Consider the following 43,157-nt stretch of genomic DNA (forward strand, 5'->3'; position numbering starts at 1 on the left):
CTTTTGACTTTGCTTTTAAAAATCAAGATCAAAAGATCGCAGGCTGCGCCAGCTCCTACAGGATCGGGTGTTATTCAGATATCACAATCCGGCTTGCGGGCCTTCAATAAATGCAATACGAAACAAGGGAGAGCCCTCATGTCGGGAACTACTCTACTGATCAACCTCGCCGGCTCCATTGCCCTGTTGCTATGGGGCACTCATATGATTTCTTCGGCGCTGTTACGCGGCTTCGGCACGCCGCTGCGTCAGTGGCTGGGCCACAACCTGAACAACCGCTGGATGGCGTTGCTGTCGGGGATCGGTATCACCGGGGTCTTGCAAAGCAGCACCGCCGTGAGCCTGATGGCGACCTCGTTCACTGCCGCCGGGACGCTGGGACTGGCGCCGGCCCTGGCGGTGATGCTCGGCGCCAACATCGGCTCAACCCTGGTGGTGCAGTTGCTCAGCGTCGATGTGTCGATGCTCACGCCCAGCGTTTTGCTGGCGGGCCTGATCGTCTTTCGGCTGCGCGATGACTCGCGCTACGAAAGCGTCGGTTGTGCACTGATCGGCCTGGGGCTGATGCTGCTGGCCTTGCACATGCTCGGCTCCACATTGGCGGAAGTCGAAGGCACGCCGATCTTCCAGCTGATCATGCAGAGCCTCGAGGGCGATCTGGTCATTGCGCTGCTGGTGGCGCTGATCCTCACCTGGCTGTGCCACTCCAGCGTGGCCGTGGTGTTGCTGATCGTCTCGCTGGCCGCCACTGGCATGCTCTCGGCCAGCACCCTCGTCGCGCTGGTGCTGGGGGTGAACATTGGCGGTGCGCTGCCCTCGGTCATCAACGCCGGATCGAGCGTCGGCCGACGCCTGCCGCTGGGCAACCTGCTGGTGCGTGCGGTCGGTGCTCTGGCGGTCTTGCCGTTTGCCGGGTTGCTCGCTCAAGTGCCGCTCGCGCCCTCGACCCTGGTGGTGTGCCTGCACACCGGTTTCAATCTACTGCTGGCGTTGGTGTTCATCGGTCTGACCGACGTACTCGCCAATGCCCTCACCAGACTGCTGCCGGCACCTGAGCGGGATGTCGATCCCGGCATGCCGTGCTATCTGGACGAGGCCGGCCTGGAAGTGGCCAACATCGGCCTGTCGAATGCCGCTCGCGAAGCGTTGCGCATGACCGACATGTTCTCGACCATGCTCGGCCGGATGCTGCAGCTGTTCCACACATCGCTACCGGCCTGCGCCGATGAAGTGCAGCGGATCGATCAATCCCTGGACCTGCTCAGCGCGGCGATTCGCGCTTATCTGGCCGACATCGGCAAGGAAGGCATCAGTGACAGCGATGCCGATCGTTCCCAGGAAATCCTCACGTTCGTGATCAACCTCGAACATGCCGCGGACATTCTTTCCAGCAGCCTCACGCAGTTGGCCATGCGCCGCTTGCGTCGGGGTGAACAGTTCTCGGCCTTCGAACTGGGCAACATCGCCCCGCTGCACGACGCCGTTCTGGAAAGCCTGAGCCTGGCGATCACCGTGTTCCTGCGCGAAGACATCGCCACCGCCCATCAACTGATCCAGCGCAAGGAGACCGTCAGAAGGCTCGAAGCCTGCGCCAGCCGCGAGCACTTTCGCCAGTTGCAGGAAGACAAAAGTACCTGGGCGCAATCCGGTGATATTTTCCAGCGGGTACTGCGTGATTACCGGCGCCTGCATCACCACATCGCCGCCCTGGCGTATCCGCTGCTCGAACGCGCCGGTGAGCGCTCGGTCGAGAGCATCGACGCTCCCGTTACGGATCGCATGACGGTAGATCTGGCTGGAATTGAGTGAGGCATATATCGATCGGCAGGGAACTCCTGACCACCGCCAGGCATCCTAAATTATGTGTTACTTCCTTCACGCTTCACGCTTTCGGAGGACGCCGTCATGCGCCGTCTGTTTTTAGTATCTTCACTCGTGCTTTGCTTGCCCTTTGGCTCAGCCATGGCCCGTGTGGATGCGGGCGATGTCGCCACCTCAGCCGGGATCTCCGCATCGCTGTACTCAACATTCAAGGATCACAAAATGGTCGTTCCCGCCCGGGATGACGCCTCCAGTTTTGTCGCCAGCGGCGGTACGATCCGTGGCGTCTACCTGGAGTCGGTACTGAAGGAGATTCGTCAAAATCATCCCGACCTAAAGGCCAGCGATGAAGACCTGGCCAGAGCGATCCTCGTTCAGGAAGGTGTGCCAGCGGGTCAATAAAGTCTCAAATGCAAGCGGTAGGGCTAATGACGGCCCTACCTTGCTTCAGCGCTGTTCTTCTCGACTCCTGCGGACAAGCGTGCCCAGCTGGCGACCAGTTGCGCGCTGATGCTGACGCCGCCGCACACCACAATCACCACGTCATGGGCCTCGGCAATTGCCGGATGGTCGAGGTAGGCAATCGCCAATGAAACGCCACACGCCGGCTCGACCAACTGGCGCAGGTCGTTGGCGTAACGAACCACGCCCATGATCGCCTCATCATCGCTGAGCACCACGCATTCATGCGGGAAATCAAGGATGTGCTGCACCGGCCAGGCGGCCACTTGCGCGGCGCCGAGTGACGTGGCAACGGTGTCGATGCGCGGCAGTCTGACCGGGTGCCCGGCAGCGATGGCGGCAGCGAACGACGCCGCCCCCTGGGTTTCGCACGCAACGATCCGACAATCCATGCGCTGATGACGGATCAGGCCGGTGAGCAGGCCCGCCAGCAAACCGCCGCCCCCCACGGATGTCACCAACGCATCGACTTGAGGGCAGTCCTCGAGGATTTCATCGACCATCGTACTGTGCCCTTCCCACAACACCGGGTGATCGAAAGCCGGCACGTATTCGGTGTCTGCGCCCTGCGCGAGTTCTTTCGCCCGTTGATTGGCCTCGTCCCAGACCTTGCCATGGACAATCACCTCGGCACCGGTTTTCCTGATCCTGGCGCGGGTGGTTTCCGGGGTCGTGTTCGGCACCACGATGCAGGCTTTCAGCCCAAGGTTGGCGGCGGCCACCGCCGTGGCCAAACCGGCATTGCCACCGGAAGGGCAGACAACTTTGCGCTTGCCCTGCTCTGCCGCCTGGCTGCACAACAGGCCCATGCCGCGCAGTTTGAACGAGCCGCTGGGTTGCAGGTTTTCCAGCTTGAGCCAGATTCGCCGGGTCGGAGTCGACAGACCCGAGTGCAGAATCAGGGGCGTTCTGATGTGAAGCATCGTGTGCTCCTTGTGACAGCACCGGCGCGTTGAGATCTTTCAACGGGCCGGAAGTGAACGGACAGGCTCATCCTTATCCAAGCTTAGTTCACCCTGCTCGACGACTACCGCTCTCATAACGGGCTGCCCCTCTACACTGGTGATATGCCCTTTTTGCGAGATCAGTTATGAAAATCTCGGCCAAACTCGCGTTTTTCGCCCTCGTCAGCACCCTTGCCTACCTCGCTCTCGCGGTGTTCGGGCTGGGCGGGTTGGCGGCGTTTTTCTCGCATCCACCGCTGGTGGTCATTGCGCTTGCGACCCTGGTGATGGCGATCGTGTCGTTGTTCAGTGAGGGCAATTTGAGCACTGGCGAACGTGAAGACCGGGCCAATCGCTGGGTGCTGCCGGTTTTCGGGGTGCTCGGGTTGTTGAGCGGGTATCTGCCGGCCTACACCGACCGGATCGACTTCTGGACCTTCGGTGGCGAGGGCGTGCGTTGGCTGGGTGCGCTGCTATTCATTGGCGGCGGCGCGTTGCGGATGTGGCCGGTGTTTGTACTGGGCAAGCGCTTCAGCGGATTAGTGGCGATTCAGCCAGGACACCGCCTGGTCACCGACGGAATTTATCGGAATGTGCGCAACCCCAGCTACCTGGGGCTGCTGATCAATGGCGTGGGCTGGGCGCTGGCCTTTCGTTCCGGTGTCGGGTTGCTGCTGGTGGCGCTGATGTTGATACCGCTGATCGCCCGCATTCGCTCTGAAGAAGCGCTGTTACGCACGCAGTTCGGCAGCGAATACGAGGCTTATTGCGCCCGTAGCTGGCGATTGATTCCGGGGATCTACTGAAATAAATCTAACTTCAATTGTGGGAGCGAGTCTGTGGCGAGGGGGCTTGCCCCCGTTTAAGTGCGTAGCACTTACAAGATCTTTGGTAGATCAGAGATTTTGGGACGCTTCGCAGCCCAACGGGGGCAAGCCCCCTCGCCACAGGCCCGCTCCCACATAAACTCGCATCAAGAGAGTGTGTACAGGCTGATTTGGCTGTCGAGATCCAAACGCACTTCGACCGAGTCATAACTGGCCAGTGTGGCGTGCCGGGTCTGAAGGGGATGAACGTGGGTCGCGGTGATGACCATGATATTGGCACCCGCCGCCTCGCCTGCGCGAATTCCGACGTCGGCGTCTTCGAAGATCAGGCACTCGGCTGGATCAACCTGCAGTCGACGAGCCGCCAGCCGATAGCCTGCAGGGTCGGGCTTGCCGGCGCTGACGTCTTCGGCGGTAACCATCACGCCCGGCTCGGGAATACCGGCCGCGGCCATTCGGCGCAACGCCAGGGCCCGCGGCGCAGAGGTGACGATGGCCCATTGGTGGGCGGGCAGCGACTTGAGGAAATTCGCCGCGCCGGACACCTCGACAATCCCCTCCACATCATCGATTTCCGCCTCGGTGATCCACGCCGCTTCAGCTTCGGCATCTACCCCTGGCAACGCCAGGCGATTGATGGTGTCGATGGCGCGAACGCCATGGATGGTCGGCAGAAAGGTTTCGACATCGACGCCGTGGCGCACGGCCCAGGTTGTCCAGATCCGCTCGGCGGCGGCGATGGAGTTGAGGACGGTGCCGTCCATATCGAACAGCAAGCCACGGAATGACCTGTTGAGCAGGGATGTTTTGACAGACAAAGGGCGACGTCCTTTTGCAAGAGCCAGGCAAATGTTGTCCGCTAATGTACACCAGCTCCTACACGGTTCGGGTCGACTGCAAGGCGCGTTGCACACAATCGAGCAACTGCCCCACCGCCCAGGGTTTCCTGATGAACGAAACCGGATGCTTGACCCCGGAGCTTTTCGGGGTTTCGAAGCCGGACATGATCATGATCGGTTTGTCTGGCCAACGGTCGCCAAACTGATTGGCCAGGTCCGCGCCATTGAGTTTGCCCGGCATGGTGATGTCCGTCAGCAACAGCCCCACCTCCGGCGCGTGCTGCTCCAGAAACTGCGAAGCCGCATCCGCGCTGATCTGTGGTTCAACCGCAAAGCCTTCCTCCTGAAGAATTTCGCAAAGAAACTCGAGGATCAACGGGTCGTCCTCAACCACAAGAATCAAACCGTCAGACAAATGCTCGCCCGCCGCCGATACTGGACTCATCACTGTGCCACTCCCTGATTGTTTCATTGGTTGCGCGGGCTCAAATCCGCCTCCTATTCAGGTATGAACAGCGGACTTCGCGGAAAATTCATTTTTGATGCGGTTGTCCTGGACATTCTCTGTTCAAGCCGACAAACACGACCGTTTGTCAGCGCGTAATTGTGGTTAAAATGCCGCCCCCTTCTACATTGCCGACCTTGCCCGATGAATCCAGACGCCCTCTCCATCCTCCACGACCATTTGCTGACAGCACTTGCGGCCGCCCCCGCAGAAACCCGTCGGCTGTTTCACGGCCGTGGGCGCTGCTGGCCGGGGTTGGAGCAATTGACCGTCGACTGGCTCCAGGGCGTGGTGCTGGTCTGCGTGTTCAAGGAGCCGCAAGCATCGCAGCTGGATGATTTGAAGCAGCGACTGATGGCGATCACGCAGGCGCCTGCGTGGAAAACCTCCGGCGCGCATACCTTGCTGCTGCAACATCGCTATTTGCAGGAAAGCACCACCGAATGGCTGATCGGGGAGCCGATCGAGGAAATGACGATCACCGAGGGCGGCCTGCAGTATCGCGTGGACCTGGGCCGCAAACAGAACACCGGCCTGTTTCTCGACATGCGCTATGGGCGCGATTGGGTGCGGGCCAATGCGGATGGCAAGCGGGTGCTAAACCTGTTTGCCTATACCTGCGGGTTTTCAGTGGCCGCCCTCGCGGGAGGCGCTACGCATGTGGTCAACCTGGACATGTCCCGCGCGGCCCTGAGCCGTGGTCGCGACAATCACCGGCTCAACGGCCATGACTTGAGCAAGGTGAGCTTTCTCGGCCACGACCTGTTCAAGTCCTGGGGCAAAGTGATCAATAGCGGCCCTTATGATCTGGTGATCATCGACCCACCGTCCTTTCAGAAAGGTAGTTTTCTGCTGACCAAGGATTATCAGCGTGTGCTACGCCGTCTGCCGGAGTTGCTCAGCCCTCAGGGTACGGTGCTGGCCTGCATGAATGATCCGGCCTTTGGCGCGGACTTCCTCATCGACGGCGTCACTCGCGAAGCACCGAGCCTGCGGTTTGAGCAACGGTTGGAGAATCCGCCGGAGTTTCCCGATGCCGATGTCGAGTGTGGGTTGAAGGCGTTGGTGTTCAGGCAGGGTTAGTTGGAGATCAAAAGATCGCAGCCTTCGGCAGCTCCTACGCGCCTGTGGGCGCCGCCGCAGGCTGCGATCTTTTGACGTTGATTCAACTGCAACCAGGTTGGCCGGGGGCAGCAGACTAATGGTACTTGAGTGCTAAACCACGGCTTCCTACGATAATGGTACGCAGCGGTTGGAGGTTTAGGCCGTTGCGTAGGTGGTGGGTGAACTGAACCCCAATAAGCCCACCACTTGTTTCATGCGCATCTTGAGCCTCTCGGCTCTACTTCCTCCCCATCAAAGAGCTTTGAGGCTCTTTTTTTGCCTGTAAAAACTCCAGCGCCCCTAATACCCGGCATCCGACCGCAATGCCGTTCACCCAAGAGAGTCTTGAGTCAGAGAAACCTGTGGCGAGGGAGCTTGCTCCCGCTTGACCGGGCTGGCGCTCCAGTGCGTAGCACTCACAAAAATCGGCAATGGTTGTCAGATTTTTGGGGCCGCTACGCAGCCCAGCGTCGGAACGCCGCCCGGAGCAAGCTCGCTCGCCACAAAGGTAGGCATGACTGGGAGTGCGTTTAAGTGAACAGCATTGAGCATCCAACCGGGCTTTTTCATTCACGTTACCGACGGCAAAGCAGCCTGTTCAAAGCGAGCCCCCCCTTCCAAGCCATCAGCCTAATGCCACCTATACTCAAGCCACCTTCCCCGCGCTACCTACAATAAAAAGCAGAGGTGGAAAATGGTCTGGCAGCAAATCTACGACCCCTTCGGTAACCCGGTGCTCTCAACCATGATGGCGGCGACGCCGGTGGTGGTGATGCTGGTTTCCCTGGCGTTTTTCCACATCAAGGCGCATCTGGCGGCGTTGTTGGCCCTGGGTTCGGCCTTGCTGATCGCGATTTTCGCCTTCGGCATGCCCGCGAACATGGCGGGCTCGGCCGCGCTGTTCGGCGCCGCCAACGGCCTGTTGCCGATTGGCTGGATCGTGCTCAACATCATTTTCCTGCATCGGCTGACCACCGAGAACGGCTCGTTCAAAGTGCTGCAAGACTCCCTGGCGCGCATCACCGACGATCGACGTCTGCAATTGCTGCTGATTGCCTTCTGCTTCGGTGCCTTCTTCGAAGGGGCCGCCGGTTTCGGCACGCCCGTGGCGGTAACCGGGGCCATTTTGATCGGGTTGGGTTTCTCCCCTCTGGCCGCGTCTGGCCTGGCGTTGATCGCCAATACCGCGCCCGTGGCGTTCGGTGCTTTGGGCACGCCCGTCATCACCCTGGCCAAAGTGACCGGGCTGGATGAAATGGAGCTGTCGATGATGGTCGGTCGGCAGTTGCCGTTCTTCTCGGTGATCGTACCGTTCTGGCTGATCTGGGCCTTCGCCGGATGGCGCAAGATGCTGGAAATATGGCCGCCGATTCTGGTCGCTGGCGTCAGCTTCGCCATACCGCAATTCCTCGTCTCCAACTACCACGGGCCGATGCTGGTGGACGTGATCGCGGCGCTGATTTCCATGGCCTGCCTGACCGGTTTCCTCAGGGTCTGGAAACCGGCCACGGTGCATACCTCGGCCGCCCTGTCAGGGCGAGTCGACCATTCCAGAATTGCCGAGGAGCATGACCAAAAACCCGTCGCCAGCGCGACCTTTGCCAGCGATGCAAAACCCGCCGTAATGCGCGCCTGGATGCCGTGGATCATCCTCACGGTGTTCGTTTTCGCCTGGGGCACCCAGAGCTTCAAAAACCTGTTCGATACCCGCCCGGCCATGGATCCGCAAACCCACTCGGCCAGGCTTGATCCTCAGGGCAAACCGATGCGCGAGGCCAACCCGATCTTTGCCCCTACCGTGACCTTCACCACGATTCATCAACAGATAGAGAAAGTCCCGCCCGTGGTGCCTGCGCCGAAAACCGAGGACGCGATCTACAAGTTCACCTGGTTCACCAGCACCGGTAGCGGCATCTTGCTCGCGGCGATCCTCGGCGGGCTGCTGATGGGTTATTCCATCCCGCAACTGCTGCACCATTACCTGCGAACGCTGTGGGTAGTGCGCTATTCGCTCACCACCATTGTGGCGATGCTCGCCCTGGGTTTTCTCACCCGCTATTCGGGCCTCGACGCCACCATGGGCCTGGCCTTCGCCGCAACGGGCATTTTCTATCCGATGTTCGGCACCCTGCTCGGCTGGCTCGGCGTGGCCCTGACCGGCTCGGACACGGCCTCCAACGTGCTGTTCGGCGGCTTGCAACGGGTGACCTCCGAGCAACTGGGCCTGAGCCCGGTGCTGATGGCCGCCGCGAACAGTTCTGGCGGGGTCATGGGCAAGATGGTCGACGCCCAGTCGATCGTGGTCGCGTCCACCGCTACCCGCTGGTACGGCCACGAAGGGGAAATCCTGCGCTACGTGTTTTTCCACTCCGTGGTGCTGGCGATTCTGGTCGGCGGGCTGGTGACGTTGCAGGCGTATGTGGCGCCGTTCAGTCATATGGTGGTGGGCGGGCACTGACTCCCGCTCTCACATTTTGACGTTCTGGCGCATGACACCTTCACTTGGGGGAGGATGTGTCGCGCCGCAAAGTCTGCGTAAAATGCCGTGTCCATACCGGGTCCAATCCCAAAACAGACTCATCATCCCTGTGATCAACACCACTGGTGAATTGTGGCTCCACCCTACTTTCAATGCCTGAACGATCAATCATGAGCGGAACCTCAAAGACGCTTTTCAAGTTCTGCCTGTCGGTTTCGCTGCTGATTGCCTTTCACGCAAGTGGCGCCCCCTTGCCGCTCGAACTGTATATCCCGGACGCTCCGCCCCTGACGTTCGTCGATGGCTCCAAAGGCCACGGCATGGTCGGCGAGGCCGTGATGACCGCCATTGCCAACGCCGGCTATGTCGCGTATGTCCATGTTCTTCCCTGGGCCAGATCGCAGAAACATGTCAGCGAGAATCAGGACATCCTGATCGCCCCTTTGTCACGCACGCAGGAACGTGAAGATCGCTTCACCTGGATCGCGCCGATCATGCCCATGGAGCGTGCTTTTTTCAGCCTTGACCGGCCGGTGAACAGCTTCGAACAAGCGAAGCAAACCTACCGGGCGATCGGCGTCGGCCTGGGCAGTGCGCAGGAGGAAATCCTCCGTGCACAAGGCTTCAGCGACGATCAGATCCACCCCCTGACCATTGGCGACAACCCCGCGCAGATGCTCTTGAAAGGTCGCATCGATGCCTGGTTCAACGGTGTCCCGGAGAGTCGATACATCTGGCCGAAAGTGTCTGAGCGTACACTGCACATGAGCCCCGTCATGAGCAGTGCGCAGCTCTATCTCGCTTGCTCAAAGCAGTGCTCCGCTCAACTGGTGCAAGACTTGCGCGCGGCAGTTGAAACGCTTCGCGATGACGGCACCCTGGCGCGCATACAAAAGCGCTATTTGTCGCCATAGGAATTCTGAGGGCACGCGGCTAAACCCATTCAAGGCAGGCATCCCTCCTCCTCTGGCACCTGCAACCCCATGAACCGCCGCACTCTATGAGCCTCGGGCTGCTCGCGGATCGCCTGTGGCGAGGCATCCAGCTGAATGTGGCCGTTTTCCATGAAGATCACCCGATCGGAAATCGACAGGGCAAAGTCCATCTCGTGGGTGACGATCAGCAGGGTCATGCCTTCGCGGGCCAGGTGGCTGATGACCGTGAGTACTTCGCCGACCAGCTCCGGATCCAGCGCCGAGGTCGGTTCGTCGAACAGCAGGATATCCGGGTCCATGGCCATGGCCCGGGCAATCGCCACCCGTTGTTGCTGGCCGCCGGACAGCTGATGCGGATATTTGTGGACGTGTGCCAACAGGCCGACCTTGTCGAGTAACTGGCAGGCGCGCTGTTCGCTCAGTGCCCGACCGACACCGTGATAACGAGGGGCAAGGCTGATGTTGTCCAGCAGCGTGCGGTGCGGGAACAGGTTGAAGTTCTGGAACACCATGCCGATGCGCCGTACACCCTGACGAAGCCGACGGCCATCCGGTTTGTCCTCGGCATTGATGAAGCCCTCCCCGAACAGCAGGATTTCGCCCTGATCGATGCGCTCCAGGCCATTGACCGTGCGAATCAGCGAAGTCTTGCCGGAGCCGGACGGGCCGATGATCGAAATCACCTGGCCACTTTGCACCTTCAGGTCGATGCCCTTGAGCACATGATGATCGCCGTAGCGTTTGTGCACGCCCTGCAGTTGCAGGGCCGGGGCGGCGCCTTTGGATGGCGGCTTGAGCTTGCTCGATAGCTTGCTCGATAGAACAGGCGCCAGACTGTCACGCAGCACTTGTGTCGAGGCGCTGTCGAGGGTTTGCGGGGTCCGCAGGTTGAGGTCCAGGTAGCGTTCCAGACGCTGCAGGGCAAAGCCGAACAGCGTGACGATCAGCACGTAGTACACACCCACCGCCGCCAGGGTTTCCATCACCAGGAAGTTCTGCGCATACAGGCGCTGGCCGACGGTCAACAGTTCGGTCAATGAAATCACCGAGATCAACGACGTCAGTTTGACCACCGTGATGTATTCGTTGATCAAGGTCGGCAGTGAGATACGAAAGGCCTGGGGAATCACAATCAGCCGTTGCAGGCCGAGCAGGCCGATACCCAGGGCGCGGCCGGCTTCCTTCTGGCCCTTGGCGACCGAGATCAGCCCGCCACGATGAATTTCAGCCATGTAGGCGGCCTCGGTGACCACCAGCGCCAACAGGCCGGAATAGAACGGTACCGACAGCACCGGCCCGGCACCGGGCAGCAGCTGCGGCAGGTTGTAGATGAAGACCACCAACACCAGCAGCGGAATGCTGCGAAAGAACCAGATGTAGAGTGACGCCGGCAGGCGCAGCCAGGGCGAGCCGGACAGCTTGGCTGACGCCAGGATGAAGCCCAGCAACATCCCCAGGAACCAGGCCAGGGCGCTCAGTTCGATGACGGTCAGGCTCGCCGCCCAGAAGTCAGTCTTGGAGAACAGCGAAATAAAGTAAGACCAGTCGAATTGCATAGACACCTCGTGCTCGCCGCGCCCTCGACCGAGGGCGCGGTTTCAGCCATTACTCGGAGACCGGTTCCAGGTCGTATTTTTTGAGAATGGCGGCGTACTCACCGTTGGCCTTGCTGTCGGCCAGCGCCTTGACCAGCGCCTGATAAGTAGCGTCGGCGTCTTTCTTCACGTAGATGCCCAAGGTCTGCGGGTAAACCAGCTTCTGCGAACTGACTACGACCCGCCCGTTGGTGCGCTGGGCGATCATGTGCGCGGCGCCGGCGATTTCCACCTGGGCCTGAATGTTTTTCGACAGTAGCGCCTGCGTCACTTCGGGAGCCGAGGGGTATTCGTTGACGGTGATCGCGCCTTTGTTGTTCGGCACGCAGTAGTCGCTGGATAACTGGTTGAACTTGGCAACCCAGGTGGTGCCCTGCTCCAGGCCGATCTTCAGGCCGCACAAGTCCTCGGGAACCTGCGGGCTCAACTCGCTGCCCTTGGGCACCATGATCGCCGCGCCGGTATTGGCGTAGGCGATGGTGCGGGCCTGGAGCTGGCGCTCGGGGGTGATGTACATGCCGGAAATGATCGCGTCGTAATGCCCGGCGTTGAGGCCGTTGATCAGATTGGGGAACTTGGTGTCGACGAAGTTGGCCTTGACGCTCATCGCCTTGGCCAGGGAGTGGGCCAACTCAGGATCGGAACCGACCACATTCTTGTCAGCGTCGTAGGACTCGAACGGTGGGTAGGTGATTTCCATACCGACCTTCAACACACCGGGGGTCGCGGTGCTGGCGAAGCCGGTGCTGGCGCAGAACAGGCCGGCGGCGAGCAGGCTCAGTTTGGTCAGGGCGTTGTGGCTTTTCATGGTGGGAAGCTCCGTGGGTTGTTTTTTTAGGAATGAGAGGTGGTGTTCTTCAGATGGCCGAAACACGATGGTTTTCGGGCCCGGGACGGCAACTCAAGCTCGCCGCTCTCCACGCGTTTGCGCAGGTACTGGTAGGTCTGCAAGGCCTGGCTCCACATGTGCTCGCCAATCGCCAGCGCCTCGTACTCCCGGTCATCCCTGGCGAATGCCGGCAGCGGCTTGATCAGCGTGTGATAGTCGCAGGCGTAGAACAGCGGGAAGCTGTAGCGCTCCTGAGCAACCTTGCGCACCCGGTGGGCAGTGGCGACAAAGGCACCTGCGGTCATGACTTCCAGCATGTCGCCGATGTTCACCACGAACGCGTCGGGTAGTGGCGGCGCGTCGATCCACTGCCCCTGATCATTGAGCACCTCCAGCCCCGGTTGATCGGCGTGCAGGATGGTGAAGCACTCGTAGTCGGTATGCGCGCCGATGCCCGGAGCGTCGACGACATCGGCGTCGAAGGGGTAATGGATCAGCCGCAACTTGGAGGGTGGGCGAGTCACCAGCGCGTCGAAGTAACCCTCCTCCAGCCCCAGGGCCAAGGCGAAGCCATCGAACAGCCGGCGGCCTAGCGCGAACACCGCCTGATAGTAGTTTTGGACCGTGCTCTGGAAGCCCGGCACGTCGGGCCAGTGGTTCGGCCCCAGCAGCGGTGTACGGTTGAGGAACAGCGGGTCATCCGCTGGCACTTCGAAGCCGATATCGAACGCTTCTTTGTGATCCGGCTTGCCCTTGGAATACACCTCCTCGCCTTCGGGCACGAAGCCCTTGTGGCTTTCCGAGGCGCCGATGTAGTGGCGCATCTTGGCGTCCAGCGGTTGCGCAAAATAATCCCTGGCCGCCTGGCGCAGGCCCTCGATCAGCGCCGGATCGATGCCGTGCCCGGTGATGTACAGAAAGCCCACATCGCTGGCGGCGCGGCCCAGTTGCTCGGCCACTGCCAGGCGGTGCTCCAGTTCGATACTGAAGAGCCCGGCGATGTTCACCACCGGAATGCTGTTGAAGTTGGCTTGGGTTGGCGAGGTGTTACGCATGGCGGGCTCCTTCACGGGTGAAACGGTCGAAGTGTTCGCGCTCGGTCCTAGCCATCCACTGGTTCAAGGTCCAGAGGTCGGCCACCGGCATGTTGGTGAAGGGCAAGTGGTGCAGATAACCGTCGGCACCGAACTCCGGGGTCAAGGTGCTGACCGGGTAGCCACGTTCGCGCTGAGAGGTCCAGACGGCCTCCCAGTGGCGCTGATGAAACGCCAGTTCACGGGCATATTCCGGGGCGGCGGGATGGGGGACTTGCGGGCCTTGGTCGTAGCCGACCCGAGCCTGGATGTGATGCACGCGTTCGACGAAGGCCGAAAGATCGTCGGCCGGATCGTCCAGCAGTCGCTCACAGCACACCACCCAGTGGCTGACGTCACTGGTGAAACGCAGGCCCGGCAGTTGGCGGATCAGCTCCAGGGTCACCCAAGGGCTGTAAAGGGAACGGGCGCGATGCGTCTCGAAACTGCAGAACACGCCATGCCTGGCGGCCAGTTCCATGGCCTGGCCGAAAAATTCGACCTGCAATGCCTGCGGCCAGCGGTCGTTGCCTGCCAGCAGATTGACGAAACGTGGGGTCAGCTCCGAGGCCCAGCCCAGTTTGCGATCAATGTCGGCCAAGTGTTGGGTGGGCGTGGCGTTCTGGTCGGGCAATACATCGTAGGCACTGAACAGTGTGCAGATGTAGGGAACTTGATTACTGCGCAGGAAAGCGCCGAACTCGCCACGCTCATCGGCCTGCAGTGGCAGGCGCGCTTCGAGGCCATCGAAGCCGGCGGCGAGCAGTTCATCCAGGGCCTGTGCCTTGCTGGCGGTATAGCCCCATAACGTGCGGAAAATTTCTAGCTTCATGCATTCCTCTCGGCTGCGTCAGGCCACCCGCTATTGGGCTGGCGTTACTGGGCAGTCGAAAGAAGTTGCAGCGGGCCGCTGCTCTGATGGCTGCGGTCCCGTGAGACGAATCCTAAGGCTAGGGCGACAAGCGATTGAATAGGCTGCAGCAAATAGTTAGTTCAGAAATTCATGAACTAACGATGCCGGATTTTCTTGCGTTGCGTAAGCCGCAATGCGATCCGTAGCAGCTGCCTAGCCTGAGTTTGGCCGTAGCAGCTGTCGAGCTCGCGAGGCTGCGTTCGGCTGCGCAGCAGTCGTAAAACCAGAACTCGCGGTGTGTCAGGTAGACCGCATCAGCCGGATTCACGACTGCTTCGCAGCCGAACGCAGCCTCGCAGGCTCGACAGCTGCTACCAAGTGTGCGCCCGGTGCGGATGGGCACGAACCAGAACAGAGCACGGCGGCTCTGCCATTCCCGCGACTGGTGCGTTGCTCGCCTGTGCGGCCTTCACAGCCCTGTAGCCATCAGATGCAATTCTCCTTCCACCGCGGGGTGACAGGCTGATCCGTTGTCGAGCACAAAGGCTGGCAAACAACTTGCTTAGGCTTTTGATCAGGCTTGAGCCATCAACAACGATGGTTTGGCAAACATCTCGGACAACGGCGTCCGCTCCCCTGCCCATTGCGGCAGGAGAGCGTGCGCCGTTTTTGCTTTCATCCCGGCATCAGAAGGAAATCCTCATGTCCGCTCAAGGAATGCACCCACCGGGTCACGCCATCGTTCATCTGCGCAGCGATGGCGGCACATCGCACCCGGCCGGCACTTCATTCGCCAAAGCCTTGTTCGAACCTGGCAGAGCCCTGCTCGAACGCAGCAGGATCGGCTTCTGGCTACCGCTCGGATTAGCCCTCGGCGCCTGTGGTCTCGCGCTGGCCGAACAGCCCGCAGGCGCATTGACCCTGATACCTGGCGTGCTGTACCTGGGATGCGCCTGGCAGCTGCGCGAGCGTCATCAACGCCAGCTACAGATATTCTGGGACACGGAACTGGCACAACTGCTGCGCAGCTCCCAGGATGCCGACCCCGCGACGCTGCTGGTGGCCGCCAGCCTGCAACTGCGCAACAACGAACGCTTGCGCAGCGAAGTGCAGTTCGCCAGCCGTGCCCTGGAGCAGATGGCCCAACAGGCCCGCGACCAAGGTCAGGAACAGAGCCAGCGCATCGCGATGATCGCCGCCGCCAGCGAACAGATCGATCAGACCCTGCACAGCATCGATGCCCTGGCCCAAGGCGCGCTGGCAGCCTTTGCCAACGCCCATGCCCAGAGCGAAACCGGGTGCCTGGAAGCGCGCTCAGTGGGTGACAGCATGCGCGCCATTCAGCACCGCTTGGGCAACACCGCACATGCCGTGGACGCGTTGCTGCAACGTACGACCGCCGTGGAAAGCACGGTCAACAGCATTCAGGCATTGGCCAAACAGACCCAGTTGCTTGCGCTCAATGCCTCCATCGAGGCGGCCCGCGCCGGCGAGCACGGGCGCGGTTTCGCCGTGGTCGCCGATGAGGTCCGCAGCCTGGCCCAGGCCACCGACCGGGCGACCCACGAAATCACCAGCGCCGCGACGGCGATCGCCCTGGCCGTGCGCCAAGTGGATGGCGAGGTCAAGGAACACCGCGAGCTGCTGGCAACTGGTAGCCAACAGAGCGAACAGCTCGCCGCCAATCTCGACGACCTGGCGCAACATAGCCAGAGCAATCTGCAACAGCTCGGCGCCATGCAACAGGCGCTCAGCGAGCATCAGTTAGCCAATCATGCCCTCAGCGAACAGTTGCAACAGGTCAATGGCGCGGTGCAGGAACAGAGCACGCAAACCAATGCGCTGCACAACCTGACCCGTTATCTCAACCAGCTCACCGTCGGAAGCCGCCCATGAATCCAGCACTCGCCACAGCATTCGACGATGGGCCATCCCGCCAAGTCCGTCTGCCGCAGGGTGACACCGGACTAAGGCTGGCGCTGTTGCTCGGTCTCGACCTGCTACAAGGACTACAGCAGCATCGCGGTCTCGGCGGACAAGTCACCCGCGAGGCGCAACAACGTTGCCAGGCATTGGGGCACGCGCTCGACCAACGCTGGAGGGAGTGGCCGTATTCCGCACAGTGCCAGGCCTGGAATGCGTTACGCCGCGAGCCGGCGGATTTCGATGGTCATTGCCGCTTGCTGCAAGACCTGCTCGGCGCCATCCAGCACCTCGAACTGCAACGCTGTGCGCTCAGCCTGGCGCCCCCCAGCATTGCCGCGCGCTGCTGGGAGCTTGAAGAGTTGGGACGACTGCGCGGGCTGTCGGTACGCGCCGCCGCCCATCGAAGTTGCCCGTTGGAAATGCTGATTCAATTGCAGTACCTGCACGAACGCTTGCTCAAACACGCTCCCCGTTCGCTGCACACGGCGCTCGAACAACTGCAACACTGCCTGATCGGGACAACGACTGTGTCCATCACCCCAGCGCAGTGCTACGCCCTCCTCACCCCATTGCTCGACGAACGCCTGGACGCCATTCGCCGGGATCTGGATTGAGGCTGCCGCCACCAGAACAGTGATCCGCAACAACTCGTTCCTTTACTGTAGATTCGCTACTATGTGGGTCCCGCTTTCCTTGTCTGTGGATTTCTTCATTCTGGAGCCTGAATGCCTAGTCAAAAGGACATCGCCGCCGACAGCGGCGCACCGATGATTCCTGAACAGCGCCGTGAATTGATGCTGCGCCAGCTGCGCAAGCATCAGGTGCTGAGCGTTCATCAATTGATGGAAATGTTCGACTGCTCGCACATGACCATCCGCCGCGATATCGCGCTGCTTGAACAGGAAGGCCGTGCTTACTCGGTCACTGGCGGCGTGCGAATCGCCAGCCAGCTCCACAGCGAGCCCAGTCATCAGTTCAAGGCGGTGGTCGAGTTGCCGCAGAAGCAGGCGATGGCCAAGCTGGCCGCGCGGCTGTTGCATGCCGATATGACGGTTTATCTGGATGCGGGCACCAGCACGCTGGAGATCGTTCCGTACATCAAGGCGCTGTCGGGAATGACGGTGGTGACCAACGACTTCGGGATTGTCCAGGCGCTGATCGATGCGCCCCATGTCACGGTGATTCACACCGGCGGGCAACTGGATCATTCGAATCAATCGTGCGTGGGTGGGCTGGCGGTGGCCACCTTGCGTCAGATCGTCACCGATATCGCTTTCATTTCCACCAGTTCCTGGGATTTGCGTCGCGGCCTCACCACGCCTTCGGCGCTGAAGGTGGAGGTCAAGCAAGTCGCGATGCAATCGGCCTCGCAAGTGGTGCTGGTGGCCAGCAGTTCGAAGTACGGCACGTTCAGCATGTACCGGATCGCCGGGCTCGAGCAGTTCGACATCATCCTCAGCGACGACGCACTGACCCCTGCCGCGGCCGATAGCATCCGCAAGCAGGGTGTCGAGCTGCTGTTGCCTTCCGATAACAACCTGTAAGGCGTTAGCGCGCCTTCCAGTCACGCAACCACTGCAAGCCGGCCGACGTGTTGCCACGGGGCCGGTATTCGCACCCTACCCAGCCGTCATAACCCAACTCGTCGATCAGCTCGAACAGATAGGGATAGTTGACTTCACCCAGGTCCGGCTCATGGCGATCCGGTACACCGGCGATCTGGATATGACCGATGCCGGCGAAGTCCCGACGCAGTTTGGTGGCAAGGTCACCTTCGACGATCTGGCAGTGGTAGCAATCGAACTGAACCTTCAGGTTACTGGCGCCCACTTCCTTGCAGATGGCCTGGGCCTGATCCTGGCGGTTGAGGAAAAAGCCCGGCATGTCGCGTGTGTTGATCGGTTCCAGCAGCACGGTGACGCCGACCTTGGCGGCCTGCGCGGTGGCATAGGCCAGGTTCTCCAGGTACACGCCGTGATGCCGTGGTCGATCACTTTCCGACGGCAACAACCCGGCCATCACATGGATGCGTGAGTTGCCCAGGACGGCGGCGTATTCCAGTGCGCGATCGAAACCGGTGCGAAATTCACTCTCCCGGCCCGGCAACGACACCGTGCCCCGCTCACCCGCCGCCCAATCGCCGGGCGGTGCGTTGAACAGCGCCTGCACCAGGCCGTTATCGCTCAGGCGCTGTTTGAGTTCCTGGGCGCTGTAGTCGTAGGGAAACAGATATTCCACCGCTTCGAAACCATCGGCGGCAGCGGCGGCGAAGCGATCCAGAAACTCATGTTCCGGATAGAGCATGCTGAGGTTGGCAGCAAAACGAGGCATGGTAGCTCCTTGGACAGAAGGTTAGACAAACGGCCAGATCAGCAAGGTAATACCGAAACCCAACGTGCCGAGCAAGGTGGTCAGCACGGTCCAGGTGCGCAGGCCGTCGGCCACGTTCAGCCCGGACAGTTTGGTGAAGATCCAGTAACCGGCGTCGTTGATGTGGGACATGGCCAACCCGCCACCGCCCATGGCCAGGCACAACAGTGCCATGTGATTCGCCGTGAGGTTGAGGGTCGCGATCAGCGGACTGATGATGCCGGCAGTGGTCACCAACGCCACCGTGGTCGAACCCTGAACCGCACGCAGCAGCATGGTCAGCAGAAAGCCCAGCGCGAGGACCGGCAGACCGGTGGTGCGCAGCAAATCGGAGACGACGGCGCCGATGCCGGTATCCACCAGCACCTTGCCGAACACACCGCCGGCACCGGCAATCAGAATCACCATGGCCACGCCTGGCAAGGCCGAACCGATCACGTCAGACACCTGGGTACGACTCCAGCCCCGACGCGAACCCAGCAACCAGGCACACAGCAAGGTGTCGATCAGCAGCGCCACCAATGGCGCACCGAGCACGGTCATGATGCCGCGCAGGACCGAGTCGGCAGGCAGCAACGAGTTGGACAGTGTTCCCAGCAGAATCAGAATGATCGGTAGCGCGATCAGGCTGACGATCATGCCAAAACCCGGCGCGGGTGCTGGCGGCAACTTGGAAACGATAGCGCTAGTGGACTCTTCCAGGCCCATGTGCGACGCGGCCACGGCAGCTCGTTCAGCGCTCTTGCCGTTGCCATTGGCCCAGGCGACCAGGTCTTCGTTGGTGACATGCGGGCCATAGACTTCGGCGCGGATATCGTCGGTCATCGGGTACACCCGACGGGTCATGCGCCCGGCCACGCGGTAACCGACATAGCAGAGGAACGCGGTGATCGGCAGACCGAACATCAACACGCGACCGAGGTCGGCACCCAACTGACTGGCAGCGGCCACCGCGCCGGGGTGTGGCGGCAGGAAGGCGTGTACGGTCAGCAACGCAGCACACATCGGCAACGCAAACACCAACAGTGGCTTGCGCGCACTGCGAGCGACGCCATAGGCCAGCGGCATCAGGATGATCACACCGACCTCGAAGAACACCGGCACCCCGACCATGAACCCGGCAATCGTCAGCGCCAGCGGTGTGCGTCGATTGCCGAAACGGCTGATCAGCGTCTTGGCCAGCGCCTCGGCACCGCCGGAGAGTTCGATGATCCGCCCGATCATCGCGCCCAGGGCAATGATGATCGCGATGTGGCCCAACGTTTTGCCCATGCCGCCTTCGATGGTGGCGACCAGATCGGCCGGTTTCACCCCGGCCACCAGCGCCACCAGAATGCTCACCAGCATCAACGCCACGAACGGCTGGAACTTGTATTTGAGCACCAAAAACAACAACAGAGCGATCCCTAGCCCCGCGGTAACCATCAGGATTAACGGGCTCATTTCACAAGCCCTCCGCGCCGGGTGAACACAAGGGTGCTGCAACCGGGTCTGAAAATGCCGCAGTGAAGGTGAGTCATGCCTGGATGTCCTCTTGTTATTGTATTTTTCAGGCAAGCCGGGGTCGTGGGAGCCGTTGCGCGTCTCCCGAACGGGGCCTGCTTTATCGGTCTATCGTGTTAAAAAACTTCAGCGCACTACCAGTGCACACCGAAGGCCGTTCGCAGCTCGTCCAGTGCTGCCTGATCGAGCGGTTCGGGCTTGGGATTGCTCATCAGCCACAGCCGCGCGGTTTCCTCGAGTTCTTCCAAGGCGTAACTGGCCCTGGATACCGAACTCTCCCAGACCACCGGACCCAGCCGTTCGAGCATCACGCCGCGAACACTGTTGGCCAGTTGTGCGACCTGTTCGGCTACCTTTGGCGAGCCGGGACGCTGGTAGCTGATTAACGGGATATGCCCGACTTTCATCACCTGGTACGGCGTCAGCGGCGGCAGGATGTCGTTCGGTTGCCAGACACCCGCCAGCGTCAACGCCACCAGATGAGTGGAATGGGTATGCACCACGCCACCGACACTCGGGTTGCGGTCGTAGACCTGGCGATGTAGCGCCAATGTCTTCGACGGCTTGTCACCGGACACCCATTCGCCAGCCAGATTGACCTTGGCGATGGTCGCCGGGTCGAGGCGGCCCAGGCACACGTCAGTCGGCGTGATCAGCCAGCCGTCATCCAGCCGCGCGCTGATATTGCCGGCGCTGCCGACGGTGTAACCGCGCTCGTAAAGGCTGCGGCCAACGTCACAGATTTCTTCGCGCAGGGCGTTTTCATTACTCATTGCGCACCTCCGGTCTGGGCCAGTTGCTTCAGCGCTTTGCTGAAGAAATCCCGACCACCGAAGTTGCCTGATTTGAGCGCCAGGGCCAGAGGTTCATCGGTGCTGCTGACGGTTGCCGGCACACCCGGATCAATCTGCGCGCCAATTTGCAGCAGTTGTACTCCCAGCGCCTGAACCACCGCGCCCGAGGTTTCACCGCCGGCGATCACGAAGCGCCGTACGCCGCTCTGGCGCAGGCCCTGAGCGATCTCACCCAAGGCATTCTCCACCAAGGTACCGGCCCGTTCGACGCCGAGTTGCTGTTGCACCGCCTTCACTTCATCCGGTGCGCTGGTGGCGTAGATCAATACGGTTTGTTCATTGTTCTTGGCGAAGGCCAGGGCCTGGGCCACCACGGGTTCGCCAGCTGCCAGGGCCAACGGATCGATCCGCAGCGCGGGTCGACCGGCTTCGAGCCAGGCTGAAACTTGGCCATTGGTGGCGATCGAAGCGCTGCCGGCCAACACCACTTCACCACCGGCCACCGCCGGGAGTTTCGAGGCATCGAGGTCGCGCAATTTACCGGCGCGACGGAAGTTTTCCGGCAAACCCAAGGCCAGCCCCGAACCGCCAGTCAGCAATGGCAAGTCGGCGCAAGCAGTGCCGAGGGTGTACAGATCCTGGTCCGACAAGGCGTCAGCAATCGCCATGCCGACACCTTCAGCCCGCAGTTCGGCGATGCGCCCGCGTACCTTTTCGGCCCCTTGGGCAATGGTGTCGTAGCGCAACAGGCCGACGTTCAGATGGGTCTGCGATTGCAACACCCGAACCAGGTTGGCATCGGTCATCGGCGTCAGCGGGTGATGCTGCATGCCCGACTCGCTGAGCAGTTGATCCTGCACGAACAAGTGGCCGCGAAAGATCGTCCGGCCATTCTCCGGGAACGCCGGGCACGCCAGGGTGAAGTCGCCGCCCAGCGCCGCCAGCAGTGCTTCGCTGACCTGGCCAATATTGCCGCCCCCGGTGGAATCGAACGTCGAGCAGTACTTGAAGAAAATCTGCTCGCAGCCTTGCTCACGCAACCAGGCCAGCGCGGCGAGGGATTGCTCGACTGCTTCAGCGACTGGAATGGTGCGCGACTTCAGGGCGATGACGATCGCATCGGCATCGAGCCCGGCCGCCACTTCGCTGCTCGGAATGCCGATGCTTTGCACGGTGCGCATACCGCCGCGCACCAACATGTTGGCAAGGTCCGTGGCACCGGTGAAATCGTCGGCGATGCAGCCCAGCAATGGGCGTGCAGTGGTTGTGCTCATGGTGCGTTCCTCAAACAGGCTCGGTCTTGGCAGTCGGCAGCTCGATGCCAGGGAAAATCTTGATCACCGCCGAGTCATCTTCACGCCCGAAGCCGGCACTGGACGCCTGCATGAACATCTGGTGGGCAGTGGCCGACAGCGGCAGCGGGAATTTGCTGGCCCGCGCGGTATCCAGCACCAGGCCCAGGTCCTTGACGAAAATATCCACCGCGGACAATGGCGTGTAATCAGCCTTGAGAATGTGCGGCACGCGGTTTTCGAACATCCAGGAATTGCCGGCGCTGTGGGTGATCACTTCGTAAAGCGCATCGGCATCGACCCCTTCACGCAGGCCCAGCGCCATGGCTTCGGCAGAGGCCGCGATGTGTACCCCGGCGAGCAGCTGGTTGATGATCTTGACCTTGGAGCCCAGGCCATGGCTGTCACCCAGGCGATAAACCTTGCCGGCCATGCCCGCCAGTACCGCTTCGGCCTTGGCATAAGCGGCGGCCGGGCCGGACGTCATCATGGTCATTTCACCGGCAGCCGCCTTGGCCGCGCCACCGGAAATCGGGGCATCCAGATACAGCAAGCCTTGGGCGGTCAGGCGCTGGCCCAGGTCGACGGCGTAGGTCGGGGCCACGGTGGCGCAACCGATCACCAGGCTGCCAGGGCGCAACGCAGCGACAGCGCCACCCTCGCCAAACAATACGGTTTCGGTCTGCTCGGCGTTCACCACCACGGTAATGATCACGTCGCACGTCGCGGCCATCTGCGCGGGCGAAGAGCACGCCACGCCGCCCTCCCCGGCAAACTGTTCAGTCACCTGCGCACGCACATCACAGGCATGCACATTGAAACCACTGCGCAACAGTGAGCGGGCAATGCCCAGCCCCATCGCGCCCAGACCGACAACACCGACATTCTTGTTATTCATGGGGTACTCCTGAGGGAAGCAACGGCCTGTTCCACGCCGGTAAAGCGCAGGCGGCGGGCCGCGATGTAGAGATGGGCACCGGAGGCATGGCCAGCGGATCGCCCAACACAATGGCAGCTACGATCGCTTGACACTGGTTGAGCAGATAATCCACCAATGAACAGATTATGTGAAGTATTTTTTTAAAATAACATTTTTTAACATCGACTCATGAGCATCGATAGCCGCGCCGCGCTTTTTTGTAGCAGCTGTCGAGCCTGCGAGGCTGCGTTCGGCGGCGCAGCCGTCGCAAACCCTGCGTGCAAGGTTTCCCTGACACACCGCGATATCCGATTTCACGACGGCTTCGCCGCCGAACGCAGCCTCGCGGGCTCGGCAGCTGCTACGGGTCGCGTTTACGCAGGTGAAAAAACCAGATTGCCATCAGGCCGCCTTGCAAAAACACCACGACCGTCTAAGTTCAGAACTATCTCTACAGGCGTAACCAAACCGTACATAAACCAGCCCCTCAGGCGAGAGAATCTATTGATCTAAAAACAACCAGACGCTGCTTTTAATTACTGACACGGAATCAGTCATAAAAATAAAGAGGGATGCTTGATGAAGCGCAGCCATGGGTATCGTGCGTTCTCGCAACGGGGGCCTGCCGGTCATTTCTGGATTTCATTGCTTTGCTTCTCAGGCCTGGTGATCGCCAGCTTTCTGTTGTTCGAACAACAGATCCAGGACTTCCTGACCCATCTCAACCTGTACCAGCCTTCCACTCCCACCCAAAAACTCAACCTGGCCCTGCTGCTGATCGCCCTGCTCGCGCTGGACGTGGTGCTGCCGGTGCCTTCGAGCATGGTCGCGCTGCTGGCCGTGGCCATGCTCGGCGCTGTTGGCGGCTACCTGGTGATTTTCGTGGGGCTGTGCCTTGGAGCCGGGCTGGGGTATGCGCTGGGGGCGGGCTATTTTCGGCTGCTGTCCGGCCGCCTGGGCCTGCATCAGCGCCAGCCGGGGCAGCTGGCATACAAGCTGGGCACGCTGTCGTTGATCTGCCTGCGCGGGGTGCCGGTATTGGCCGAAACCTCGGTGGTGGCCGCCGGGATGCAACGTTATCCGCTGCCCGCGTTCGTGTTAGTGACCACCCTGGCCAATGCAGGTCTGGCACTGGCCTACAGCGCCATCGGCATCTACCTCGTCGAGCAGAACGCGCTGCTGGTGACCCTCCTCGCCAGCATGGTGTTGCCCGGGCTGTTTATCGCCGGGTACAGCCTGTTCAAGACCTTGCGCAAGCAAAAAGCCGAGCACCCCCTGCACGGGCGTTTCGAGGTCCGTTACGACTACCCGGTGGTGTTCACCGATCACCTGTTCGAGCCGTCCAATCCTTGTCTGCACCACCAGCTCACCGCACGACTCACCCCACAGCACCGGGGCCCGGTGACGGTGCTGGTGTTCGCCGATGAACAACTGCTGCAAAGCGCCCCGAAATTGCTGGAACAGATCGACGCCTACTTTGCCGCCCATGCGACGGACCTGCATTTGCAGGCCGCGCCGATTGCGGTGCCGGCCGGCGAACTGAGCAAGGATTCACAGGTGTTGCAACAGCTTTACAGCGACATGCTGCAGCATGGACTGGACCGCCATTGTTATGTACTGGCCCTGGGCGGCGGTGCGGTGCTGGATGCGGTGGGCTACGCCTGCGCCACCTTCCACCGTGGCATTCGCCTGATCCGCATCCCGAGCACCGTACTGGCGCAGAACGACGCCGGCATCGGGGTGAAAAACGGCATCAATGCCTTCGGCCAGAAGAATCTGCTGGGCGCCTTCTACCCCGCCACCGCGGTAATCAACGACTTCCAGCTGCTGACCAGCCTGACTCGCCGCGACCAGATCGCCGGGCTGGCCGAGGCGGTAAAAGTGGCGCTGATCAAAGACCAGGCCTTCTTCCAATGGATGGAGCAACAGGCTGACGCCCTCGCCCACTTCGATCACTCGGCCAGCCGCTATGCCATTCGCCGCTGCGCCGAACTGCACCTGGCACACATCACCGGTGCCGGCGACCCCTTCGAGCGCGGTAACGGACGGCCACTGGATTACGGGCACTGGGCCGCGCACAAACTGGAAAACCTCAGCCAGCACCGACTGCGCCATGGTGAAGCCGTGGCGGTGGGCATGGCGCTGGATGGGCTCTATGCCAATGCCCTGGGGCTGTTGAGCGATGCCGACACCGGGCGGGTGCTGGACCTGCTGCTCAAGCTCGGCTTCAGCCTGAGCCCGCCGGAACTGAGCTTGAAAGATGCACAGGGACGCTCACAGGTTTTGCTTGGGCTGGAGGAATTCCGCCAGCACCTGGGCGGGCAACTCTCCATCCCAATGCTCAGCCGGATCGGCGAGTCGGTGGACCTGCATGAGATCGATGCCGCGCGGATGGAACAGGCGCTGCAACGGCTGTCGACCCGCATCGATCCGGCGCTTACCCTCAGCGAGGGCTGCGCGCAATGAGCCAGATACCACTGAACCTGAAAACCTGGATGACCCTCGGTCGGGTATCCAACCTGCCCACCGTGTGGACCAACACCCTGGCCGCCGCCCTGCTGGCCAGCAGCGCCGGTGCGCTGGCGCCGCCGTCGTCGCTGGTGTGGATCCTGCTGTTGGCCGCGCTGTCGTTGCTGTATCTGGCCGGCATGTTATTGAACGACCTGCTGGACGCCGACTGGGACCAACAGCACCACAATCCCCGCCCTATCACGTTGGGTCTGGTCAGCCGCCAGCAAGTGGGGCTGGCTACTGCGCTGTTGCTGATACTGGCTGCGGCCTCGGTATTGGGCCTGAGCCGGTTGATCGATCAACCGCACTGGTTGCTGGGTAGCGCCACCCTGCTGGTGGGCTGCATCCTCGGCTACAACTTGCTGCACAAGAAATACGCCCACAGCGTCTGGCTGATGGGCGCCTGCCGCTCGGCCCTCTACCTGACGGCGGCGGCCAGCCTGGCGGTGCCGCCGGAGCCGATCTGGCTGTGCGCCATGTTGCTTGGCGTCTACATCAGCGGCCTGACCTACCTGGCTCGTCAGGAGCACAACAACCAGTTGCTCAGCCGCCTGCCTCTACTGCTGATGTTGAGCCCGCTGGCGCTGGCGATCTATTCCGACAACGCCTGGTTCTGGCCGGTGCTGCTGCTCTGGCTTGGCTGGCTGGGCTGGCATTACTGGCAGCACTTGGCTAACCCGCAGCAACGGCAAGTCCGTGCCTTTATCGGCGCTGGCCTGGCGGCTCTGCCACTGTTTGATGCCCTGGTGCTGGCTGTGGCCAACCAGCCGCTGGGCAGCCTGTTATGCGTTCTGGTGTTTTTCCTGCTTCCACACTTCCAGCGCTGGATCAAACCGACATGAACATGGACGTCACTGCATCGCCATCGGCGGCTCTCGAAATACGCCACGACTGCCTCGCCGAACAACACCAGGCCCTCACCCAACAGCTCGATGACACCGAGCTGCAGTGGTGGCGCCAGGCCCAGGAGCAGCTTGCCCAACGCCCGGACGGCAATACCGCGGCGCTGTTGAGCAGCCAGTGCAAGCGCAACCTCAAGGAGCAATCGCTGCCCCACAGTCCCGACTGGAGCAGTGTCCAACTGGCGCGGGCATTGTTGCTGGCTCAGGTCCTGGAGCAACAGCCCCTCGCAGGGCAACTGCCGTTGCTGCGCCAACTGTTCCTGTGGGGTGACGATCAAGAAAAAATCGCCACCCTGAAGGCCCTCGACTGGCTCGACAGTCGCGGGCTTTGCGTGGAACTAGCACTGCAAGCCGGGCGCACCAGCAACAGCCAGGTGTTCGCCGCCCTCGCGCTCGACACCCTCTACCCCTCACGTCACTACAGCGAACGGGCCTTTCATCAACTGGTGCTGAAGGCACTGGGCATGGGGCTCGATATACGACGCCTGATCGGCCTGACCCAACGACACAGCGTCACCCTCAACCAGCTGGCCCTCGACCTGCTGGACGAACAGCTTGCCGCCGAACGAACGGTGTCCGCCGGGCTGTCCCGAGTGATTGCCTTCGACTTGCTCAGCCCGGCGCAACGCCAGCGCCTGGCTGGCCTGAATCAGCAGCAACGCTTGCCGCCGGAATGGCACAAGCACCTGGCCGGCACCTCACAGAACTGACACTCAACGACTCCTTTTCCTTGACGAGGATTTACCATGCTCAAGTACTTCGACCCGCATATTCATATGGTCAGCCGCACCACCGATGACTACCAGAACATGGCCGCCGCCGGCATCACCGGGGTGATCGAACCGGCCTTCTGGCAGGGTCAGGCCAGGACCAGCGTCGGCAGTTTCATCGACTATTTCGACACTCTGTTGGGCTGGGAGCGCTTTCGCGCCAGCATGTTCGGCATTCATCATTTCTGCACCATCGGCCTCAACCCCAAGGAGGCCAATGACCTGTCGGTGGCCAATGAAGTGCTGGAGATTCTGCCGCGCTACCTGGTGAAAGACGGCGTCGTGGCGGTCGGCGAAATCGGTTACGACGACATCACCCCGGAGGAAGATCGCTTCCTCGCCGCTCAGCTGGAGCTGGCCAGACAATTCAATTTGCCGGTGCTGGTGCACACCCCGCACCGCGACAAGATCGGTGGCACCAAACGCACCCTGGCAGTGATTCGCGAAGTCGGGATTGCCGAGCACCTGGTGATCATCGACCACCTCAACGAACTGACCCTGCCGCTGGTGCTGGACAGCGACTGCTGGCGCGGCCATTCGATCTACCCCAACACCAAGATGTCGGAACAGCGCATGGTCGCCCTGTTGCAGCAGTACGGCACTGAGAAAATGGTGGTCAACAGCGCCGCCGACTGGGGCATCAGCGACCCGCTCAAGGTGCCGAAAACCGGCGAGGCGATGCTGGCTGCAGGGTTCAGCGAAGCCCAGGTCGAACAGGTGCTGTTCCACAACCCGGTGGATTTTTTTGCCCAAAGCGGCCAACTGGACAAGGCCCTGGTCAGCACCCCGCTGCCCATCGACCAGCGTCGGCAGTGGCAGGAGAACTCTGCCCTGCGTGGCCAGGAACCGGTGATCAAATGAGTGCCGGCACGGGTTGGGCTGCCGCGCAGGTCGGTTATTGCAGCAATGTGCACCCGACCCGTGACCTGGCGGGGCTACGGTCATCCATCGAATGGCATTTCCGGGGTGTGCGTACCCTGCGCGGCCTGAACGAGCAAGACAGTGGGCTGTGGATCAGCGCCCTCGCCGCAGCCGAACTACAGCAGGCGTCAGCTCGCGCGGACTTCCTCAGCCTGCTGCAACGCAGCGGGCTGCGGCTGACTTCACTTAACGGCTTTCCCTATGGCCAATTTCATCAAGGCGCGGTGAAAGCCGACGTCTATTTGCCCAACTGGACTGATCCGAAACGGCTGGCGTACAGCCTGAATCTGGCCCGAATCCTGGCACACGCCCTGCCGTCGGATTGCCCCCAAGGCGTGATTTCCACCGTACCACTGGGCTATGCCGCCGACTGGAACCCGCGGCGACAGCAGCGTGCCGAACATCTGCTGCGCCAACTCACGGCTTCACTGGCCAGGCTGCATCGGGAGACGGGCAAGAAGATCGTGTTCTGCCTGGAGATGGAGCCGGACTGTGTGCTGGAAAACACCGACCAGGCCATCGCCTTCTTCCACCGCTACCAAGCCAGCGACCCGCACCATGACTATCTGGCGCTGTGTTTTGATGTCTGCCACCAGGCCGTGGTTTTCGAACACTGCTATCAGTCGCTGGAAAAGCTGCGCCAGGCCCGGGTGCCTGTCGGCAAGATCCAATTGTCCAACGCGCTGATTTGTCGCCTGCCCGCTGAAGACCACAGCCGGCGCGAACATGTGCTCAAGACCTTGAGCGACTTCGCCGAAACCACCTACCTGCATCAAGTCAAAGCCCGAGATGCGCAGGCGCGGTTATCGGGCTGGGCCGACCTGCCCGCCGCCCTCGACGATTGCGCCAATAACCTGAGGCAGTACCCCGAACTGCGGATTCATTTCCACATCCCGCTGTTCAGCGAACACTTGCTGCTGCCTGAGCTCAGCGGCAGCCAGATCGCGCTGTCGCAGACTTTCGACTTTCTCGCAGACCATGGGGATTTTCGTCCCGTGCTGGAAGTGGAAACCTACAGCTGGGGCGTCCTGCCCGCGCAACTGCGGCCCAACACCGAGCACGCCCAACTGCAGGGAATCGCCGCAGAACTGCACTGGGTCGAAGAACAACTGCGCCAGCGTCAATTGCTGCAACCCCAAGTGCGGGAGGCGTACGCCGATGCCCTCTGATCACCCGCGTCAACCGCTGCTGCTGATCAACGTGGTCGGGCTGACCCCCGCGCTGCTGGGGCCGGCAACGCCGCACATCAATGCCCTGCTGAAAACCGCAAAAATGGCCAGCCTGCAACCAGTGTTTCCGGCCGTCACATCGACGGTGCAGGCATCGATTCTCACCGGCCTGTCGCCGTCGGAACACGGCATCGTCGGCAATGGCTGGTATTTTCGCGACCAGGCCGAAGTGCGTTTCTGGCTGCAACCCAACGCACTGATCCAGGGAGAAAAGGTCTGGCAGGCGCTCAAGCGTGAGCTCCCCGGGTTCCGCTGCAGCCAGCTGTTCTGGTGGTACAACATGTATGCGGACGTGGACGCCGCCATCACCCCACGCCCGCACTACCCGGCCGATGGCCGCAAGATGTTCGGCCTGTATTCGTCACCGGCCTCGTTGCATGAGCGTATCGAGCAGCAGATCGGTGAATTTCCGTTTCCGGGTTTCTGGGGTCCGGCGGCCGGCATCGCATCGAGCCGCTGGATCGTCGACTGCGCCATCGCCGAATTCCAGCTCGATCGACCGGACCTGCAGTTGGTCTACCTGCCGCATCTCGACTATTGCCTGCAGCGACTGGGCCCTGATCATCCGTCGATTGCCGACGAGGTGCGGGCCATCGACAGTGAAGTAGGTCGCCTGCTGGCCTTTGCCCAAGAGCAAGGCGCGGCGGTGATGCTGTTGTCCGAGTACGGGATCGAAGCGGTACAGCAATCCATATCGATTAACCGGCTGTTGCGCTCGGAAGGCTTGTTGCAGGTGCGCCAATCGCTGACCTGGGAGTTGCTCGACCCTGGCGCCAGCGCGGCCTTTGCCGTGGCCGATCATCAGGTCGCGCACATCTACGTGAAGCAGGCGCAAGACATTCCTCGCGTCAAAGCGCTGCTGCAGCGCCAGCCCGGTATCGAGCAGGTGCTGGATAAAACCGAACAACGGGCCTGGCAACTGGATCATCCGCGCAGCGGCGAGCTGGTGACCGTGGCCGCGCCGGGTTACTGGTTCGATTACTACTACTGGCTCGACGATCGCAAGGCACCCGACTTTGCCCGCACCGTGGACATCCATCGCAAGCCCGGCTACGACCCGCTGGAACTGTTCATCGACCCGGCCATTCGCTTCCCCAAATTGAAAGTGGCGCGCCGCCTGCTGCAGAAGAAACTCGGCTTTCGCTACTACATGGACCTGATTCCGCTGGACACCCGCCTGGTCCGTGGCAGCCATGGCCGCCTGCCCGACAGCGAGAACACCGGCCCGCTGCTCATCACCAATTGCGATCTGCCGTTGCCGCAGCGTCTTGCGGCCACGGCCGTGAAGCAACTGCTCCTGGAACACTTCCTGGGGCATTCACACACCGCCCCGGCCAATGCCAAGGAGCTTCCATGCGGCGAGCCATTTCTATAACAGTTCTGAGTGCCTTGGCCGGTTTGGCTCAGGCACAGGACACCAACAACTTCAACTGCAGCAACTTCCTGCAATTTGGAATCAGTGCCGACCAGACCCGTACGGCGTTCAACAAGCACCCCGAGACCATGGCCTGGAACTGGTTCGTCTGCCTGAACCAGCCCGACGCCCAGGGTTACAACCGCGTGTGGGAGTCGTTCAAGCCTTCCGACCAGGTCTACCTGGCCAATGGCGTCAACCCTGGCTCGTATGACAGCCGCATGAAGCCGCCGGACGAGGTGCTCAAGCAAGCCAAGGCCCTGGGGCTGGACGCGAACCGTCTGCTGCACAACCTCAATGCCACGCAGCAGGTCGACGGGATGAGCCTGGAAATGGGCGGTACCGTCGTGCCTGAGGCACAGCGAGGCCAAGTCGTGCGCTTTCAACTGCTGATGTCCCAGGACACTTATAACTACATCGTCAAGAACAATGTCTACAACGTAGATGGCCAGGAGGCCCTGACGAGCAACCTGAACTTTCCCGCCACGGCCTGGGAATTGAAAGCCGCCTGGCTGTGGATCGGCGCGGACATGGACTACAAGAAGAAGCTGGAGAACGACGGCTACTACACCGCCCAGGCCTATTACCAGCAGGGCACCGACTACAGGGTCGGCTATGCGGCGTTGAGTGGCTTGCATGTGGTCAACAAACTGGACTCCAGCTGGGTCTGGACCACCTTCGAGAACGTCAACAACAGAAAGTACACCGTGACCAAGGGCCACCCGCCCCGGCCGATGACAAACAGCACCGGACCGACATCGGATGCCATACCGGTCAATACGCAGTTCCAGGCCAACAACCCGACGCTGTCGAAATACGAGTTGATCGGCGTGGAATATCAACCCAAGACCCAGGTGCTGGCGAACTCGCAGCTGGAATCGGCGTTCCAGGACACCTCATCCTGCCTGGCCTGCCACGGCACCGCCGCCTACTCGAAGACCGACGGTTACTTCAATTTCGCCATCCCGACCCAGGGCGGTCTCACCTACCCCACTACACCGCTGCCGGACAAAGACTTCAACGGCTACAAAAAACTGGATTTTGTCTGGTCGCTGAAACGCGCCCAGTGGAAACGCTAAGGAGAGCACGACATGAGCGTATTGAATTTTCCCCGCATCTACCTCAACGGCCAGATGTTCTGGAACCCGCCAACAGCCAACAACAACGACATGTTCCCGCTGTATGACGCGGTGAACACGGACATCAACTGGTCGTTCATGACGCACTTCGGCATCGACCGGAACAATGCTCCCGACACCCTGATGCCATGGGCCATCTCGACGCAGTACATGGCTGGCATGCCGACCTATGTACAGCAGGTGCCAAACAATATCAATCCGAAGCATGACCCGTACATGCCCGCCGAATGGGATCTGTTTGGCGACAACGGTTGCGGCCTGGTGAACTACGGGAAAACCAAGTCGACCGTTATCGGCGGCGAAGTGCAGCCCAATAGCTACATCGATAAGGATGCACTGATCGGCGCGCAATACCACTTGCTCGGCAGCCCCCTGGGCAGCAATACCCCGACCGCGGCGCGCTTCGTGGATATCAGCCCATGGCAGAACACCTTCACGGCGCTGTACTTCGACAAACTGGTGTTAGGGGACGCGAACTGCGGCCTGACCCTCAACCGCAAGTACCGGATGATGGACCGTTTCCTGAACTTCAGTTGGGGAGCCCTGGGTGGCCTGGTGAACGTCAGCACCACCTGGCAGACCTGCTTCCCCAAGGAGAATCTGGAATGGGCGCTCGGCAACTCGTCCCTGCTGGCCAACCTGAAGCAGCAGATGGAGCAGCAAGGGGCACAGGGCCTGATGTTCCGCTTTTGCGTCTACCTGACCTGCTATGACAAGAACGGGATATTCAACAATTACCCACAGCGCCTCGACACCCGTTCCAACAACCCGAACGTCATGGCGAAAGTGCGTGACCTCTACAGAAAGGGCTTGGACAACGTCAACGAGATTTTCTTCAATCCTGCCTACAGCCGCACCTCGGCGGTCCTGGGGCTGTGGTTCGCCGGTGAATACCCCACCGCGCCCGCCGGAAGGCGACTGGTGGCCAATGAGGCGGTGTCGATGAGCCAGCTGTATTCCCAGGAGACACAACAAGTCAAGTTGGGGGTGATTTCGGCACAGATCAACGACTACACCCTGTCACTTGACCTGGGCAATACCTTTCCGAGCTATCCCGTGGATGCCACGGCTGATATCCCCGTCCCGGAAAAATTCAATGCCGGTACCTACCATTTGGGTGCCGAGAAGGATGGAACATTCAAGCCGGCGGTCATCTTGAACTTCGCGGACTATCGGCAGTCGGCCTTCAACCAGCGCTCGGGTATCCTCGATGTTCCCCTCGATGACTATACCAAGGGTGTATTGGAATCCGGTCCCCTGATTCTACGTCGGTTGGGCCTGTACAGCGCTCCCCAGACCGTCGCCGCCACCCAGCAGACATGGACCGCCGAGGTGATCGAAAGCGGCAGCTTCATCGACGTCGGCGACTACAAGAAGCTGACCATCATGGTGCAGAACAATGGCCAGCCGGCCGCCAACACGACACTGTGGGTGGCCGAGTACAACAACCCCTACATGGTGACCAGCAGCGACTACTACCTGGCATTCAGCAACGCCGCCGACTTCACGCTGTTCTACGACAACCCGGCGGACCGCAGCAAGAACACGGCCGGTCTGCCGCAGTTCACCGACGCACCCTCGGTCGGCCTCTACCGCAGCACTGGCAGCGGCCGCCGACTGACGGACCTGCAGGACGTGCCTGAACCTTCTGGAACCCCAGTCGGTTATCAAGAGTTCCTCACTGTTTCCGGTAAACCGGTCGCGGTGAACCTGCGCCCCTGCCTGACCCTGGACAAGCCCATCGGTCGCACCGGTACGCTGAACGACGAGAAGGGCAACTCCGTCAATTACACCTATGCCGTCATCACCACCAACGCCCAAGGTATCGCTCAGATAGGCTGCAAGGCAGTCGCGCCAGGCTTCCCCACCCTGCGCTTCTTCGTGAAGGAAGGCGATAAGGATCCGACCATCCCCTTCAGCTTCCCGCTCACCGAGGCCTACGTCGACTTCCTTGCCCCGCTGCGGGTCCTGCCGCTGGACATGAAGTTGCAACAGGACTTCATCGACACCTGGAACGGCATGTGCACCTCCACGCAAGCTCCGGAAGAAATATGGAACACGTTCATCTTTCCAAAGGTCCTGCAGTCGTTCTATTACCTCTACCCCATCATGAACAAGTACATGCCCCTTGATTCACGCACGCGGGTGGAGGGCGCCGTCGACCAGTTACTCATATTGATCAACAAGGACAACCAGGACGAAAGCACCCTGGCCATGCCGATCACCCGAGACCTGTCGCAAAGCCGCCGCGCCGTGCTGCAGCTGTGGGCCAAACGCCTGGTGAAACTCAACTTCCCACCCAGGAAGCTCTCCATGAGCGACTACAACGACCTTTGACGTTTCACGCCGGATTACCGGGTGGCGAGTCCGCCACCCGGCACTTCACAGGAGGTGTCCCATGAAAATCATCTTGGACCGGTTGTTGCTGCTGATCCTGCTGCTCAGCCCGCCTGTTTTCGCCCAGGACAGCGAGGCCATCTACTTCAGCATGGGGGTGCACAACAAACTGGGGTGTAACGAAAAGAACGGCAACTGCATCGCCAAGCGTTCCGTGGGCGAGCCTTCCGATCCGTTTTTCCCGGCCTACTGGATCAGCGACTGGACCATGTACCGGGTGATGCACAACTACGAGAAAAACCCGCCGCCCTACAGCAATCCACCCACCACCCTGACCCCGGCGGACTACACCGTCTCTCGCGGCACCAGTTACTACGACACCGCCTACATCCCGCCGGATGGCGACGGCTTCGGCGCGATGATGGAACACTACGAGAAATACTGCCTGCCGATCTTCCCGATCAAGAACAACAACTACACCTGCTCCTTCGTGTCGCTGGGTAACAAGGCCTACTTCCTGACCTATCCCCAGGACCGTCCCAAGGACATGCCGGCCTGCTGCATGTTCTCGCCGATGAACCACCCACCACGGCAGGATTTCATCAAGCACCTGCCCTACAGTGCCGCGCGCAGCCAGAACCTCAATGGCAGCGTGCAAGCCTATGCCCTGGATGTCGACTCGCCACAAGGCCCGATCCTGTTCGGCTACGCCTTCTACAAGAACGTCACGGGACAACCGCCCTACCGGCATCCGCAATCGTTCTATTTCTCCGGTGATGCCAGCGTCGCCAACGCCCCCATCGTCAGCCAGAACTACACCAACTTCCGCATCGCCAAACCGGACCCGGCCCAGACCTGGGCGCAAGTGGCCGCCATGTGCCCGGCGAATCCGCCGCCCTGCCAATTGTTCGAGCCACCGGCGTCACAGAGCAACGGCCAAAAGGCGCAGTGGAACAAGCTCATGCAACGCAAACCCTGAATAACGACGAAGGATCGCCATGAAAACCACATTCCGTTTCTGCGTGATGTTAGTGGGCCTGGCCAGTCTGTCGGGCCTGGCCCGGGAACAGGCCATGCCGTCGACGCAGGCCAGTAACCTGAGTTGCCAACCCCCCAGCACCGCGCCGGTCGCCACCGCCAGTCAGGACCAGTTCGATCAATACAGTTGGCAGATGTTCATCGCTTTGAACTGGCCCGCACAGGACGGGCAACGAGGTGATCCCGACTGCGCCAAGCAGCTTGGGGATCCCGGCTACACCGTTTGGCAAACCTACAAGACCGTGGAGGAAATCTTTCTGCCGAGGGGCGCCAATCCTGGCCCGTGGAATACCCCGCAGACCGCCAAAAGCCTGGGCATCATCAACATCGCCGCGCTGAAGAACAGCACCCTGGTGAATGCCGTCGACCAGGCCGTCGGCGGCTGGCTGATCGACCAGGCAGGTAACCCGACCTACTACGACATCTCGGCCAACGAGACGTCCTACGACTACATCGTCAACAACAACTTCTATAACGCCGACGTCGTTTCCAAAGCCAATAACATCAACTTCCCCAACGGGGTCATCGAGGTCAAGTCGAGCTGGCGCATCCTCACCCCCAACGACAATGCCAGCCACTACCTGACCATGCTGGCGCGCGTGGCCACGTTCAACGACCAGGGCCAGCGCAGCGGTGTCACCGAGGCCTACCTGGGCCTGGTGGGCCTGCACATCATCACCAAGGTCAATGGCTATCCACAGTGGATCTGGTCGACCTTCGAGCAGATCGACAACGTTCCGCCCAAGGAACTGGTACACGGTGAGTGGGTCGACCAGCCGACACCCGGCACAACCTATTCCTACTTCAACCCCACCGCGCCCCTCGTCAGCCTCAACCAGTCACCGTGCGACTGGCAAACTCAGGGTGGGCAACTGGTCTGCGTACCCAAACCCGGCACCACGTTCCAGACCCCGAACCCGCTGAACCGGGTCACCCCGATTGCCGAGATCACCAACGGGGTAAACACCAATTACCGCACCAACCCGGACGTGCAAAAAAGCGTGTTGAAGTACTACCAGCTCATCACCACCCAGCGTCCGCTGATGCCGGACAACCCCAGCAATCCACTGGGCCAGCCGACCCCGTCGCTCTCGGCCAACGTCACCATGGAGAGCTACATCCAGCCCAACAGCAGCTGCATGAATTGCCACTCCATGGCGACACCGGTCAAGAGCCCCTACAAGGCCGATTTCTCCTACATGTTCAAATTCGCCAACGCGCCTGTCGGCAAAACCACCAAGGACGAGGAATAGATCATGAGCATTCTCAATGGACCACGCCTGAATTTCTGGGGCGGCATCCGCACGGACGTCAGCCTGCCGAACAACTCCCCCACCATTCCTTACGACGGCAATGAGGAATGGCCCCTCTTCGACCTGACCACCTCGACCCTGGCACCGACTGCCCAGTCTTACACCGACGATCAGCTGAACAACATGATCAACGCGCCCGACGGCGACTACTACACCGCCGGCGGCTGGAATCACTATGGGCAGCATGTCGTCGACATGCAGAACGCCTTGATCAGTTCCCAGGGTAATCCGGGCAGCATCAGCACCACCGGCGACATGGTGGGCCAGCCGGTTTATCTGCTCGGCTCGGTGGACCCGGTGACCGGACAAGGCCCCGTCTCCGGCCCGATGATGGTGGACCTGGACCCCACCTCCTCAACGACCACCCAGATTTTCGTCGGTGGTCTGCAAATTGGCGGTAACAGCGACATCCAGTTGCTGATCCGCAGTAATACCGTGTGCAGCAGTTTCGACGTGGCGGGACGTGTGCTGTTGCCCGCGAAAATGGATGCGCCGGGATCTTTCCACGCCAGCGGTACGTTTCAACTGACCTTCCCTTTGAGCAGCATCGTCAGCTGGAACCAGAACAGCAGTGGCCTGCGCTCGATCATCCAGGCACCGGGTGCGACCGGCATTGTCCTGCGTTTCGTCATGTTCGAAATGTGCCCCACGATGACCACCGAACAACTGGACGCCGATTATGCCGCCGGCCGATACACCCCCAACCCGAGCATCGGCAGGGTCATCGGTACGCTGGCCCCGGCCTTCGCCGACGAGCCGCTGAACTGCCAGCCGGGCCGGCAACTGGTCAACCAGAGTACGGGGAATGCCGGCTATGCCGACCTGGGCGGCAACGGTTACCTGAGCATCGACATGGTGAACGTCATTCCGAAGCAAACCTTCAGGGCCGTCAGGGACGATATCACCAGCCCTATCGGGCCGAACGCGAACTACGGCCCCGTCACCATCACCGCAGGCACCACTGAACTGGCCACCCTGGACCCGACCAACCGCTTTTTATTCGACTACTACGTGTATGGCGGCATCGTCGACCTGCCCCTGACCGCCAACCAGCTACAGGCAGTGCAGACCACCGCCCTGGCGATCAACGCGCCCGGCAAGGTCGCCGGTACCACGTTGCAAGCCACCGAATCGACCTATCGGGTGTATGCCGATCAGCGCAACGTGTATCTGGAGGACTACCCCAATGGCCTGTCGATCACCTTGCAGGTCAGGTACCTGGGCGGTCCGGTCCCCAAAGCCACCGAAATCGACCTGCAGGCCGCGGCTCCTGCTGTGTACGATGAGCCGCAATACTGGGACTTCCTCGACTTCCCTGCATCGCTGACCGTCAACCCCGGCCAACTCGCAATCAGTTTCCCCGTCACCGTCAAACCCGGTAGCGCCGCCCAGGCGGGTTTTGTCGCCTTGACCTACACAGCCAATGGCCTTCCAAGCAGCGGCTACTTCACCAGCTTTCGCAAATACGCACAGACCGACTTCGGCATTCCCGCGGGCACCCACATAACCTGGGAGCTGATGTACCCGAACGTCCTGCGCTTTCACTACCTGGCCTTCCCCGCCATGTCGCGCTACATCCCGCTGAATCAGCCCGACGCGGTCATGGGCGCCAAGAACCCCATCCTCGCCCGAACTTCGGATGCGTACAAAGGCACCACTCTGTTCATGCCCGTGGTGCGCTCGATGTCGCCCTGCCAGCGGGCGCTGCTCCGGGCTTATCTCACCGGTGAACCGTGGCAACCGCCGCAGTAGCCGCATCCATCCCTTATTCATGGAGAGAGCCCTATGCCCATTCCCATTAATATCCCGGCGCGGCCCAGAGAAACCCTGTGCCCGAGCACCATTATCGCCGAAGGCCTGCTGAACCCTCGGGGCATTTGTGCGCAGGCCGATGGCAGCCTGCTGCTGACCGAAGCCGGCTCGGGCCTGCCGGAACAGCCCTTCAGCGGTCGTATCAGTCGACTGCGACCGGATCCGCACAGGCCCGACGCCTATCTGCCCGGCGAGATACTGGCGCAAGGTTTTCGCGCCATGAACATGCAGGCCCGCATGCTGCGTGATGAAATCATGGGGCTGTCGGACATCGCCTGCGGTGACGGGCGCTGCCTGGTCAGCCAGACCGATTACGTCGAGGGTTCCAAACTGCTGGACCTGCAATTCACACCGCCCGAACCGGTGTTTCACAGCCGTGGCAATCTGAACGCGCTGTGTTACCACCCGACCCGCCGCAGTTGGCTGGCGGTCAAACCCGATACCAATCAGTTGGTGGAATTCACCAGCGGACAGGACGAACGCGTGCTGGTCCAGTTGCCCGAACTGGAGCAGGGCCAGGAAGCTGTCCCGGTGACCCTGGTGTACGAACCTGCGACCGACGCAGTGCTGATCAGTCTGTTTTCCGGAGAGTTGCAGGGCGACCCGACGCGCAAGGGTATCGACTTCGCCGAGAAGGCCGGCCAGGTGATTCGGGTCTGGCCTGACAGTGGGCAAGTCGAGCTCCTGATTCGTGGCCTGCAACTGCCCACCGGACTGGCGCTGTGTCCGAAGGGCAACGTGTTGGTGCTGGAGCTCTGCGACCGCCTGCAGCAACCCTTGCCACCCGACTGGAACGGCGAACCGCTGCATGGCGGCTTTACCCGTTTTACCGGGCGACTGCTGAGCTGCAACTTGCATACCGCCCAGGTCGCCGTGCTCGCCCGCGACCTGGATACCCCTTCCAACCTGTGTCTGCTGGAGGATGCAGTGCTGGTGAGCGAAGGCATGGGATTGACCGGCCGGCCACTGCCCACACCAGACAACACCGTCGTCCCGTTGAGCGGCAGGCTGCGGCGGGTGCAGCTCTGAAAAATCACTATCTGGCGTAAACCCTGTGGGAGCGGCGCACCGCCGCTCCCACAGGTTCCGTACCACATAAGCAACCGATCAAATCCTGAAACTGCCCACCAACTGCTTCAAGCGAGCCGCCTGCTGCTCCAGGTCGGAACAGGCGCGCAAGGTCGAGTGGAGGTTTTCCACGCCGTCCCGGTTAAGGGTGTTGATCTCCCTGATGTCCGTATTGATCGACTCGACCACGGCAGTCTGTTCTTCCGTGGCGGTGGCCACCGACTGGTTCATGCCATCGATCTCACCAATGCGCTGGGTCACGCTATTCAAGCGCTCGCCGGCCAGGTTGGCGACCTCCACACTTTCCAGGCTGTGGCGCTGGCTCTGACTCATGGTGCTGACCGACTCGCGGGCGCCGACTTGCAGCTCCTCGATCATGGTCTGCACCTGTTGTGCCGATTCCTGGGTGCGATGGGCCAGGTTACGGACTTCATCGGCGACCACGGCAAAACCACGCCCGGCCTCGCCAGCGCGCGCAGCTTCAATGGCGGCGTTGAGCGCCAGCAGATTGGTCTGCTGGGAGATGCTGCTGATTACCTCGAGAATCTGCCCGATATTCACGGTTTTGCTATTGAGGGTTTCGATATTGACGCTGGAGGTGCTGAGCATGCCGGACAACGTGTTCATGGCCTGGATGGTTCTATCGACGACCTGCTGGCCGTCCTCGGCCAGCCCCCGGGCATCGCTGGCCTGATGCGACGCTTGCGCTGCGTTGCGGGCAATTTCCTGTGCGGCGGCGCCAAGCTGGTTGATGGCGGCCGCCACGCTACTCGTCCGGCTGGATTGTTCATCGCAATTGAGCATCGACGAATTGGAAGCGCTGACCACCCGCAGCGCCACTTCGTTGACCTGCTCTGTGGCCGAGGAGACCTCGCGGATCGAACCATGAACCCGCTCGACGAAGCGGTTGAACGCCATGCCGAGGATGCCGAATTCATCCTGGGTCTGGATGGTCAGGCGCTTGGTCAGGTCGCCTTCACCCTCGGCGATATCCTGCATGGCCCCGGTCATCACCCGCAGCGGCTGCATCAGCAGGCGAATCAGCATGCTCAGTAGCGCGATGATAATCAGCACAGCGATGAGGGTGGCGACCAGCGCAGAAGCACGGAACTCACTGAGCATCAAAAAAGCCTTGTCCTTGTCCACGGACAAACCGATGTACCAGTTCAGTGAGGGCAAGCCTTTGATCGGTGCAAAGGTGACGATGCGGTCTTTGCCATCCACCTGAACTTCACTGATATCGCTGCTGATGCGCGGGGTATCTTGCGGATAGACATCGGCGAGTGTCCTCATCACCAGCGCTTTGTCCGGGTGAACCAGAATCTTGCCCTCGCTGCTGACCAGAAAGGCATACCCCATCCCGTTGAAATCCAGCGCATTGATACTGTCGGCAATGGCCTGCAGGCCCAGATCACCGCCCGCGACACCCAGGGTCTGCCCGGCCTTGCTGACGGCGTCGACGACGGTGATTACCAGGTTGCCGGTCGTGGCGTCGAGGTATGGCTCGGTGATGGTCGGGCCAGAGCTCTTGAGCGCATCCTTGTACCAGGGCCGGGCACGCGGGTCGTAGCCCTCGGGCATTTTGGCATCCGGGTAAGTCATGAACTTACCCTCTTTATCTCCCACATAGGTGGCGATAAACGTCGATGCCAGGGCTTGCTGCTTCAGCAATAGCGCGACGTTTTCCGGTGCCGGATTAATTGCCACTGACTGTGAAAGGGTCTCCATCAACAACACTCTGCCATACAGCCAATTGGCAATATTGCTCGCGGTGACATCTCCCATTTCATGCAGATAGCTGTCCAGGTCCTTACGAATCGCATTGCGCTGCAGAGAGTCGTTGTAGGCGGTGAACAACGCGAACGCGACGATGACAATCAGCGAGACGGCCAGCAGGATTTTGTGGCTGAACTTAAGGTGAATACGCATGGCTATTCCGCAGCCCGGGTCAGAAGCTCCAGCGTGCGCTCGAACCGGGCCAGCCCTTCGACCAGGTCCGTCTCGGTCACAATCAAACTGGGGGCAAAGCGCAGTACATCGGGACCGGCCTGCAACAAGATCAGCCCCTGTCCGGCGGCCGCGTTCAGTATTTCCTTTGCACGCCCGCGCCAGCCGTCACTGAGTACGCAACCGATGAGCAATCCCAACCCGCGAACCTGGTTGAACACTCCATACTGCTCAGCCAATTGAGCAAGACGATACTTGAACTGTTCCGCACGTTGCTTGACGCCATCGAGCAAGGCCTGATCGTTCACAAGGTCAAACACCGCTTCAGCCACCGCGCAGCCCAGAGGGTTGCCGCCATAGGTCGTCCCATGGGTGCCCGGCACCAGATGTTGAGCCAGCGCTTCGCGAGTCAGCATCGCGCCAATCGGAAACCCGCCCCCCAGGCTCTTCGCACTGGTCAGAATGTCTGGCTCAACGCCGTAATGCTGGTAAGCAAACAGCTCTCCGGTGCGCCCCATGCCGGTCTGTACTTCGTCAAAGATCAACAGCGCATTGAATTGATCGCAGAGCGTGCGGGCACCTTCCAGGTAAGCACGTTCAGCCGGGAGCACACCGCCCTCGCCCTGTATCGGCTCAAGGACTACCGCGCAGGTTCTGTCCGAGATCGCGTCCTGCAGCGCCGCCAGGTCATTGAACGGCACATGCCTGATCCCTTCGACTCTCGGGCCGAAGCCGTCGGAGTATTTGGGTTGACCGCCCACACACACGGTAAACAGTGTTCGGCCATGGAAGCTGTTCAACGCCGCGATGATTTCAAATTTTTCCTCGCCATAACGATCATGGGCCACCCGTCGCGCGAGCTTGAATGCCGCTTCATTCGCCTCGGCTCCCGAGTTGCAGAAGAACGCGCGGTCGGCAAAGGTTGCATCCACCAGTTTGCGCGCCAGACGTAATGTGGGCTCGTTGGTGAATACGTTGGAGATGTGCCAGAGCGTGTTCGCTTGCTCCGTCAACACACTGACCAGTTTCGGGTGAGCATGGCCAAGCACATTGACGGCGATTCCGCCGGCGAAATCGATCAGCTCACGACCACTCTGATCCCAGAGCCGCGATCCTTCGCCGCGAACCGGGATAAACGGCGCAGGCGCGTAGTTGGGGACCATGACACGATCGAAATCTCCACGATCAACCGGCTCCTGCTGATTTGGTAGGTCGGAGCACCGCGAAGGCTGAGTCATCAACACTGTATTAGTCGTTTGCATGGGGAGCCTTTCAAGAAAGGGAAGTGAGTGCGGTTATTCTCCCTCCACTCAAGCGGCCGACTCGGCTGTTATCCACTGGGCGCTCGACTCAGAATGCTGAAAGTTTCACCTCGGCAGCCGATTCCGTGCTTGCCAGTGCACCCATCGACTCTCTGTTGTCTGGCCCCTTTTTACAGCGTCATCCGCTGTGTCAGGTCGATCACTCCACATAAACAAACGTCGGCTTTGCTGAAAAATTCCATGGCTGTTCGCTCGATGCCACAGGGAACTGGCTGATGCCAGATCCACGCGCGCATGGGGCTTTTCCTCATCCAGTATGGAAGACTTGATATGCCACGTTTTATGCTCAGCACGCTGACACTCGCACTGGCTTTCACGGCAATGATGCCCGTGGTCGATGCCGCCCCTCTGCTCGACCCCACCC

Annotated in this window: 35 protein-coding genes and 1 pseudogene; 21 read left to right on the top strand and 15 right to left on the bottom strand. The window is 61.0% G+C overall.

Features of this window, described 5'->3' with window-relative positions:
- Positions 1-138 precede the first annotated feature (138 nt).
- Both ACCC96_RS26205 and ACCC96_RS26210 read left to right on the top strand, forming a co-directional pair.
- Entirely contained in the window at positions 139-1,809 is a 1,671-nt protein-coding gene (locus ACCC96_RS26205) for a Na/Pi cotransporter family protein (RefSeq protein WP_413697325.1), read from the top strand.
- Positions 1,810-1,905: 96 nt separating this feature from the next.
- Positions 1,906-2,223, top strand: a complete 318-nt coding sequence (locus ACCC96_RS26210; RefSeq protein ID WP_019578720.1) for a DUF2388 domain-containing protein — start codon at positions 1,906-1,908, stop codon at positions 2,221-2,223.
- A gap of 35 nt (positions 2,224-2,258) precedes the next feature.
- Here the strand turns inward: ACCC96_RS26210 and ACCC96_RS26215 are convergent, their stop codons facing one another.
- Entirely contained in the window at positions 2,259-3,206 is a 948-nt protein-coding gene (locus tag ACCC96_RS26215; RefSeq protein WP_413697326.1) for a pyridoxal-phosphate dependent enzyme, read from the bottom strand.
- A 167-nt stretch (positions 3,207-3,373) separates the two neighbouring features.
- On the opposite strand from ACCC96_RS26215, the gene ACCC96_RS26220 reads away from it, so the two are divergent.
- Positions 3,374-4,033: a methyltransferase family protein gene (locus tag ACCC96_RS26220; RefSeq protein ID WP_413697327.1), complete on the top strand. Its 660-nt coding sequence runs from the start codon at positions 3,374-3,376 to the stop codon at positions 4,031-4,033.
- A gap of 167 nt (positions 4,034-4,200) precedes the next feature.
- Here the strand turns inward: ACCC96_RS26220 and ACCC96_RS26225 are convergent, their stop codons facing one another.
- Both ACCC96_RS26225 and ACCC96_RS26230 read right to left on the bottom strand, forming a co-directional pair.
- Positions 4,201-4,872, bottom strand: a complete 672-nt coding sequence (locus ACCC96_RS26225; RefSeq protein WP_019651657.1) for an HAD-IA family hydrolase — start codon at positions 4,870-4,872, stop codon at positions 4,201-4,203.
- Positions 4,873-4,930: 58 nt separating this feature from the next.
- Entirely contained in the window at positions 4,931-5,338 is a 408-nt protein-coding gene (locus tag ACCC96_RS26230) for a response regulator (RefSeq protein WP_413697328.1), read from the bottom strand.
- 204 nt (positions 5,339-5,542) lie between these two features.
- Here ACCC96_RS26230 and ACCC96_RS26235 point away from each other — a divergent pair, with 204 nt between their 5' ends.
- The 3 genes from ACCC96_RS26235 (at position 5,543) to ACCC96_RS26245 (ending at position 9,895) form a co-directional block, all read left to right on the top strand.
- Positions 5,543-6,481 (top strand): class I SAM-dependent methyltransferase, encoded by a 939-nt coding sequence (locus ACCC96_RS26235; protein WP_413697329.1) that lies wholly within the window; start codon positions 5,543-5,545, stop codon positions 6,479-6,481.
- A 715-nt stretch (positions 6,482-7,196) separates the two neighbouring features.
- Entirely contained in the window at positions 7,197-8,960 is a 1,764-nt protein-coding gene (locus ACCC96_RS26240; protein ID WP_413697330.1) for an L-lactate permease, read from the top strand.
- A 173-nt stretch (positions 8,961-9,133) separates the two neighbouring features.
- The gene (locus ACCC96_RS26245) at positions 9,134-9,895 is read left to right on the top strand and encodes a substrate-binding periplasmic protein (RefSeq protein WP_413697331.1); all 762 of its coding nucleotides are present in this window, start codon (positions 9,134-9,136) and stop codon (positions 9,893-9,895) included.
- 29 nt (positions 9,896-9,924) lie between these two features.
- Here the strand turns inward: ACCC96_RS26245 and ACCC96_RS26250 are convergent, their stop codons facing one another.
- From ACCC96_RS26250 to ACCC96_RS26265, 4 genes are read right to left on the bottom strand one after another with little or no spacing between them, the layout of a single operon-like run.
- Positions 9,925-11,472 (bottom strand): amino acid ABC transporter permease/ATP-binding protein, encoded by a 1,548-nt coding sequence (locus tag ACCC96_RS26250; protein ID WP_413697332.1) that lies wholly within the window; start codon positions 11,470-11,472, stop codon positions 9,925-9,927.
- Between the two features lie 49 nt (positions 11,473-11,521).
- Positions 11,522-12,319, bottom strand: a complete 798-nt coding sequence (locus ACCC96_RS26255) for a transporter substrate-binding domain-containing protein (protein WP_413697333.1) — start codon at positions 12,317-12,319, stop codon at positions 11,522-11,524.
- Positions 12,320-12,345: 26 nt separating this feature from the next.
- On the bottom strand, positions 12,346-13,395 hold the full coding sequence (locus ACCC96_RS26260; RefSeq protein WP_413697334.1) for an isopenicillin N synthase family dioxygenase: 1,050 nt from the start codon (positions 13,393-13,395) through the stop codon (positions 12,346-12,348).
- Positions 13,388-14,245 (bottom strand): sugar phosphate isomerase/epimerase family protein, encoded by an 858-nt coding sequence (locus ACCC96_RS26265; protein WP_413697335.1) that lies wholly within the window; start codon positions 14,243-14,245, stop codon positions 13,388-13,390. The genes ACCC96_RS26260 and ACCC96_RS26265 overlap by 8 nt, the downstream gene beginning before the upstream one ends.
- A 1,350-nt stretch (positions 14,246-15,595) precedes the next feature.
- Between ACCC96_RS26265 and ACCC96_RS26270 the strand changes: the two genes are divergently transcribed.
- From ACCC96_RS26270 to ACCC96_RS26280, 3 genes are all read left to right on the top strand, one after another.
- Positions 15,596-16,162, top strand: coding sequence for a methyl-accepting chemotaxis protein (locus ACCC96_RS26270; protein WP_413697351.1), 567 nt, complete (start codon positions 15,596-15,598; stop codon positions 16,160-16,162).
- A gap of 86 nt (positions 16,163-16,248) precedes the next feature.
- Positions 16,249-16,806: a hypothetical protein gene (locus ACCC96_RS26275; RefSeq protein WP_413697352.1), complete on the top strand. Its 558-nt coding sequence runs from the start codon at positions 16,249-16,251 to the stop codon at positions 16,804-16,806.
- A gap of 111 nt (positions 16,807-16,917) precedes the next feature.
- Positions 16,918-17,736: a DeoR/GlpR family DNA-binding transcription regulator gene (locus tag ACCC96_RS26280; RefSeq protein ID WP_253422600.1), complete on the top strand. Its 819-nt coding sequence runs from the start codon at positions 16,918-16,920 to the stop codon at positions 17,734-17,736.
- Positions 17,737-17,740: 4 nt separating this feature from the next.
- Here the strand turns inward: ACCC96_RS26280 and otnI are convergent, their stop codons facing one another.
- From otnI to ltnD, 5 genes are all read right to left on the bottom strand, one after another.
- Positions 17,741-18,523: a 2-oxo-tetronate isomerase gene (gene otnI, locus ACCC96_RS26285; protein WP_413697336.1), complete on the bottom strand. Its 783-nt coding sequence runs from the start codon at positions 18,521-18,523 to the stop codon at positions 17,741-17,743.
- 21 nt (positions 18,524-18,544) lie between these two features.
- Entirely contained in the window at positions 18,545-20,005 is a 1,461-nt protein-coding gene (locus tag ACCC96_RS26290) for a GntP family transporter (RefSeq protein WP_018928934.1), read from the bottom strand.
- A gap of 194 nt (positions 20,006-20,199) precedes the next feature.
- Complete coding sequence (locus ACCC96_RS26295; RefSeq protein WP_413697337.1) at positions 20,200-20,838, bottom strand: aldolase; 639 nt, start codon at positions 20,836-20,838, stop codon at positions 20,200-20,202.
- On the bottom strand, positions 20,835-22,133 hold the full coding sequence (otnK, locus tag ACCC96_RS26300; RefSeq protein WP_413697338.1) for a 3-oxo-tetronate kinase: 1,299 nt from the start codon (positions 22,131-22,133) through the stop codon (positions 20,835-20,837). Before otnK ends, ACCC96_RS26295 begins: the two co-directional genes overlap by 4 nt.
- 10 nt (positions 22,134-22,143) lie before the next feature.
- A complete protein-coding gene (gene ltnD, locus ACCC96_RS26305) occupies positions 22,144-23,049 on the bottom strand; it encodes an L-threonate dehydrogenase (protein ID WP_413697339.1) in 906 nt (301 codons plus the stop codon).
- Positions 23,050-23,649: 600 nt separating this feature from the next.
- Here ltnD and ACCC96_RS26310 point away from each other — a divergent pair.
- The 12 genes from ACCC96_RS26310 (at position 23,650) to ACCC96_RS26365 (ending at position 39,485) form a co-directional block, all read left to right on the top strand.
- Positions 23,650-25,536: a 3-dehydroquinate synthase gene (locus ACCC96_RS26310; RefSeq protein ID WP_413697340.1), complete on the top strand. Its 1,887-nt coding sequence runs from the start codon at positions 23,650-23,652 to the stop codon at positions 25,534-25,536.
- Positions 25,533-26,423: a UbiA family prenyltransferase gene (locus ACCC96_RS26315; protein ID WP_413697341.1), complete on the top strand. Its 891-nt coding sequence runs from the start codon at positions 25,533-25,535 to the stop codon at positions 26,421-26,423. Before ACCC96_RS26310 ends, ACCC96_RS26315 begins: the two co-directional genes overlap by 4 nt.
- The gene (locus ACCC96_RS26320) at positions 26,420-27,193 is read left to right on the top strand and encodes an EboA domain-containing protein (protein ID WP_413697342.1); all 774 of its coding nucleotides are present in this window, start codon (positions 26,420-26,422) and stop codon (positions 27,191-27,193) included. The genes ACCC96_RS26315 and ACCC96_RS26320 overlap by 4 nt, the downstream gene beginning before the upstream one ends.
- 36 nt (positions 27,194-27,229) lie before the next feature.
- Positions 27,230-28,114 carry a TatD family hydrolase gene (locus tag ACCC96_RS26325; protein WP_413697343.1) on the top strand — a complete coding sequence of 295 codons (885 nt, stop codon included), beginning with the start codon at positions 27,230-27,232 and terminating at the stop codon, positions 28,112-28,114.
- The gene (gene eboE / locus ACCC96_RS26330; RefSeq protein ID WP_413697344.1) at positions 28,111-29,343 is read left to right on the top strand and encodes a metabolite traffic protein EboE; all 1,233 of its coding nucleotides are present in this window, start codon (positions 28,111-28,113) and stop codon (positions 29,341-29,343) included. Before ACCC96_RS26325 ends, eboE begins: the two co-directional genes overlap by 4 nt.
- On the top strand, positions 29,333-30,778 hold the full coding sequence (locus tag ACCC96_RS26335) for an alkaline phosphatase family protein (protein ID WP_413697345.1): 1,446 nt from the start codon (positions 29,333-29,335) through the stop codon (positions 30,776-30,778). Before eboE ends, ACCC96_RS26335 begins: the two co-directional genes overlap by 11 nt.
- Positions 30,757-31,896 (top strand): hypothetical protein, encoded by a 1,140-nt coding sequence (locus tag ACCC96_RS26340; RefSeq protein WP_019578685.1) that lies wholly within the window; start codon positions 30,757-30,759, stop codon positions 31,894-31,896. Before ACCC96_RS26335 ends, ACCC96_RS26340 begins: the two co-directional genes overlap by 22 nt.
- 12 nt (positions 31,897-31,908) lie before the next feature.
- Positions 31,909-34,293: a hypothetical protein gene (locus ACCC96_RS26345; RefSeq protein ID WP_413697346.1), complete on the top strand. Its 2,385-nt coding sequence runs from the start codon at positions 31,909-31,911 to the stop codon at positions 34,291-34,293.
- Positions 34,294-34,354: 61 nt separating this feature from the next.
- Positions 34,355-35,272 (top strand): hypothetical protein, encoded by a 918-nt coding sequence (locus ACCC96_RS26350; RefSeq protein ID WP_413697347.1) that lies wholly within the window; start codon positions 34,355-34,357, stop codon positions 35,270-35,272.
- Positions 35,273-35,291: 19 nt separating this feature from the next.
- A complete protein-coding gene (locus ACCC96_RS26355) occupies positions 35,292-36,584 on the top strand; it encodes a hypothetical protein (protein WP_413697348.1) in 1,293 nt (430 codons plus the stop codon).
- Positions 36,585-36,587: 3 nt separating this feature from the next.
- Positions 36,588-38,396 (top strand): hypothetical protein, encoded by a 1,809-nt coding sequence (locus tag ACCC96_RS26360; RefSeq protein WP_413697349.1) that lies wholly within the window; start codon positions 36,588-36,590, stop codon positions 38,394-38,396.
- A 33-nt stretch (positions 38,397-38,429) separates the two neighbouring features.
- Entirely contained in the window at positions 38,430-39,485 is a 1,056-nt protein-coding gene (locus tag ACCC96_RS26365; protein ID WP_413697350.1) for a hypothetical protein, read from the top strand.
- 78 nt (positions 39,486-39,563) lie between these two features.
- Here ACCC96_RS26365 and ACCC96_RS26370 read toward each other — a convergent pair whose 3' ends face one another.
- From ACCC96_RS26370 to ACCC96_RS26380, 3 genes and pseudogenes are all read right to left on the bottom strand, one after another.
- Positions 39,564-40,442, bottom strand: coding sequence for a methyl-accepting chemotaxis protein (locus ACCC96_RS26370; RefSeq protein WP_413697353.1), 879 nt, complete (start codon positions 40,440-40,442; stop codon positions 39,564-39,566).
- A pseudogene (locus ACCC96_RS26375) lies at positions 40,422-41,453 on the bottom strand (cache domain-containing protein); the annotation flags it as partial. The gene ACCC96_RS26370 and the pseudogene ACCC96_RS26375, both read right to left, overlap by 21 nt.
- Positions 41,454-41,455: 2 nt before the next feature.
- Positions 41,456-42,709, bottom strand: coding sequence for an aspartate aminotransferase family protein (locus ACCC96_RS26380; protein WP_413697354.1), 1,254 nt, complete (start codon positions 42,707-42,709; stop codon positions 41,456-41,458).
- Positions 42,710-43,157 lie beyond the last annotated feature (448 nt).

It is taken from the genome of Pseudomonas sp. Pseusp11, assembly GCF_047304405.1.
Taxonomy (GTDB): Bacteria; Pseudomonadota; Gammaproteobacteria; order Pseudomonadales; family Pseudomonadaceae; genus Aquipseudomonas.

Coding starts and splice junctions, on each gene's coding strand:
- ltnD (WP_413697339.1), bottom strand. CDS start 23,049: ATGAATAACAAGAATGTCGGTGTTGTCGGTCTGGGCGCGATGGGGCTG.
- ACCC96_RS26335 (WP_413697345.1), top strand. CDS start 29,333: ATGCCCTCTGATCACCCGCGTCAACCGCTGCTGCTGATCAACGTGGTC.
- ACCC96_RS26265 (WP_413697335.1), bottom strand. CDS start 14,245: ATGAAGCTAGAAATTTTCCGCACGTTATGGGGCTATACCGCCAGCAAG.
- ACCC96_RS26340 (WP_019578685.1), top strand. CDS start 30,757: ATGCGGCGAGCCATTTCTATAACAGTTCTGAGTGCCTTGGCCGGTTTG.
- ACCC96_RS26350 (WP_413697347.1), top strand. CDS start 34,355: ATGAAAATCATCTTGGACCGGTTGTTGCTGCTGATCCTGCTGCTCAGC.
- eboE (WP_413697344.1), top strand. CDS start 28,111: ATGAGTGCCGGCACGGGTTGGGCTGCCGCGCAGGTCGGTTATTGCAGC.
- ACCC96_RS26230 (WP_413697328.1), bottom strand. CDS start 5,338: ATGAGTCCAGTATCGGCGGCGGGCGAGCATTTGTCTGACGGTTTGATT.
- ACCC96_RS26220 (WP_413697327.1), top strand. CDS start 3,374: ATGAAAATCTCGGCCAAACTCGCGTTTTTCGCCCTCGTCAGCACCCTT.
- ACCC96_RS26250 (WP_413697332.1), bottom strand. CDS start 11,472: ATGCAATTCGACTGGTCTTACTTTATTTCGCTGTTCTCCAAGACTGAC.
- ACCC96_RS26325 (WP_413697343.1), top strand. CDS start 27,230: ATGCTCAAGTACTTCGACCCGCATATTCATATGGTCAGCCGCACCACC.
- ACCC96_RS26240 (WP_413697330.1), top strand. CDS start 7,197: ATGGTCTGGCAGCAAATCTACGACCCCTTCGGTAACCCGGTGCTCTCA.
- ACCC96_RS26245 (WP_413697331.1), top strand. CDS start 9,134: ATGCCTGAACGATCAATCATGAGCGGAACCTCAAAGACGCTTTTCAAG.
- otnI (WP_413697336.1), bottom strand. CDS start 18,523: ATGCCTCGTTTTGCTGCCAACCTCAGCATGCTCTATCCGGAACATGAG.
- ACCC96_RS26210 (WP_019578720.1), top strand. CDS start 1,906: ATGCGCCGTCTGTTTTTAGTATCTTCACTCGTGCTTTGCTTGCCCTTT.
- ACCC96_RS26345 (WP_413697346.1), top strand. CDS start 31,909: ATGAGCGTATTGAATTTTCCCCGCATCTACCTCAACGGCCAGATGTTC.
- ACCC96_RS26355 (WP_413697348.1), top strand. CDS start 35,292: ATGAAAACCACATTCCGTTTCTGCGTGATGTTAGTGGGCCTGGCCAGT.
- ACCC96_RS26280 (WP_253422600.1), top strand. CDS start 16,918: ATGCCTAGTCAAAAGGACATCGCCGCCGACAGCGGCGCACCGATGATT.
- ACCC96_RS26370 (WP_413697353.1), bottom strand. CDS start 40,442: ATGGCGTTCAACCGCTTCGTCGAGCGGGTTCATGGTTCGATCCGCGAG.
- ACCC96_RS26380 (WP_413697354.1), bottom strand. CDS start 42,709: ATGACTCAGCCTTCGCGGTGCTCCGACCTACCAAATCAGCAGGAGCCG.
- otnK (WP_413697338.1), bottom strand. CDS start 22,133: ATGAGCACAACCACTGCACGCCCATTGCTGGGCTGCATCGCCGACGAT.
- ACCC96_RS26260 (WP_413697334.1), bottom strand. CDS start 13,395: ATGCGTAACACCTCGCCAACCCAAGCCAACTTCAACAGCATTCCGGTG.
- ACCC96_RS26320 (WP_413697342.1), top strand. CDS start 26,420: ATGAACATGGACGTCACTGCATCGCCATCGGCGGCTCTCGAAATACGC.
- ACCC96_RS26270 (WP_413697351.1), top strand. CDS start 15,596: ATGCGCGCCATTCAGCACCGCTTGGGCAACACCGCACATGCCGTGGAC.
- ACCC96_RS26315 (WP_413697341.1), top strand. CDS start 25,533: ATGAGCCAGATACCACTGAACCTGAAAACCTGGATGACCCTCGGTCGG.
- ACCC96_RS26310 (WP_413697340.1), top strand. CDS start 23,650: ATGAAGCGCAGCCATGGGTATCGTGCGTTCTCGCAACGGGGGCCTGCC.
- ACCC96_RS26295 (WP_413697337.1), bottom strand. CDS start 20,838: ATGAGTAATGAAAACGCCCTGCGCGAAGAAATCTGTGACGTTGGCCGC.
- ACCC96_RS26360 (WP_413697349.1), top strand. CDS start 36,588: ATGAGCATTCTCAATGGACCACGCCTGAATTTCTGGGGCGGCATCCGC.
- ACCC96_RS26215 (WP_413697326.1), bottom strand. CDS start 3,206: ATGCTTCACATCAGAACGCCCCTGATTCTGCACTCGGGTCTGTCGACT.
- ACCC96_RS26205 (WP_413697325.1), top strand. CDS start 139: ATGTCGGGAACTACTCTACTGATCAACCTCGCCGGCTCCATTGCCCTG.
- ACCC96_RS26255 (WP_413697333.1), bottom strand. CDS start 12,319: ATGAAAAGCCACAACGCCCTGACCAAACTGAGCCTGCTCGCCGCCGGC.
- ACCC96_RS26290 (WP_018928934.1), bottom strand. CDS start 20,005: ATGAGCCCGTTAATCCTGATGGTTACCGCGGGGCTAGGGATCGCTCTG.
- ACCC96_RS26235 (WP_413697329.1), top strand. CDS start 5,543: ATGAATCCAGACGCCCTCTCCATCCTCCACGACCATTTGCTGACAGCA.
- ACCC96_RS26365 (WP_413697350.1), top strand. CDS start 38,430: ATGCCCATTCCCATTAATATCCCGGCGCGGCCCAGAGAAACCCTGTGC.